This is a genomic window from Nostoc sp. DSM 114160 (assembly GCF_053470305.1).
In genome coordinates this window covers 3,775,182-3,830,538 of record NZ_JBPFGO010000001.1, presented here as the reverse complement: position 1 = coordinate 3,830,538, position 55,357 = coordinate 3,775,182, and the positions used below count along the sequence as shown (strand labels likewise).

The 55,357-nt window shown below is 42.1% G+C and carries 64 protein-coding genes and 6 pseudogenes (1 of these 70 running past the window's edge); 41 read left to right on the top strand and 29 right to left on the bottom strand.

The window, feature by feature from the left end; all coding sequences use genetic code 11:
• Positions 1 to 308 (bottom strand): hypothetical protein (locus tag NSTCB13_RS16955; RefSeq protein ID WP_448273090.1); only part of this gene is annotated, 308 nt, incomplete at its 3' end.
• A 100-nt stretch (positions 309 to 408) separates the two neighbouring features.
• Here NSTCB13_RS16955 and NSTCB13_RS16950 point away from each other — a divergent pair.
• The 18 genes and pseudogenes from NSTCB13_RS16950 to NSTCB13_RS16865 all read left to right on the top strand — a co-directional run bounded on the left by NSTCB13_RS16950 (position 409) and on the right by NSTCB13_RS16865 (position 14,536).
• Positions 409 to 1,071, top strand: a complete 663-nt coding sequence (locus tag NSTCB13_RS16950; RefSeq protein ID WP_448273089.1) for a hypothetical protein — start codon at positions 409 to 411, stop codon at positions 1,069 to 1,071.
• A complete protein-coding gene (locus tag NSTCB13_RS16945; protein ID WP_448273088.1) occupies positions 1,072 to 1,530 on the top strand; it encodes a hypothetical protein in 459 nt (152 codons plus the stop codon).
• A gap of 334 nt (positions 1,531 to 1,864) precedes the next feature.
• The gene (locus NSTCB13_RS16940; RefSeq protein WP_445627545.1) at positions 1,865 to 2,860 is read left to right on the top strand and encodes an alpha/beta hydrolase; all 996 of its coding nucleotides are present in this window, start codon (positions 1,865 to 1,867) and stop codon (positions 2,858 to 2,860) included.
• A 210-nt stretch (positions 2,861 to 3,070) separates the two neighbouring features.
• Entirely contained in the window at positions 3,071 to 3,466 is a 396-nt protein-coding gene (locus tag NSTCB13_RS16935) for a DUF6130 family protein (protein ID WP_445627546.1), read from the top strand.
• Between the two features lie 512 nt (positions 3,467 to 3,978).
• Positions 3,979 to 4,413 carry a nuclear transport factor 2 family protein gene (locus tag NSTCB13_RS16930; protein WP_448273087.1) on the top strand — a complete coding sequence of 145 codons (435 nt, stop codon included), beginning with the start codon at positions 3,979 to 3,981 and terminating at the stop codon, positions 4,411 to 4,413.
• 99 nt (positions 4,414 to 4,512) lie between these two features.
• Complete coding sequence (locus tag NSTCB13_RS16925) at positions 4,513 to 4,917, top strand: DUF302 domain-containing protein (protein WP_445627548.1); 405 nt, start codon at positions 4,513 to 4,515, stop codon at positions 4,915 to 4,917.
• A 106-nt stretch (positions 4,918 to 5,023) separates the two neighbouring features.
• The gene (locus NSTCB13_RS16920) at positions 5,024 to 5,389 is read left to right on the top strand and encodes a hypothetical protein (protein ID WP_445627549.1); all 366 of its coding nucleotides are present in this window, start codon (positions 5,024 to 5,026) and stop codon (positions 5,387 to 5,389) included.
• A gap of 37 nt (positions 5,390 to 5,426) precedes the next feature.
• Positions 5,427 to 5,930 (top strand): FAD-dependent oxidoreductase, encoded by a 504-nt coding sequence (locus NSTCB13_RS16915; RefSeq protein WP_448273086.1) that lies wholly within the window; start codon positions 5,427 to 5,429, stop codon positions 5,928 to 5,930.
• 7 nt (positions 5,931 to 5,937) lie between these two features.
• The gene (locus NSTCB13_RS16910; RefSeq protein ID WP_448273085.1) at positions 5,938 to 6,816 is read left to right on the top strand and encodes an FAD-dependent oxidoreductase; all 879 of its coding nucleotides are present in this window, start codon (positions 5,938 to 5,940) and stop codon (positions 6,814 to 6,816) included.
• 63 nt (positions 6,817 to 6,879) lie between these two features.
• Positions 6,880 to 7,839, top strand: a pseudogene (locus NSTCB13_RS16905) (L-lactate dehydrogenase); the annotation flags it as partial.
• Positions 7,840 to 8,073: 234 nt separating this feature from the next.
• Complete coding sequence (locus NSTCB13_RS16900; RefSeq protein ID WP_448273084.1) at positions 8,074 to 8,409, top strand: alpha-L-fucosidase; 336 nt, start codon at positions 8,074 to 8,076, stop codon at positions 8,407 to 8,409.
• A 7-nt stretch (positions 8,410 to 8,416) separates the two neighbouring features.
• Entirely contained in the window at positions 8,417 to 9,733 is a 1,317-nt protein-coding gene (locus tag NSTCB13_RS16895) for a prenyltransferase/squalene oxidase repeat-containing protein (protein ID WP_448273083.1), read from the top strand.
• Positions 9,663 to 10,010 (top strand): prenyltransferase/squalene oxidase repeat-containing protein, encoded by a 348-nt coding sequence (locus NSTCB13_RS16890; RefSeq protein ID WP_448273081.1) that lies wholly within the window; start codon positions 9,663 to 9,665, stop codon positions 10,008 to 10,010. The genes NSTCB13_RS16895 and NSTCB13_RS16890 overlap by 71 nt, the downstream gene beginning before the upstream one ends.
• A 16-nt stretch (positions 10,011 to 10,026) precedes the next feature.
• Positions 10,027 to 10,731, top strand: coding sequence for an HAD family hydrolase (locus NSTCB13_RS16885; RefSeq protein WP_448273080.1), 705 nt, complete (start codon positions 10,027 to 10,029; stop codon positions 10,729 to 10,731).
• A 422-nt stretch (positions 10,732 to 11,153) separates the two neighbouring features.
• Positions 11,154 to 11,516: pseudogene (locus NSTCB13_RS16880) on the top strand (ISL3 family transposase); the annotation flags it as partial.
• A gap of 33 nt (positions 11,517 to 11,549) precedes the next feature.
• The gene (locus tag NSTCB13_RS16875; RefSeq protein WP_448273079.1) at positions 11,550 to 12,338 is read left to right on the top strand and encodes a methyltransferase domain-containing protein; all 789 of its coding nucleotides are present in this window, start codon (positions 11,550 to 11,552) and stop codon (positions 12,336 to 12,338) included.
• A gap of 265 nt (positions 12,339 to 12,603) precedes the next feature.
• Complete coding sequence (locus NSTCB13_RS16870) at positions 12,604 to 13,497, top strand: 4-hydroxybenzoate solanesyltransferase (protein ID WP_448273078.1); 894 nt, start codon at positions 12,604 to 12,606, stop codon at positions 13,495 to 13,497.
• A 184-nt stretch (positions 13,498 to 13,681) separates the two neighbouring features.
• Positions 13,682 to 14,536 (top strand): SDR family oxidoreductase, encoded by an 855-nt coding sequence (locus NSTCB13_RS16865; RefSeq protein WP_448273077.1) that lies wholly within the window; start codon positions 13,682 to 13,684, stop codon positions 14,534 to 14,536.
• A 468-nt stretch (positions 14,537 to 15,004) separates the two neighbouring features.
• On the opposite strand, the gene NSTCB13_RS16860 is transcribed toward NSTCB13_RS16865, so the two are convergent.
• Positions 15,005 to 16,444: an alpha/beta hydrolase gene (locus NSTCB13_RS16860; RefSeq protein WP_448273076.1), complete on the bottom strand. Its 1,440-nt coding sequence runs from the start codon at positions 16,442 to 16,444 to the stop codon at positions 15,005 to 15,007.
• A 205-nt stretch (positions 16,445 to 16,649) separates the two neighbouring features.
• On the opposite strand from NSTCB13_RS16860, the gene NSTCB13_RS16855 reads away from it, so the two are divergent.
• Positions 16,650 to 17,084 (top strand): hypothetical protein, encoded by a 435-nt coding sequence (locus tag NSTCB13_RS16855; RefSeq protein WP_448273075.1) that lies wholly within the window; start codon positions 16,650 to 16,652, stop codon positions 17,082 to 17,084.
• A 221-nt stretch (positions 17,085 to 17,305) separates the two neighbouring features.
• On the opposite strand, the gene NSTCB13_RS16850 is transcribed toward NSTCB13_RS16855, so the two are convergent.
• The 5 genes from NSTCB13_RS16850 to NSTCB13_RS16830 all read right to left on the bottom strand — a co-directional run bounded on the left by NSTCB13_RS16850 (position 17,306) and on the right by NSTCB13_RS16830 (position 21,202).
• The gene (locus NSTCB13_RS16850; protein ID WP_445627562.1) at positions 17,306 to 17,758 is read right to left on the bottom strand and encodes an Hsp20/alpha crystallin family protein; all 453 of its coding nucleotides are present in this window, start codon (positions 17,756 to 17,758) and stop codon (positions 17,306 to 17,308) included.
• A gap of 282 nt (positions 17,759 to 18,040) precedes the next feature.
• Positions 18,041 to 18,370, bottom strand: a complete 330-nt coding sequence (locus NSTCB13_RS16845; RefSeq protein WP_448273074.1) for a hypothetical protein — start codon at positions 18,368 to 18,370, stop codon at positions 18,041 to 18,043.
• A 25-nt stretch (positions 18,371 to 18,395) separates the two neighbouring features.
• On the bottom strand, positions 18,396 to 18,548 hold the full coding sequence (locus NSTCB13_RS16840) for a hypothetical protein (protein ID WP_448273073.1): 153 nt from the start codon (positions 18,546 to 18,548) through the stop codon (positions 18,396 to 18,398).
• 258 nt (positions 18,549 to 18,806) lie between these two features.
• Entirely contained in the window at positions 18,807 to 20,180 is a 1,374-nt protein-coding gene (locus NSTCB13_RS16835; protein WP_445627564.1) for a DUF2252 domain-containing protein, read from the bottom strand.
• A gap of 344 nt (positions 20,181 to 20,524) precedes the next feature.
• Positions 20,525 to 21,202, bottom strand: coding sequence for a class I SAM-dependent methyltransferase (locus tag NSTCB13_RS16830; RefSeq protein ID WP_448273225.1), 678 nt, complete (start codon positions 21,200 to 21,202; stop codon positions 20,525 to 20,527).
• Positions 21,203 to 21,419: 217 nt separating this feature from the next.
• On the opposite strand from NSTCB13_RS16830, the gene NSTCB13_RS16825 reads away from it, so the two are divergent.
• The gene (locus NSTCB13_RS16825) at positions 21,420 to 22,352 is read left to right on the top strand and encodes a competence protein CoiA family protein (protein ID WP_448273224.1); all 933 of its coding nucleotides are present in this window, start codon (positions 21,420 to 21,422) and stop codon (positions 22,350 to 22,352) included.
• A 66-nt stretch (positions 22,353 to 22,418) separates the two neighbouring features.
• Positions 22,419 to 22,853 (top strand): PIN domain-containing protein, encoded by a 435-nt coding sequence (locus NSTCB13_RS16820; protein WP_448273071.1) that lies wholly within the window; start codon positions 22,419 to 22,421, stop codon positions 22,851 to 22,853.
• Positions 22,854 to 22,941: 88 nt separating this feature from the next.
• Here NSTCB13_RS16820 and NSTCB13_RS16815 read toward each other — a convergent pair whose 3' ends face one another.
• The gene (locus NSTCB13_RS16815; protein WP_448273070.1) at positions 22,942 to 23,598 is read right to left on the bottom strand and encodes a hypothetical protein; all 657 of its coding nucleotides are present in this window, start codon (positions 23,596 to 23,598) and stop codon (positions 22,942 to 22,944) included.
• 70 nt (positions 23,599 to 23,668) lie between these two features.
• Here NSTCB13_RS16815 and NSTCB13_RS16810 point away from each other — a divergent pair, with 70 nt between their 5' ends.
• From NSTCB13_RS16810 to NSTCB13_RS16800, 3 genes are all read left to right on the top strand, one after another.
• Positions 23,669 to 24,010: a hypothetical protein gene (locus tag NSTCB13_RS16810; RefSeq protein ID WP_448273069.1), complete on the top strand. Its 342-nt coding sequence runs from the start codon at positions 23,669 to 23,671 to the stop codon at positions 24,008 to 24,010.
• A 143-nt stretch (positions 24,011 to 24,153) separates the two neighbouring features.
• Entirely contained in the window at positions 24,154 to 24,303 is a 150-nt protein-coding gene (locus NSTCB13_RS16805; protein WP_448273068.1) for a hypothetical protein, read from the top strand.
• 187 nt (positions 24,304 to 24,490) lie between these two features.
• The gene (locus NSTCB13_RS16800; RefSeq protein ID WP_448273067.1) at positions 24,491 to 24,688 is read left to right on the top strand and encodes a hypothetical protein; all 198 of its coding nucleotides are present in this window, start codon (positions 24,491 to 24,493) and stop codon (positions 24,686 to 24,688) included.
• A gap of 456 nt (positions 24,689 to 25,144) precedes the next feature.
• On the opposite strand, the gene NSTCB13_RS16795 is transcribed toward NSTCB13_RS16800, so the two are convergent.
• Positions 25,145 to 25,339 carry a hypothetical protein gene (locus tag NSTCB13_RS16795; RefSeq protein WP_445627569.1) on the bottom strand — a complete coding sequence of 65 codons (195 nt, stop codon included), beginning with the start codon at positions 25,337 to 25,339 and terminating at the stop codon, positions 25,145 to 25,147.
• 201 nt (positions 25,340 to 25,540) lie between these two features.
• Positions 25,541 to 26,009 (bottom strand): annotated as a pseudogene (locus tag NSTCB13_RS16790) (AAC(3)-I family aminoglycoside N-acetyltransferase).
• A 344-nt stretch (positions 26,010 to 26,353) separates the two neighbouring features.
• On the opposite strand from NSTCB13_RS16790, the gene NSTCB13_RS16785 reads away from it, so the two are divergent.
• Entirely contained in the window at positions 26,354 to 26,503 is a 150-nt protein-coding gene (locus NSTCB13_RS16785) for a hypothetical protein (protein ID WP_448273066.1), read from the top strand.
• A gap of 117 nt (positions 26,504 to 26,620) precedes the next feature.
• Entirely contained in the window at positions 26,621 to 27,112 is a 492-nt protein-coding gene (gene msrA, locus NSTCB13_RS16780) for a peptide-methionine (S)-S-oxide reductase MsrA (RefSeq protein ID WP_448273065.1), read from the top strand.
• 166 nt (positions 27,113 to 27,278) lie between these two features.
• On the opposite strand, the gene NSTCB13_RS16775 is transcribed toward msrA, so the two are convergent.
• Complete coding sequence (locus NSTCB13_RS16775; RefSeq protein ID WP_445627573.1) at positions 27,279 to 27,623, bottom strand: hypothetical protein; 345 nt, start codon at positions 27,621 to 27,623, stop codon at positions 27,279 to 27,281.
• A gap of 69 nt (positions 27,624 to 27,692) precedes the next feature.
• Here NSTCB13_RS16775 and NSTCB13_RS16770 point away from each other — a divergent pair, with 69 nt between their 5' ends.
• The 3 genes from NSTCB13_RS16770 (at position 27,693) to NSTCB13_RS16760 (ending at position 29,888) form a co-directional block, all read left to right on the top strand.
• Complete coding sequence (locus tag NSTCB13_RS16770; protein WP_334938807.1) at positions 27,693 to 27,824, top strand: hypothetical protein; 132 nt, start codon at positions 27,693 to 27,695, stop codon at positions 27,822 to 27,824.
• Positions 27,825 to 28,084: 260 nt separating this feature from the next.
• A complete protein-coding gene (locus NSTCB13_RS16765; protein WP_445627574.1) occupies positions 28,085 to 29,026 on the top strand; it encodes an alpha/beta hydrolase family esterase in 942 nt (313 codons plus the stop codon).
• Between the two features lie 259 nt (positions 29,027 to 29,285).
• Complete coding sequence (locus tag NSTCB13_RS16760; RefSeq protein ID WP_448273064.1) at positions 29,286 to 29,888, top strand: hypothetical protein; 603 nt, start codon at positions 29,286 to 29,288, stop codon at positions 29,886 to 29,888.
• Between the two features lie 33 nt (positions 29,889 to 29,921).
• Here NSTCB13_RS16760 and NSTCB13_RS16755 read toward each other — a convergent pair whose 3' ends face one another.
• Complete coding sequence (locus tag NSTCB13_RS16755) at positions 29,922 to 30,056, bottom strand: hypothetical protein (protein ID WP_448273063.1); 135 nt, start codon at positions 30,054 to 30,056, stop codon at positions 29,922 to 29,924.
• On the opposite strand from NSTCB13_RS16755, the gene NSTCB13_RS16750 reads away from it, so the two are divergent.
• From NSTCB13_RS16750 to NSTCB13_RS16740, 3 genes and pseudogenes are all read left to right on the top strand, one after another.
• On the top strand, positions 30,050 to 30,172 hold the full coding sequence (locus tag NSTCB13_RS16750; protein ID WP_448273250.1) for a hypothetical protein: 123 nt from the start codon (positions 30,050 to 30,052) through the stop codon (positions 30,170 to 30,172). The two genes, NSTCB13_RS16755 and NSTCB13_RS16750, sit on opposite strands and share 7 nt — an antisense overlap.
• Positions 30,173 to 30,427: 255 nt before the next feature.
• Positions 30,428 to 30,886, top strand: coding sequence for a hypothetical protein (locus NSTCB13_RS16745; protein ID WP_445627577.1), 459 nt, complete (start codon positions 30,428 to 30,430; stop codon positions 30,884 to 30,886).
• 266 nt (positions 30,887 to 31,152) lie between these two features.
• A pseudogene (locus tag NSTCB13_RS16740) lies at positions 31,153 to 31,649 on the top strand (helix-turn-helix domain-containing protein); the annotation flags it as partial.
• Between the two features lie 39 nt (positions 31,650 to 31,688).
• Here the strand turns inward: NSTCB13_RS16740 and NSTCB13_RS16735 are convergent.
• Positions 31,689 to 32,141 carry a DUF1392 family protein gene (locus NSTCB13_RS16735; RefSeq protein WP_445627579.1) on the bottom strand — a complete coding sequence of 151 codons (453 nt, stop codon included), beginning with the start codon at positions 32,139 to 32,141 and terminating at the stop codon, positions 31,689 to 31,691.
• Positions 32,142 to 32,313: 172 nt separating this feature from the next.
• Between NSTCB13_RS16735 and NSTCB13_RS16730 the strand changes: the two genes are divergently transcribed.
• Both NSTCB13_RS16730 and NSTCB13_RS16725 read left to right on the top strand, forming a co-directional pair.
• Positions 32,314 to 33,159: a phytanoyl-CoA dioxygenase family protein gene (locus NSTCB13_RS16730; protein WP_448273062.1), complete on the top strand. Its 846-nt coding sequence runs from the start codon at positions 32,314 to 32,316 to the stop codon at positions 33,157 to 33,159.
• Positions 33,160 to 33,713: 554 nt separating this feature from the next.
• Positions 33,714 to 33,929: a hypothetical protein gene (locus tag NSTCB13_RS16725; RefSeq protein WP_448273061.1), complete on the top strand. Its 216-nt coding sequence runs from the start codon at positions 33,714 to 33,716 to the stop codon at positions 33,927 to 33,929.
• A gap of 305 nt (positions 33,930 to 34,234) precedes the next feature.
• On the opposite strand, the gene NSTCB13_RS16720 is transcribed toward NSTCB13_RS16725, so the two are convergent.
• Positions 34,235 to 34,639, bottom strand: coding sequence for a hypothetical protein (locus tag NSTCB13_RS16720; protein WP_445627584.1), 405 nt, complete (start codon positions 34,637 to 34,639; stop codon positions 34,235 to 34,237).
• Between the two features lie 356 nt (positions 34,640 to 34,995).
• Here NSTCB13_RS16720 and fghA point away from each other — a divergent pair, with 356 nt between their 5' ends.
• Positions 34,996 to 35,844 (top strand): S-formylglutathione hydrolase, encoded by an 849-nt coding sequence (fghA, locus tag NSTCB13_RS16715; RefSeq protein WP_448273060.1) that lies wholly within the window; start codon positions 34,996 to 34,998, stop codon positions 35,842 to 35,844.
• A gap of 65 nt (positions 35,845 to 35,909) precedes the next feature.
• Here the strand turns inward: fghA and NSTCB13_RS16710 are convergent, their stop codons facing one another.
• The gene (locus NSTCB13_RS16710; protein ID WP_448273059.1) at positions 35,910 to 37,112 is read right to left on the bottom strand and encodes a WD40 repeat domain-containing protein; all 1,203 of its coding nucleotides are present in this window, start codon (positions 37,110 to 37,112) and stop codon (positions 35,910 to 35,912) included.
• 258 nt (positions 37,113 to 37,370) lie between these two features.
• Here NSTCB13_RS16710 and NSTCB13_RS16705 point away from each other — a divergent pair, with 258 nt between their 5' ends.
• The 3 genes from NSTCB13_RS16705 to NSTCB13_RS16695 all read left to right on the top strand — a co-directional run bounded on the left by NSTCB13_RS16705 (position 37,371) and on the right by NSTCB13_RS16695 (position 39,825).
• A complete protein-coding gene (locus NSTCB13_RS16705; protein ID WP_448273223.1) occupies positions 37,371 to 38,918 on the top strand; it encodes an AAA family ATPase in 1,548 nt (515 codons plus the stop codon).
• 65 nt (positions 38,919 to 38,983) lie between these two features.
• Positions 38,984 to 39,358, top strand: coding sequence for a DUF1257 domain-containing protein (locus NSTCB13_RS16700; RefSeq protein WP_448273057.1), 375 nt, complete (start codon positions 38,984 to 38,986; stop codon positions 39,356 to 39,358).
• A 59-nt stretch (positions 39,359 to 39,417) separates the two neighbouring features.
• Positions 39,418 to 39,825, top strand: a complete 408-nt coding sequence (locus tag NSTCB13_RS16695; RefSeq protein WP_448273056.1) for a DUF1257 domain-containing protein — start codon at positions 39,418 to 39,420, stop codon at positions 39,823 to 39,825.
• A 366-nt stretch (positions 39,826 to 40,191) separates the two neighbouring features.
• On the opposite strand, the gene NSTCB13_RS16690 is transcribed toward NSTCB13_RS16695, so the two are convergent.
• From NSTCB13_RS16690 to NSTCB13_RS16650, 9 genes and pseudogenes are all read right to left on the bottom strand, one after another.
• Complete coding sequence (locus NSTCB13_RS16690; protein WP_448273054.1) at positions 40,192 to 41,010, bottom strand: GUN4 domain-containing protein; 819 nt, start codon at positions 41,008 to 41,010, stop codon at positions 40,192 to 40,194.
• Positions 41,011 to 41,018: 8 nt separating this feature from the next.
• Positions 41,019 to 41,621, bottom strand: a complete 603-nt coding sequence (locus NSTCB13_RS16685; RefSeq protein WP_448273053.1) for a hypothetical protein — start codon at positions 41,619 to 41,621, stop codon at positions 41,019 to 41,021.
• A 74-nt stretch (positions 41,622 to 41,695) separates the two neighbouring features.
• Positions 41,696 to 42,643, bottom strand: coding sequence for a WD40 repeat domain-containing protein (locus NSTCB13_RS16680; RefSeq protein ID WP_448273051.1), 948 nt, complete (start codon positions 42,641 to 42,643; stop codon positions 41,696 to 41,698).
• Between the two features lie 24 nt (positions 42,644 to 42,667).
• Positions 42,668 to 42,721 (bottom strand): annotated as a pseudogene (locus tag NSTCB13_RS16675) (hypothetical protein); the annotation flags it as partial.
• A gap of 125 nt (positions 42,722 to 42,846) precedes the next feature.
• Positions 42,847 to 43,986, bottom strand: coding sequence for a WD40 repeat domain-containing protein (locus NSTCB13_RS16670; RefSeq protein WP_448273049.1), 1,140 nt, complete (start codon positions 43,984 to 43,986; stop codon positions 42,847 to 42,849).
• 88 nt (positions 43,987 to 44,074) lie between these two features.
• Positions 44,075 to 45,634 carry an Hsp70 family protein gene (locus NSTCB13_RS16665; RefSeq protein WP_448265598.1) on the bottom strand — a complete coding sequence of 520 codons (1,560 nt, stop codon included), beginning with the start codon at positions 45,632 to 45,634 and terminating at the stop codon, positions 44,075 to 44,077.
• A 122-nt stretch (positions 45,635 to 45,756) separates the two neighbouring features.
• Positions 45,757 to 46,413, bottom strand: a complete 657-nt coding sequence (locus tag NSTCB13_RS16660) for a hypothetical protein (protein ID WP_445627596.1) — start codon at positions 46,411 to 46,413, stop codon at positions 45,757 to 45,759.
• A gap of 11 nt (positions 46,414 to 46,424) precedes the next feature.
• Entirely contained in the window at positions 46,425 to 46,673 is a 249-nt protein-coding gene (locus NSTCB13_RS16655; protein WP_448265597.1) for a DUF2997 domain-containing protein, read from the bottom strand.
• 343 nt (positions 46,674 to 47,016) lie between these two features.
• A pseudogene (locus NSTCB13_RS16650) lies at positions 47,017 to 47,458 on the bottom strand (transposase); the annotation flags it as partial.
• Between the two features lie 144 nt (positions 47,459 to 47,602).
• Here NSTCB13_RS16650 and NSTCB13_RS16645 point away from each other — a divergent pair.
• A complete protein-coding gene (locus NSTCB13_RS16645) occupies positions 47,603 to 48,775 on the top strand; it encodes a DNA cytosine methyltransferase (RefSeq protein ID WP_448265596.1) in 1,173 nt (390 codons plus the stop codon).
• A 47-nt stretch (positions 48,776 to 48,822) separates the two neighbouring features.
• Here NSTCB13_RS16645 and NSTCB13_RS16640 read toward each other — a convergent pair whose 3' ends face one another.
• Positions 48,823 to 49,623: an isopentenyl phosphate kinase gene (locus tag NSTCB13_RS16640; RefSeq protein ID WP_448265595.1), complete on the bottom strand. Its 801-nt coding sequence runs from the start codon at positions 49,621 to 49,623 to the stop codon at positions 48,823 to 48,825.
• A 134-nt stretch (positions 49,624 to 49,757) separates the two neighbouring features.
• On the opposite strand from NSTCB13_RS16640, the gene NSTCB13_RS16635 reads away from it, so the two are divergent.
• A complete protein-coding gene (locus NSTCB13_RS16635; RefSeq protein WP_448270433.1) occupies positions 49,758 to 50,018 on the top strand; it encodes a hypothetical protein in 261 nt (86 codons plus the stop codon).
• 6 nt (positions 50,019 to 50,024) lie between these two features.
• Here the strand turns inward: NSTCB13_RS16635 and NSTCB13_RS16630 are convergent, their stop codons facing one another.
• Complete coding sequence (locus NSTCB13_RS16630; RefSeq protein WP_448273222.1) at positions 50,025 to 51,953, bottom strand: S9 family peptidase; 1,929 nt, start codon at positions 51,951 to 51,953, stop codon at positions 50,025 to 50,027.
• Between the two features lie 649 nt (positions 51,954 to 52,602).
• Positions 52,603 to 53,319 (bottom strand): DUF2786 domain-containing protein, encoded by a 717-nt coding sequence (locus tag NSTCB13_RS16625; RefSeq protein WP_448265594.1) that lies wholly within the window; start codon positions 53,317 to 53,319, stop codon positions 52,603 to 52,605.
• A 142-nt stretch (positions 53,320 to 53,461) separates the two neighbouring features.
• Between NSTCB13_RS16625 and NSTCB13_RS16620 the strand changes: the two genes are divergently transcribed.
• A complete protein-coding gene (locus NSTCB13_RS16620; RefSeq protein ID WP_448265593.1) occupies positions 53,462 to 53,629 on the top strand; it encodes a hypothetical protein in 168 nt (55 codons plus the stop codon).
• 142 nt (positions 53,630 to 53,771) lie between these two features.
• Here NSTCB13_RS16620 and NSTCB13_RS16615 read toward each other — a convergent pair whose 3' ends face one another.
• The gene (locus tag NSTCB13_RS16615) at positions 53,772 to 54,281 is read right to left on the bottom strand and encodes a GNAT family N-acetyltransferase (RefSeq protein ID WP_448265592.1); all 510 of its coding nucleotides are present in this window, start codon (positions 54,279 to 54,281) and stop codon (positions 53,772 to 53,774) included.
• Positions 54,282 to 54,797: 516 nt separating this feature from the next.
• Positions 54,798 to 55,357 carry the 3' portion of an alpha/beta fold hydrolase gene (locus NSTCB13_RS16610; protein ID WP_448273221.1) on the bottom strand. The gene runs 253 nt beyond the window's last position, so 560 of the gene's 813 nt are visible here — the last part of the coding sequence; the start codon falls outside the window, past its right edge; it ends in the stop codon at positions 54,798 to 54,800.

Here is a 55,357-nt window from a genome sequence, read left to right as displayed (position 1 = left end):
CTTTGGTCGTCAGGATGTGAGATAGATCGCCCGAATAAACAATCGCATTTCACTATCTGAGGAGATCGAGATGACAACAACGACCGATTCCGATTTTGCTGCCCGCGAGGCACTACGCTGCTCGGCCCCCGATCCCGAAAACTGGGTACCCGATCGCCATAGGCATATCCGATCGCAATGTCACTATAATCGGTGGGCCAGCGGCAGCGGTAGCGCCTTTGTATTTGCGCTACGGCGTGCTGGCATCGGTCGCGTGACGGCGATCGATGCAGCCGATGACGAGGCTCATGCAGGCGTGTGGCTGACACGAGCGCGGATGGAAAAGCTCCGCACGCCGAAAAATGTGCCTGGCCCGGAAACTAGGCATCCCAGAATTATCCTTTCAAGCCTGGTACGAAGCGCGGCACGGTGCGGAAGCCTATGCGGCGATCGATCGCATTGGGCGAGTTGACATGGGCTGAGTACCTCAGTTGGTATCGGCACTCCTCGGTATCCAGGTTCGTTACCGGACGAAGTTGGGTGCGGGTTGAGCCAGCCGATGGTTTCTTCCGCCTACACCTTGAGGGTAAACGGTGTCCCACAGGTAGAAACTACGCGCAAAAATTATCTTCGCAAATGGCGTGGCGGCACTGGGTGGTGCATACATACCTCCAGTACTGGCTGACTTACCACGCACGCTGTACGCACATACCGCCGAGTGCCATCGATTTTGAAGCACTGCGCGGTAAGACTGTGGCGGTACTGGGGTGGGGGCGGCTTCAGCTTTCGATGCAGCAGGGAGTGGCGGCGGAATCGGGAGCTAAGGCAGTACACCTATTTGTCCGGCGGTCGGCACTTCCCATCTCTACCAATCCTTCGGATACGGGAATACCCTGGTGCTTACTGCAACTATCCCCAATTACCCGATGCAGCCCGCTGGTTTCAAGCTTGGGCGCTTGCGTCGAGCAGGCTCCACACCATCACGGAACGCGATTGAGCGAGCGATCGCCTTCCCGAACTTTCCACACATCACCTATCTGCACCTTGGAAATCGGCACAGGCAATGGGCGAACGCATTGTCATTCAGGGTGAATGATGATGTTTTCGAGGTTGATTTTGCGATCGCTGGCACGGGGTTACTTCGTTGACCCAACAAAGCGTCCCGAATTAGCCGACTTTGCCCAGCACATTGCTCTCTGGCGCGATCGCTACGAGCCACCAGAAGACCTGCGCGACGACTATTTAGGAACGCACCCTTACTTGGGTAACGCCCGTGAATTCCTAGAAAAAGTACCTGGCACTGCCCCTTATCTCAAAGACATTCACGTATTTAATCCTGCTGGTTTCGTCAGCTTCGGCTTGCCAATTGGTGACATATTTAGCATCCGCCGCGACATACCTGCAATAGTATCGTGCATCAGTCACGACTTGTTCTTTGAGGACTGGGCGCATCATGAGGCACGTATCACAGGCGATATCGCCCCCGATTTTGAGAACTCGCTCTATGCTGCTGCGGTGTGGAAACAACCGATCGAGGCAGCGACTCGCTAGGTCAAAAGAGGCAGGGGAGCAGGGAGCAGGGAGCAAGGGGGGAAAACTGAGACAGAGCTTGTACTCCGCCCCAGTAAGAACGCACTAGAAGGGCGGGGCTTCTCTCCGAGACGCTCCGCGAACGTACCCATGCTCCGCTTCTCTACCAGACGCACTCGCGTTCGCTCCGCGCAGAGGAGAAGGGCTTGTTCCCCCTGCTCCCTGCCCCCTTCCCCTCTGCCTCTTCAGTGATTGTCATTCCACAATCACTGCTGAATCAAGTATCACTGTTAAATCAATTCACTTAACAGTGTCATTTCAACAGATTTTTTACTACTTATCAAAGGAGAATGTCATGGTTGCTCAAACAAACTCGCCAGCAGCAAAAATTTTGGAAGTTGCCGACGATCCACGTCTTTCCAGTGGGGTGAAGGAATTTTTGAAAGTGCTGAATTCAGGAGGTGTGCCGTTAGAGACATTACCTCCACTCGAAGCACGTCAAGTACTCGTGGATGCACAGGCTTCTGTGACCGTAGACCTTTCAGGCATTGAAGAGTCTGAGAAGAAAATTATTGCTGACGGTTATTCGATTACGCTCAATATCGTGCGACCGGAAGGTATCAAAGGCACATTACCTGTTTTCATCTTTATTCATGGTGGTGGTTGGGTGTTGGGTGATTATCCAACACACAAGCGTATGGTGCGCGATCTGGTTGTGCTTTCAGGGTTTGCAGGGGTCTTTGTCAACTACACGCGCACGCCAGATGCTCAGTACCCACAGGCGATCAATGAGATTTATGCTGCGACCAAATGGGTTGCCGAGCATGGTGAGGAGATTGGGGTGGATGGCAAGAATCTGGCGGTGGTCGGCAACAGTGTCGGCGGAAATATGACAGCAGTCACTGCTTTGAAGGCGAAAGAAAACGGAGGGCCACACATCAAGCTACACATCATGATGTGGCCGATCGTCGATGCCGATTTTGAAACGAATTCTTATCATCAATTTGGCGACAAACGGTACTTAAGCGCACCCGCGATGAAGTGGATGTATGATATGTACATCGCTGACCCAGAAAAGCGCAAAGACATCTATGCTTCTCCTTTACAGGCGACGGTTGAGCAACTCAAAGGCTTGCCTCCAGCGTTAATTGTGGTTGCAGAGAGCGATATTTTGCATGACGAAGGCACAGCCTACGGACGCAAGCTCGATGAAGCTGGGGTAGAGGTGACAACGGTGCAGTACAACGGCATGATTCATGACTTTGGACTGCTCAATGGTTTAGCCGATCTGCCACAAGTGCGCTCTTTGTTTGTTCAAGCTGCTGCCCAATTGAAGAAATATCTGCAATAGGATGCGATCGATATTTTTGGGAAAAGGAAAAGACTCTCCTCCATCGCTTTGCTGCTTACGGAGTTAGCGTAGGAAAAAAGGGTAATTCGCAACTGCGGTCTGGGAACTCGCATCAAAGAAACGTTAACGTTTCTTTGATGCGATAACTCTGTGCCGTTTCACCTTCAAATGGATCGTTATATTTAAACTACTATCGGGTACTTACCTGCTATGAACAGCCACACACCGACTGCTAGGGACATTATCGGATCGTCACCGTTGATTGCGATTGAAAACGAAGCACCACCCAAGTTGATTGTCGATCCACCGCTTCCCGAACCACTAGCTCAGGGTCGCGTCTTTATCCAGTACCGGACGGAGAATTTGCGTGTGTTGCCAGTGTTTGGCAAAGGTGCTCTCGAAGTATCGCCGCGCATCGGTCATATCCACATCACCGTTGACGATTTGCCGTGGCACTTTGTCGATTCCAGTGGCGAAACGATTATCCTGGTCGGACTGGAACCTGGCGCGCACAAGGTGCTGATCGAACTAGCTGACCCCACACACAAAGTCATCACTAGCGAAACTGTGGAGTTCACGCTGCCCGATCCTAAGAAATCATCATGAAAAAACTAGTAGTCTACCAACCCAAAAATGTTAGATGGAGGTTGGGTAAAGGTTAAAGGGAAAAGGGTAAGGGATTTAAACCCTTTCCACCTTCCCCTTTTCCCCGCTTGCGTTGCCTTGGCGTACCATTAGAGGGAAAATTGCAGTTGTGACGGGGGCATCTGGAAAAATGCTGCACATCGCGGGTGGTATTCATCGATCTGTATTAAACTGCTTTTGAGGTAATTCGGTCGGCAGGCACTTACAGCAGAATCCAGAAGTAAAACAAAGTTCATACCTGGCTTTGGGACTTATACCAATTCTCCAAAAGACAGCAACAGATGGAACCAAGGAAAGCCTTGCTAAATCTGAGTTTTTCAATTGCGAATTGCGAATTGCGAATTGCGAATTGCGAATTGGTATTAGTTTGTCTACTTCACCAACTTGAAATCTGCTGTAAATTTAATTCAACCGTGCTGAGACGTTGGCAAAGCCTCTCGAAACGAGAATTGCGATTCTAGTGCTTACATACTATGAACAACCCCGAAAAACCTCGACCACCCCTGCCACCTTTCGATCGTGAATCCGCCATCCAAAAAGTCCGAATTGCAGAGGATGCTTGGAACACACGTAACCCTGAACTAGTATCACTCGCTTACACGTCGGATAGCATTTGGCGCAACCGCTCAGAATTTCTATCTGGTCGTGAGGCGATCGTCCAGTTCTTGACACGTAAGTGGCTTAAAGAATTGGACTACCGTCTAATCAAAGAGCTTTGGGCTTTTCAAGACAACCGCATTGCTGTCCGATTTGCTTACGAATGGCATGATGATTCCGGCAACTGGTTTCGCTCTTACGGCAATGAGAATTGGGAGTTTGACGAACACGGATTTATGCGATGGCGTATTGCCAGCATCAACGACCCCTGCCAATTCACCAAAGCGATCGCAAATACCACTGGATACTAGGTCGTCGTCCCGACGAGCATCCAGGATTGTCAGACCTCAATCTTTGAAAAGCTCAACGAACCAGATCGTCCAGTTTTATCCTACAAGAAATCCACTGCTATGAATGCAAACAACGGCATCATTAGCCAGCTCAGTCAATATTCAGTGCCTGTAACCATCGATCGATTAGAAGCCGTCCTTCAAGTAAAAGGCATCACCATTTTTGCCCGCATCGATCAACAGGCTGAAGCCGCAAAAGTCGGACTAAGCCTGTGTCCTACACAGTTGTTGCTGTTTGGCAACCCGAAAGCCGGAACTTCCCTCATGGTAGCAGAACCCACGATCGCCCTGGATTTACCCCTGAAAGTACTGGCATGGGAAGCGACTGACGGCAAGGTTTGGGTGAGTTACAACGATCCTAATTACTTAAAACAGCGATTTTCTCTCTGTGATGAGTTGGTGAAAAATATCGCTATCATTGCACCTTTAATCGATCGAGCACTTAATTCTGCCGATCGCCAATAAGTCGCAGAATTAGCACGCGATCGCACCTTGGCGTTTTTGAAACAGCATTTAGCCACTGGTGTCAAAGTCTCAAATAAATGTCAAACTTATTAATTTTGCAAGATTTATGAAAACATCCGCGTTACTCCTGGCTCTGCCAATCAGTATCTTAGCTAATTTTTCCTTAAGAGCTTCTGCTGATTCTACTGCTGGCCTCCTCCTGAGTACAAAATGCCAGGGTGGGTACAACATCAATATTTGGCAGAATTATACTTCTCGTGAACTGCTTTATCGCGCGACCAGTTCCAACGGTAATTTAAGTTTGGGCAAAGGAACTAGCCAAGCGACAGAAGGTGTTCGAGTGTATAAGTTTCGGAGTGGAATTTATGAATATTGGGTGTGGGATGGCACGTTAGATAACCCGCAGTCTGGTACTTTAGAGGTGTATAAAAACAAGCGTATCTTGATGAAGCAAGCTTGTAGAAAAAGTTGAAATCGTATTCACCCGCTCGAACTCAAAGGATATGGAAGTGAACGCTCAACACTATGACGACATTATTATCGGCTGTGGCAAAGCGGGTAAAACACTTGCACCAGCGTTAGTCGCTGACGGACGTAAAACCGCTCTGGTTGAACGCAGCTTAAATATGATTGGTGGCGGGTGCATTAATATTGCTTGCATTCCTACTAAAACTATGGTGGCGAGTGCTAATGTGGCAAACACAGTACGAAATAGTGCCGTTTATGGTGTTAAAGCTAATACACCCATCGTTAATTTAGCAGAGGTGATCCAACGAAAACGAACAGTTGTACAATCTGCGCGTGAAATGAACTTGCACAATTTAGAAACTGCTTTGGGTCACGAACTGATCATTGGTACAGCCCGCTTTGTTGCTCCCAAAACAATTGAAGTAACGACGACTGAGGGGAACAATCACTTCCTTACCGCCGAACGGTTATTTATTAATACAGGCACACGACCCGTTAATTCCATCGATTCCCGGACTCACAGAAGCTGGATTTTTAACGAGTGAGTCGATTATGGAGCTAGAACATTTGCCTGAACACCTGATCGTTCTCGGTAGTGGCTATATTGGTTTAGAGTTTGCCCAGATGTTTCGGCGTTTTGGCTCTGGTGTTACTATCATTGGGCAAAATGAGCAAATCCTGTCACAGCAAGATCCAGATATAGCGATCGCAGTTCAAACACTGCTAGAAAAAGATGGTATTGAATTCTTACTGAAGGCGAAGGTGTTGAGGGTTACTCGCACTGATAATCAAACCGTCCTGCAAATCCAAGTTGGCGAGGGTGATTTCACCCTCCAAGGGTCGCATTTGCTCGTCGCCGTTGGTCGTGCGCCCAATACTGAGAGCTTAAATTTAGCTGCTGCTGGTGTTGCAACCGATACACGCGGATTTATTCAAGTTAACGATCGCTTAGAGACGAACATTCCGGGAATTTGGGCGTTAGGCGACATCAATGGCGGCCCGCAATACACTCATATATCGCTCGATGATTATCGCATTATCAAAGCTAATTTAATTGATGGGGGCAACCGGAGTACACGCGATCGATTGGTTCCATCAAGTCTATTCATCGATCCAGAACTGGCTCATGTGGGTTTGACTGAAACTGAAGCACAGCAACAAGGATATGCTATCCGCGTGGCGAAGGTGGATGCGTCAGCCGTTCCCAGAGCAAGAACACTCGGTCAAACCGATGGACTTCTGAAGGCGATCGTGGATACAGATACAGGTCGTATTCTAGGATGTTCCCTGTTGTGTCATGAAGCAGGTGAAGTGATTTCAACGGTGCAGATGGTGATGCAAGCTCAGATGCCCTACACCGTTCTGCGCGATGGTATTTTAACTCATCCCACGATGACCGAAGGATTAAATATATTGTTTTCCAAGTTGTAAAAAGACAGCAATTGCAGATCCAAAGATTTACCAAACAAACGACATTTCACTCTTGCAAAAAGTAGATATAGCATGATGAGTAAAACATCTAAAGTCGGTATTATTGGTGCAGGTAATGTAGGTGCAGATGTTGCAAATGCTTTAGTTTTACTTGGCAGATGTGTAAGGGTTGTCCTTTTTGACCGAACCTTATCAAAAGCTGAAGGACAAGTATGGGACATTGAAGACAGCATTCCCCTACTTAAGGAGATGGAAATCATACCATCAAATCAGTATGAAGACTTAGCTGATTCAGATATCATTATTGTGACTGCTGGGGTGCAGCCGAAACTTGGACAGACCCGATTAGATACATTGAGCAACAATGCAGAGATTATACGTTCAACAATCAAAGAATTGGATCGAGTTGCACCGAATTCAATTGTAATTATCATTAGCAATCCAGTGGATGTACTCACGCGGATTGCGATCGCTACTTCCACCAGAGCAGAAAACCTAATTTTCGGTTCGGGAACCGTTCTTGATACTGCTAGACTGAGATATCAACTTGGAAAGCAACTGAATGTTGCAAAACAAGACATTCATGCTTATGTGATTGGAGAGCATGGAGACAGTCAATTTGTCGTTTGGTCTAGTGCATTTATTGGGGGAATTTTGTTAACTGAATTTCCCCTACCACAAGGAGAAACGCTAGAACAAATTCAGCAAGAGTACGCACAGTTAACTCGTAAACGGGGCTATAACATTTTTGAACGTAAAGGAAATACAAGCTATGGCATATCAACAGTAGTTTGTCAGTTAGTTGATACCATTCTGCGAGATGAAAAGCAGATATTTCCAGTATCCGTCAGAGCAGATTCTAACTATGGAGTTGGCAGTGAAGTTGTTCTTGGACTTCCATGTATCATTGGCTCAACAGGTATTGAGCGCCAACTGCTGTTATCAAGAAATGCTCATGAACAACGCTTATTAGAAGAATCAGCCAACAAACTCAATGAAGCCCATAATTTTCTGCATAATTAAAATTAATTGGGTGCAGTTGTAGTTGAAAATATAGTATCCTAAACAATACCTTTGCCATCAAGTAGAATAAGGCAGTACATGAGTTTAATATTCAGTAGATACTACTCAGGAAACAAATAGCTTTAGTTTCACTATTTGATAGATTTAAACTTAACATCCAGTGCTTGTTGATAAAAATGACTAAGTATACTTTCATTCTAAAGTTTGAGAAAGTTGTCAATAAGGAACCTTGTAATGATTAAGTTTTTAGTACGCGCGCTGTTTGCTACATTATCGTTAACAATATTTTTGAACTTGTTCACTTCTGTTGCCCTTGCACAAAGAACTTATGAGCCAACAACTGAATCGCTATCGAAGCATGAAGTTCCAGACTGGTTCAAGGATGCGAAACTCGGAATTTTCATCCATTGGGGGGTATATTCTGTACCTGGCTATGCACCACTAACTGGGGAACTGAACAAAGTCGTTGCAGAGCGTGGTTGGGAATATTGGGAAGAACAGCGCGATCGCTTGAATTTTTCACCCCGTAAGAGCGATGCCTTGCGATCGGAATTACACCTAACCTATTGACAAATCTATGGAAACTTTTAAAAAATTCTCTGATCCTATAGTCAGCTCTTCTGTTTTGCAACCTTTAATACTGGGTGAGCCAGAACTGCGTGGTCAAGTTATAGACTGCCAGAAGAAACTTACACGCTATCTAAAAGATCAAGTGAAAACAGACGGATCTGTTAGAGATGTTTGCAAGAGCCGTGTACTTGAATCCTCATTGATGCTCCACTTGCTTACTATTCAAGAAATATATCCAAATTGTCAATATCAACTCACTCACTACTTAACTACTCAACTTGATAAAGAGCATAATAACAAGTTCTACAAGGCTCTAATTATTGGAGCATTTCGTAAAAGTACGCCTGAAGATGCACAGGTTGTGGAAGATTATATGACAGGCTTTCAGCATTTTACAGCAAGTCGTAAGCGCGTGCTGTTCCGTGCAATCCTAGCAGAACTAGGAGTAATGCCGTATGACAGCCAGTATCAGATAGAACACTTCTTTTATCGAGCTTATCAAAGTTGGGTTGCAGCTGAAATATGCGCTCTCAAAGTTCTATACGCTTTTGGTTTAAACTACCGAAAGTGGATAAACCCTGATGACGTAGAATTTCTACTGGCAACGCAGAACAATAACTCGATTTGGGAAAAACACGTTTTAGCTAATATTATCATCTTATTGGCACTTCAAAAGTTTCCAGAACACCACCATGTAGTGTTGAAAGGAATTAACAATTTGCTAAGTTGTCAAAACTCAGATGGCGGTTTCCCTTTTATTGCTAGTTTTGAGATTTTCTGTACAGCAACTGCTGGAGTAGCGTTAACAGATAGTGGAGCAGACATAGAGACTCTATTACAAATGGCTGAGTACATAGTGAGGCAACAGCAATCAGATGGCGGATGGTCATATGCAGAGGGTACAAGTCAGACTGACGTAGATGATACTTCTTTCTGTGTGGAGTTTTTACAGGCAGTTGGGGTTGACAAATACAAAGAATACATTTCAAAAGGTGAGGCGTACCTTCTCGCTATTCAGAATGAAGATGGTGGATTTCCTACCTTTGTGCGTGGTAATTCCTCTGAAATTACCATGACAGCAGCAGCTCTTAACGCGTTGGCTCCTCGCTGTACTGAGTATACAAACGTTTTCGAGTTAGGACTACGCTACATCACAAGCCTTCAAAAGTTCGACGGTTCTTTTGAAAGGAGCTGGAGTCTGAGCGAAGCACAGGCGATTTTTCGTTCAGTGTTAGCAATGCGTACCTGTAAAGTTGTTCGGGTCAGCGCAGCTTTTAGAAAGTATTTATACAGCAGAAGCGAAAGCATTAGACTACCTGCGTAAATCCCAAAACAGCGATGGCGGTTGGGGTCATCAATTAGGTGACACGAGCGATGTTATCAGTACCTCATATACCCTAATTGCCTTAAGCAGCCTTGGTGATGCCGAAACATTAAGGCGAGGTACACATTACCTGATGCTACAGCAGGATGAAGAAGGGAAATTCGTCTCCATACCAGATCAAGTAGCTCCCCGACCCATACCTTATGATGTGCCTATTCTCACTAGTATCTTCGCGCTACTCGCTCTTAAGTACACCGCTGCCGTTATCAGGGAATAATATGCAAAGGAACGATATGAAAGTTGCTGCCTTAGATATTGACGGAACTCTCTACCCCGGTGCTTTAGGGCTTCAGTTACTACAAGCATTGACAGCAAATGGTATTAGTGATAAATCAAAGATCGAGGATATTTTTAAAGTAGTTGAAAAATATCGCCTTAATGAAATTGACTTCCAGATCATGGCAACTACCGCTTATAATCTCTTTGCAGAGGCGATTGCAGGGATATCACAAACTGTAATGCAGCGTATTGCTAGGCAAGTATGGCAGCAAGAACGAACCAAACTATTCCCTTTCGTTCCGAAACTCCTCGACATTCTCAACAGCCAGGGATATTCCCTTGTATTAATTTCAGGTAGCCCGAATGAAATCGTGTGTTGCCTAGCTGAGGAGTTTGGGATTTCAAAATACCAAGGCTCAATTTTCGCCACTCACCAAGGCAAGTACACTGGAAAAGTAAATCTCTTGTCAGGATCTCTCGGCAAGAAGTATTCTATTTTTCTACAGATGGTTAAGGATTGGAGTGTAAATCTGGAGGAATCCCTTGCCATAGGTGATTCAATAACTGATACGGCGCTCCTTGAGATCGTTGGAAAACCTGTAGTGTTTGAACCTCATCCATCATTAATGTCGATCGCACAAGAGAAAGATTGGCTTGTTACCAACCGGAATAATATTGTCAAACATATCATGGAGTTAGAAAACCCATTTTTGACTTAAACAATAACATCGTGGGTTTTAATAAATCCAACGATATGATTAATAGTCAAGCAGGTAACATCCCGTAAGGGCGATGCCTTGTAATCAGAATTACACCCAGCCTATTGACAATAAACCTCGTCTACGTTAAAAACCGTAATTTTTGCTCATCTTCTTCAAAATGATTTTTCACCCACAAGCAATCACTAATTTGGGGTAAAGTTACGGAAGCTGTCACCAGGGGCAAGCTAGCCTGTAATTACTACGCTACAAACGTTTCAGCCTTTATGATGATTGGGGATAGCGATCGCTCACCATTGCTAAAAAGTTCCGATTTCAATTGGAGTCGGAACTAAGGAACGATTTTTATGTGCCTTTCAAACTTTTTTATTTTTATTTTCTGTGTGTACACAATGATTAGTTTAAATTCTCCAGTCTTCTTCAGCTTAAATGAAGAGCAAATAAATAAACTTTCTGAAGTCAAGAATGTATCTCCCGTCTTAAAAGAAATGCATGAATTAAAATAAAAATTTAGAAAGATTTTTAATAAGACAGATAATTGGTATCCGGGAGTTTTTAAACTCGGTATGTGGTTATCGAAAGCTAAAAAATGTTTTCCCAAGAGTAACAATACTATTATCCGTTGGTTTTATGAGATAATTGCTTACTTTGATAATAGGACAAATAGTGGTGCTGTGGAAGGCATTAATAACAAGAACAAGTTAATTAAACGTTCCGGTTATGGATTTAGAAACTTTGACAATTTCCGAGTTAGATGCTTATTGAATTGGCATTTTAACTATTAGTTAAGCATACTATGTACTGAAGAACCAAAAAAAATGATACATGATGACCGTTACACACTAGCCACTGGAAAAGTAGGCGCAAATCGATTGCAAATTCTTCACCAAATCCATAAGCCATATACAGAGTTTTTACTTGGGCGAGTTGGACTCAGTGAAGGAATGCATATAGCTGACATTGGTTGTGGTATTGGAAGTGTTTCCACTTGGTTAGGCGAGCAAGTTGGATTCAACGGTTCAGTTATTGGTGTAGATGTGAGTACAGAGCAGGTAGAACAGGCACGAGGAAATGCAGACGCACTTAACTTGAGCAATGTAAAATTTGTCTTGGGCAGCGCTTACAATACAGGATTACCTCATAACTCCTTTGACCTAGTTTACTGCCGCTTTTTGCTAATCCATCTGACGCGCCCTAAAGATGCACTGGAAGAAATGCTGGCACTACTCAAGCCGAGTGGGTTTTTAGTGTGTGAGGAAGCCGATTTTAGCACTGCTTTTTGTCAACCTGCTAACCCTAGCTACAACCGTTGTTTTGAGCTTTTCCTTAGACTAGGTAACACTCGTAGCCAGCATTTTTGTATGGGAAGCAAGCTTTACCAAATATTTCAAAAAGCTGGCTTGCGGACGCGAGAAATTTTTTTAGTGCAGCCTGTCGCAATTCACAAAGAAACTAAGCGTTTCATAGATTTGTCACTCAAAGAGGCGACTGATGCCTTAATTGAAACTGGAATAACAACACCAGAAGAGATTAAGCAAACTATAGAGCAAATAAGAGAGTTGGCAGAGGACGAAAAAACACTGTTTGGCATCCCTCGTGTGACATAAATCTGGGCGCAAAAATAACTATGCAGTTTATTGAGGCTTTACAGAATTATTCGATTGTGAAGAGAAAATCAATTCTCTAAAGAACAACTGAAAGCAGATCGTAGTTGATTAACCTTTGAAATGCGATAGATTTGCTGTTTATCATTCTCAGACAGGATAATTAATACCAATTGGTAATTCGTAATTCAGAAATTAAGATTTAATCTGTAGGCAAGCTCAAGATGAACTTGGCACTAGTAACTACAAATGCAGTGGGAGCAAACTTATGCTTACTCAATCAGAATCTCAAAGAAAAAAAGAGCCTTTTTGGCATAAAATTGTTCGACTTCTAAGATGGGAAAAGCCCACTGGACGGTTAATTTTAATAATTCCAGCTCTTTGGGGTACTGTTTTATCAGCAAAGGGGATGCCATCAATACAACTTGTTAACCTAATCATTTTTTTTGCTTTAGCTACCAGTGCTACAACTTGCGTAATCAACGACTTATGCGATCGAGATATTGATGCACAAGTGGAAAGAACGCGTGAGCGTCCCTTAGCTTCTGGGGCGCTTTCTATCTCTGTCGGGATCGCGGTTGCTCTAATTTCTGTGGGCTTGAATGGAATGCTGGCTTTTGCTTTAAAACCCCTCTCGTTCTGGTTATGGGTTGGAACACTTCCGGTAATTATTTTATACCCATTGTCTAAACGGGTATTTCCAGTTCCCCAGTTATTACTGGCAATAATTTGGGGCTTTGTAGTTTTGACTAGCTGGACTGCGGTGAATGAGCAGATAGAGTTTACTACCTGGTTGCTGTGTAGTTCAACTGCACTGTGGGCTGTGGGATTCGACACTATTTACGCTATGTCTGACCGCAAGGATGATCGACGGATTGGCGTTAAGTCCAGTGCTCTGTTTTTTGGTAAATATGCTCCTGTTGCTGTTATGGTTTGCTATGCAACTAGTGCCTTACTATTGGGTTTGCTAGGCTTTTATATGCAATTGCAACTGAGTTTCTGGATTAGTTTGATAATTGCAACTACTGCTTGGATTTGGCAGTTTATACAACTGCTTGACTCCGAACTTCCAAATACTGCCTACAATCAAATGTTCAGTCAAAATGTCTGGATTAGCTCTGTATTGCTTTTTGGGATGATTTTCGGGTTTTTAAAATTATAAATTTTCCTCTCTTCTTAAGCTGCGCCAACGAGACACTACTCGCGTTCGCTTGAATTTTAGCTAAACCACAATTCATCTCATCACCTCCCTTGCGCGTAGGTGAGAGGCTTCTTGCGGTTTAGCTAAAGTTAGAAATAGGTTGAAAAAATGCGCCTCTTAATTAAACCAAATCGGCAAACAAGGAATGTTGAAAATTTTAGTGACGGGTGCGACTGGGAATGTCGGCTGTGAGGTTATTCGCTTGCTACTATTCCACGATTGTCATGTCTGTGCCGCACTCAGAAATCCCGACAAAGCTCAACAAATATTAGGCAGCAATATTCATTGTGTCTGGTTCGATTTTATTAACCCCGAAACGTGGGCAAGCGCTTTTGAAGGAGTCAACAAACTTTTTTTAGTACGTCCGCCTGCACTTGCCAATGTGAAGAGGCAAATTGCCCCGGCGCTGAATGCGGCAAAAGAAGCAGGTGTTGAGCATATCGTTTTTGTTTCACTTTTAGGAGCCGAGCGCAACCGAGTTGTACCGCACGCCAAGATTGAGCGCTACATCGAGCAATTGGGCATTCCTGCCACGTTTTTACGCGCTAGCTTTTTTATGCAAAATCTTAACACCGTACACCGAGAGGATATCAAAACCCGTGGCGAATTGTTTATGCCAGCAGGGAATGGTAAAACCAGTTTTATTGATGTGCGTGATATTGCTGCTGTTGCGGTACGTGCTTTGCTTGAAGATGGGCATTTGGGAAAAGCTTATGCGCTCACAGGTAGGGAAGCCTTGACTTACTATGAAGTAGCAGAAATTTTTACAGAAGTTTTGGGCAAACCAATTCGCTATACTAATCCCTCATTACTGAAGTTTATTTGGCAAATGTGCGATCGCGGGCTGTCGTTGGGCTTCATTTTGGTAATGGCAGCAATTTATACAACCGCTCGTTTAGGATTGGTAGGTGGCATTACACCAGATGTAGAACAATTACTCGGTCGTCCGCCACTGACGATGCGGCAATATGTTGAGAATTATCGAAAGTTTTGGTTGTGAGAATATAGAGCGATCGCTCTTTATCGGTGTCACTTTTTACCAATCAAATCCCGCTTCACAGCAAGAGCATATCACCCGCCGCAAATACTTCCCTCGTATCTTCTGCATTAAGCGATTGCCCCCCAGTCCCTCTAAGAAAATGCCCTACCCAAACGGTTGCCCCCAGCGCTCCCAATTTTCTTTGTTGAATGGACTACGCCATTTCAAAATCAAGTTCAATTCCAACTCTTGCTGTACGCGTCGGTCTATGGGTGCATCCCACCAAACGGCAATACCTATACTTCTTTCTAATTCATAACGCTGGTGTAGTGAATGGTAGCTATCTAGGTAGTGTTTTGCTTGACCTCACCAAATCGCGTTGCTCCCAGCTTTAAATGGCTTTCAGCGATTGGGTTCGCCCAGAATGACTAAACAGGGTTAAACAGAAGAAGCAGGGAATGTTCGAGTAGAAATAGAAAAATGAAAAATTTAACTTGATAATGGAAAGGCAGATGCTAATACCCAACCAAAAAATAAACTACTACCAATAGCATAACCCCACGGATTATTCAGCAACCCAGAGCAAAATGAAAAAATCGCTATAAATACAGGAAATAATGGCAATAAAAGATAAATAAAACTTAGTTGTGGCAGAAAATAAAGCACTAGAATAAAACCAGCAATTAAGACTGTGCTTTGTCCTAGCCACCACAAAGTTCGTTGACCAAAATTCAGATTTTGCTGTGCCACTCCAGAAGCTAAAAACCAAGGGAAACAAGCAACTGCCAGGATAGGAAAAATTTGCAAACGTGGCCCAACTAACCACCACTGTAACCATACTACCTGTGCCATAGCCCCGAAACCAATCGACAATATGACAAACAAGGTTATGCCAATTACTAAAGCTCTGGCTGATGGCAGTTGTAGTGGGGTCATAGGAATCAGCCAACTTAAACCTGCTACTCCAAACCAAATACTAACTGCTCCACCTACTAATACTCCACCCAAGCCATGAATATCGCCTACTTGATTGATTGACATGAGTGTACCAGTAGCGACAAAAGGTGCTACTAATAAACCAATCCAGCTTTTTAACTGTCCTGTTTTGTGAGTAATAGAAGAATCAGCCAAAACAGGGGCGATCGCTGCAAGTAGAGTTAACCATGCCAGCAAGTGCAAAAGATACCACAGCATTCGGTAATCAACATAGTTACTCTGATTGTTTATCCCGAAGGTGCTATTAAGCCAATCTCTAGCAGCCTGATGACTCAAATGGCGAAACAAAATTGTAATATGTTCGGCATTGGGGATAATAACAAGCTTTCTTGCAATACCTTGAGTAAAATTGTGATTTTCTCCACCACCAGCCTGTAGTAACCGCTTTGCATTGGCAACAAATCTATTTTCCCAACTTCCCGCTTGTAATAAGAGGTTTCGGGGTACATTTGCTGTAATTGATGCGCCTGTAGGTGAGACTGCTACAGTTGCAGCATAGCGCGAAGCCGGATTGATAGCGGCAGACATTACAGCACCACTACCCATTGAGTGTCCTAATGTGGCCAAACGTGATTTATCTACCTCTGGTTGTTCTACAAGTACTGTATATGCAAGATTTAAATTCTGCTGAAGTGAGTTTTTTTCTAGTGGTTTGGTGTTAGCAGCATGGCTATCAAAATCCCACAGGATGGTAGCATAACCTGCATGAGCCAAAGTGTAAGCATAACCAAGCATTAATTGTTTAGAGCCTGCATAACCATGTGCAATTAAAACACCAGGAACATTTTGAGCGTTCTTTGGCGCGATATATAATAAGGGCATCTGTTGATGTTCTATCTGGCGTACTACAAGAGAAGTTTGCCCCAATCGCACACCCCACCATGAAAGAGCAATTAATACTATAAAACTCGAAAGAGTTGGTGGATTAAGCACCCTGCTTGAACTTCGTAAAAGTCCAGGACGACCAAAAACCATTTCCCTGGAGGTGCGATCGCACATTAAAGAAGAACTAAAAGACTCACAAGGATTTCAAAGCTATGAGGAAGTGCGTAGATGTTAACAGAAGTTGCGATCGCAACTATTGAATTACCGATTTTCCTCAACTGAGGCGCTTAGTGACTTTAGTCATGTTTAAGTGATGACATTTGCTAGATATCTTTTCTTGATTATGCAGAATATATTGGCAATATACAAGTTAAGTAAAACAAGGATTAAAGGATATATGAACCGCTTAAAATCTATTCTTCTTGGTGGTTTATTAGCTTCTGTTTCAATTGCTGCTCTTTCAGCTCATGCTAATGCTTCTGTTGTAACTTTTCGCAATGAACATTTAAATACTAATACTATTGCTTTTAATAACACTAAACTAATTCGTGAGCGTCAACTGCATGAACAGCAGGTTCGTGAACAAAAGGCTCGTGAATTACGTGAACGCCAAGCTCGTGAACAAAAAGCTCGTGAATTGCGTGAGCGTCAAGCTCGTGAACAAAAAGCTCGTGAATTGCGTGAGCGCCAAGCTCGTGAACAAAAAGCTCGTGAATTGCGTGAGCGCCAAGCTCGTCTTCATCACTAAAATTTGAATTTTTACTCGTTCTGCGGTAAGCCAAGCTATGCCGTAGGCTTATCGCCCCACCCAATCCAGCGAACGCGAGTAGCGTCTCGTAAAGTAGAGAGGAAATCCAAGCGACATCAATCGTCGTAGACATCGTATACAAAAAAGCCCAGTCATCTCATAACTGGGCTTTTAGCTATCTCAATCAATTATTGGAGGTAGAATAGTTTTCTCACAACCAATTAGGCAGCAGGAAGTTCAAGATTAACCTTGACAACTTTGTTCTTTTCTTGCTCAGTTTTAGGCAGTGTCAGATTCAAAATGCCGTCTTTATAATCTGCGGTGACATTGGTATTTTGAATTCGAGCAGATAGAGGAATTACACGTTGGAATTTACCGTAGTAAAATTCACTTCTTGTAGTGCCATTGTTTTCAGTTTTAGTTTGGGACTTGCGCTCACCGCTAATGTGAACAGCATCTTGGGTGACTTGAATATCTAGGTCTTTAGCCTCTAGTCCTGGTAGTTCTAGCAATAGAAGAATCGCATCATCAGTTTCGTGCAACTCAGCCGCCGGAACTTTGATAAAATCTCTATCAAGCCGTGCAGATGGGACTTTGGTATCTCCCAATAAACCGTTGATGTGACGTTCAAAAGCGTTCAATTCTTGCCAAGGATTGTAACGAACTAGTGCCATAACTCTTTCTCGCATTAATTAGCTCTGTTTAATCGTTTTTGCACTTGTTTTTGTGCTTATGTATTCATAATAAGTATGCTTAAAACTCATGTAAATTCGGTTATCCTCACCTAATTAAATGATGATTACCGCACTAAATTAAACAGAAGAAAAGATTACGGTTTCCTTTCATTTATGAGTACGGTAAACCAGAATAATAACTATCAATATCACTAAAAATTAACTAATTAATCTGCTGTTAAAGGGCATGGTGCAGTTAGAGAATTACTTACTTTTTCATAACTAACTAAATGGTTGTTCCCATCGTTCCCAATTCTCTTTGTTAAACGGCGATCGCCACTTCAAAATTAAACTCAATTCCAATTCTTGCCGGGGTTTTCTCTCAACCGAGGCATCCCACCAAAACGCAGCATTGACTGCTGTTTGCAACTTATAGCGATAATGTAAATCCTGGTAGCTAGCGATATAGTCTTTGCAGCCATGTATACCCTTCCACCGCTTGTTACTCCGGCAGGTTTCCCCCACATACAGCACAAGAGAAGCAGCCGAATCAATGATGAAATAGAGACACGCATCGCCGGGGCTGTCTGCTGGCATCCTCCAAAATGACATTGACACCACCCGCAGCAAGAGCGGATCAATTTGGTCTGGGGTCGTAGTGCTTTGGTGCAATGTCGAATAACGTCGCCTGGTGTGGTGGCTGACTTTCCCTCACCCGTTGTTGATAGTTAAAAATCTGAGACTTCCACTTCAGCAGGGCATCAGCACTCATCACCAATGTCTCTGTCAAAAGTGCTGGTGTGGGTTTTAGTCTGGAAATAGGTTTAGCTGATTGGGTTCCAAGGTATTACTGGGAGTTACAAACCAGTAGATTATCCCCCAGAACTGAATCAAGTAAAGCTGTTAACGGGTTTAGGGGAGCGATCGCCCCACCAAATTCAAGCGTTCACGTAGTGTCTCGCAGAGAGGAAACTAAGCGATGCCTCCTGCGATCGCACTCCTGTAATTACTATCACCCATATTCAACAATTGCAATCAACAGTTCTGTTTAGTAGAGTGTCACCCCACTGTTGTAAGCGTTCACAAAACTGGTGTAGTCGTACTCGACTTGAGTTGCATAGTCTAGAGCAAAGTTAACAATCTCATCTTTGAATACAGCCTTGTTACCGCTGGTGATATCAGTCACTTGCTTGTCAACGCTTTCTGAAACAATGCTAGCATCGTAATCTTGATCGGAGATAGCATGGTTCTTAGCAACAACCTTACCTGCATATCCCATCGCATCCATGAATTTTGATTTAGTGGTTAGTAAGGTATAGTCAAAGTCCACCTGGTAAGGGGATTTTTCATGCAGCATAAAGGGGATACCACTGACCGTAGTGTAGCCAACCAACGGGTCAGTATTAGAGAGCATCGCTTTGGTGGCGATTGTCACCCTCGCCCCTTGATGATTTCCATAGACTGAACTTGGTAGTAAACCTGGAACTGCGATCGCTACGGCGCTGGTGCTTTCCTGCTTCATCTCCAAAATGCGATCGTCGTCGGTTGCTGAACTTGGGCCCTCAATCAGCAAGTAATACCGATACTTACCAAGACTACCAGTACCGGAACCTAATTTGAGACGAATATCTTTTATGGTGTAGTAACTATTGCTGTAACGCTTACTGCTAGAAATTGAAGCGATGTAGCTGCTCATAGCCCCAGTAATATCTGAGTAGGTGCTGCTGGATACAGGCTGGAGTTCAGAGGTTGTCTGAAAAACTCGATTGCTACTACTATTTAGCAGCGTGTACTTATTTAGCAAACTAGAGCGGCTCTTGGCTGCTGCCTCTTGAATTAAATCCTTGACTACACCATTGGTATTGCTCTGTTGCAAACGGTATGATAGCTCGTCGTTAGTCCCCTTAAAGTCGCTCATTTTGTTGAGATAAGCATCCAGGAAATTTCGGACAATATCTTGAGCATCACTGGAGCTTAGGCCGTTCTCTTTGGCTGCTAGGATAATCGAGACTGCCATACGTCGCAAATCCCAAACGTAGGGGCCAAGATAGCCTTCATCAAAGTCAGTGGTATCAAAAACGTTGTTATCGTTGCCATCTCTCATTCCCCCAAGATTTTGCAGATGCATATCTCCTTCTAACCAAATGGCATCAGTAGAAGAATTCACAAATGCTGAACTCGGTAATGTTTGCATATCGCGGTAGAAGATGTGAGCCGTTCCCCGATAAAAAGCAAAGGGGCTAGCTGCCATCTTTTGCATCTTCGTTGCCAGTTCTTGCGGTAACTGTGATGCAAAGGGATGGTTGTATTGGTAAATTTCATTTTCCACCCAAGTTGAACGGGGAGTTGCAGCAACAGATGTAGATGCAAACCCCAAAGTTAAAATAAAGAGGGTGAAAATTCCAGATATCTGTTTGAGCATGAAAGTCTCTTAGGCGGTAAAGCGGTAAAGAAATTAACTCTTGCAGGACTCTTGTGTAGACACAACCATCCAACAACAATTCTTTTACCACCTTGAGTCAGAACTTATAAAGTGATTTAAAGCACAATGTAACAACTATTCATAGCCAGCAAAAAAGATTGCTCTCAAGAATTTTACGCTGCCCTCAATCAAGCGAACGCGAGTAGCGTCTCGTAGAGAGGAAAATAGAGCGTTGGCGAAGCCTACGGCGGGCATCGCCAACACCTTCACTTTCCTTTTTTTCCTCTAAGAAATTTTGGGGTATCCATTAATACAAACGGTTAGCGCTCAGATATATCAAAGAATTATGGTCTTTGATATTCAATCCGCACTTGCTTAATGTCAGTTTGCTCAGATTCTAAAAACACGAGTTTTTCTACTTGCTGTAATCCCAAATTATCAAACTGTTTGAGTTCCGAGTCTGATAATGACCAAGGTGGGCCAGAAGGTTCAGCTTCTGTATCTCGAACACGAGTAATCAGCAAAAGTGTGCCACTAGGAGCAACAAGCGAAGCAACTGAGGAGATAACCAAAGAACGCACATTTAACGGCAAAGCTTGAATATTACGACATTCAAAAACAAAGTCAAAAGCTTGATGCCATTGTGAGGGAATTGCTAACAAATCTGCAACTATATAGTTGACAGCCGAATTGGGAAATCGCTCTTGACACCAAGCGATCGCCGTAGGAGAAATATCAAAAGCTGTTACCTCAAATCCTAGATTTGCTAAAGCTTCAGCATCATCTCCCAAACCACAACCAATAGCTAGCGCCTTTTGCCCAGAAGCGAACGGTTGATGATCCGTCAACCAATCTTGCAGATAAGGGTGAGGAGCTAACTTTGCCCAAGGAATTTTTGCTGTATCACCTTTAGCTTCGGTATATAACACTTCAAACCATGCCGATGGTTCTGATTTTTGTACAGCTTCAGTAGCTAACTGTTTAACATAAAATCGTAAATCTTCAGGTTGCTGTTCAAACATAAAAACTGACATCATTAACAATTGTGCAAAATTTCTGAATCCCCTAAGTATTGTAGATGAAGAAAAGCGATACTTACGGTTCAAGATGCCTACGCTTCACTCTCTTACACTTAGATTCTTCAAATCAACATTACACTAATCCAGAAGATAGATACATTTTTAAAAAGTTGAAGCACACTGGTAAGAGCAAATTCAACTTCTAAATCATGGTGTGGCAATGTGGCTAAAATATGGTGTAAATGAAGAAGGTATCTTGATATGTATTGAAGATATCAAAAGAGGAAAGACTTCACTTAAGTGTCCTTACTGTAATAGTGGTCTGACGGCTAAAAAAGGAAAGGTAAAAGAGCATCATTTTGCTCATCAGGGAGAAACTTGTCGCCCCATAGCTAAACGAGAATTCCCTACTCTGCCACTCTATGACAATTTCAACATTCAGCTATCTGGCAAAGATTTAGCACAGCTAAAACTAGTTTGGCAGGAGTACGGAGCTAAAAATTACCCTATTAGTTCCTACTTAGTTACTCCCAGTTTACTCAAAGCAGGAATGTTGAGAAAAAATGTTTACATGAAACCACCTGCGTATGAATTTAGTGATTTGGGTAAAATTCCCGTTGGAGCGCTAGAGTTAACGCTATTCAACGATGCACAGGAGCCGCTATTACTTAAAAAGCTACTGAAACTGGAGCTAGCTTTGAAACACGCCGAGTACAAAAACGCTCCAGATTTAGCATATCGGCTCACTGATTTAAAACTCTACCGCGCTCAACTTCAACGTATTCTATCCTGTACGCTATATTTTTTAGAGATTGAAACTAATATTGAAATTATCTACAAAATAGGAGTAACCCAAAGACCTGTTATCAAGCGAGTAGCAGAAGTAAAAATTGATTTACTTGCTCATTATTCGAGTGCTGCTATTAAAGTATTAGGAACTTGGGAGCATAGAGGTAATGTTGAACTGTATTTCAAACACCGCTATCAGGGCTTTAATTATCCCATCGGCAGTTTAACTGAGTACTATAAATTTAATACTGAGGAATTCAAAATGGTGCTACATGATTTACAACAAATGCTACCCAAAATACTTTCTCAAGTGCAAATAGATATTCTTGAGGAGAATACTAACTGGGAGCAAGTTGCTGTGTAGTATTTCACGCGATCGCGGAATGCAGAATAAAGGTTAAATGCCTCAAAGCATTGCTCTATCTTGGTTATGGAAAATAGCCAGATTTTCAAATCACCTGCAGAATGTGGGTTAGATACCAATGCTTGTATTATTTTTCTGAATCGTCCTATGTCTGCTGTGAGGCAGAGGTTAGAATCGCTATCACCAGCAGATATTGTTGTTTGTTCGATAGTGAAAGCCGAACTGTTTTATGGTGCAATGCGAAGTAACAATCCTGCACGCACCCTAGCATTACAAGAAGCATTCTTAAATAATTTTGTATCTTTGCCTTTTGATGATCGGGCGGCTCGGATTTTTGGCGCAATTCGGGCAGACTTAGGGAAGGTTGGTACACCAATTGGGCCAAATGAATTGCAAATTGCGGCAATTGCTCTAGTGAATAACTTAACATTAGTTACGCATAACACAAGAGAATTCAGTCGTGTTAATGGGCTGGTGATTGAAGATTGGGAACTTGAGTAATGACATGTTTTGTCTGTTTAAAGCCTTAGCAAATCCCGAACTTAGAGGAAAAGGCCGGGGAAGAGGTGATTGTCAGTGCAGTGAAAGTTTATCTATCCAATTGAGGTGGCTGCTCAAAAGGGAATAGAGTAGGAGGCTGTTTCACATCTGAATCACTATTAATATCTTCATCATCATCTTCTTTACTTGGTCGCTGAGGTTCTTGCTGAACAGTATCTGCCTTCTTCTGTGCGACACTTGCTGCTTTTTGGGCGTTTATCAGTGCCTGCCCCACAGCCGCAGCCACAGCTGGATCTTGGGCTTGCGGATCGTAGGTTTCTAGAATAAGCGATCGCAGATCAATTGTCTTCTCCAGTGCAAGTTTGACCTGCTTGTTCAATACTTTAGTTGCCTGCTGGGTCATCGTATTCCCCCACTGTTGAGAAGGGCGCTGTTCAACCGTGTTTTCCAAATCCTGAATGCGCTGTCTAAGCTGCTGATTCTCAGTTTCTAACTGCCGTAGCGATTCCATCTCGTCTAAGCGTTGCTGCAACTGAATATTCTGCTCCTTCTGTTGCTTGTACAGGTTTTGGAGGGATTGGATTTGCTCTTGTACCTGCGCTTCGGCTCTAGCTGATGCTTCTGTTAACAAGCCAACCTTCAACTCTTGCTCCAAGCGCTCTAACTCGTGCCTATGCTGTTCTTTAATTTGAGCGATCGCTTCCGTAACCCAAGACCCTCTGACCAGCAGAGATCGCCGTATCATTGGCGAGATTATCGAAGTTGAACCCGAAACAGTCCGCACTATCTGGATAGAAGGCGGGATTACAGTATGGGTGCAGTTCTTCGATGGCGGACGGCTACCCTTTGATCGCAACTGGTTCGCCAAAAGAGTCCAAGAGGTCAAAGCGACTCTACCAGAAACACCTCTGGAACGCAACGAACACCTCAGCGATGAACTGGAAACAGCTTGTACTGCTTTCGGTCTGTACCACGGGGAAATTGATTGGTTATCATTCAGCACCAAACTCTACCAAGACGGGCACTTTGTCGGCTTCATCGGGTGCAATCACCAAGGTTGGTATGCAAGACCGAGACAGTACGGGGTGAATCGGGTTGCTGGCAGTGCAAAAGATGTGATTGCGTCGTTGGGAGTCCGAACGGCAGTAGCGGCGTAATTGCTGGAAGTGAGAAAGGGCGATTGCTCCCCCAAGACAAGAGCAATCGTCTCCAAAGTGTAATCGCTTAAGAGAAAACTATCATTGCATAAAGCACAGCAAGTAACATCACGCTTCAAGTGGATGACTGCCAAGAGAATTTTATGTTACCTCTAGCAGATGCGATACAGAGGTGTAAGAAATTCCTTGTTCTTGAAGTGAGAAAAGCGATCGCAGTTCTAGAGTTATGCAATCGCGTCTACAACGAAATTAGACAAACGAAATTATCATGGCACACCAATGCCAGAAACTAGCGATTTGGTAGCAGCTTAAAAAATAGGTGGGCAGGAAAACCCACCTCAAGGCAAGGAGCAAAACTAAATTATCAGTTTATCCGAATAGAACAACACAACTCATTGGATAAAGCAATGCAAACAATAGAAATACTGAAAACTTTCAACTCGTGCTACGCAAAGATTCAGGCGATCGCAGTTAACCTCTGTGGCATTGGTTCATCCCGATCGCGTCCCAGCTTACAATGCCATGATTGCCACTCAACTCATCCCCAGCGATCGCAAGATTACCTCAACCCAAGTAATGGAGATTGCTGCACAATCACCAGTCGGTCGAGCAGTTTATTACGGCGGCATCAATGAATGGATACCAATAGCCTCTGTTAAAGAATTTCTCTGGCTATGACCGGGATACCAAAAACTTTATTGACTCTGCACCAAGTAATAAGCAAACCTCTCAAGCTGAAACTAAGGAGTCAGGCACACCAACAACCCAAGCTCAACTCTTATTGGCACTTTTGGAAAAAACGAAAGCCAATTCAATTGATGAGTTTATCCAAACCGAGTTGAAATTAGACGGAGTTCCACCAGATTTAATCCGCTTAGGAATCGAAATATTACTCCAAAATTCTCATATAAAGTACAAATTCGACAGTTGGAATAGTAATCAAAATTAAAATTTGGAGAAAATATGCAATCAGTTCTTAACTTTTCATCATCACTGCGGCATACCTTGCTTGCTTGTCGGTGCGCCCTGCTTGCTCTGGTAAAGATGTTTTTGCCAGCCACGCTATTCGTTCCAGAAGGAAATGGTGAAAACAAATGATTGGAAGCGATCGTTGACGTGTTTTGGGCTGAGTGGTTAGGGGCGATCGGAGGCGATATCAAGATAACCAGTCAATGCAGCAGATTGACCCATCTCCCTTGTGCTAAATTCAATATCATCTGCAACCACTGATTTTGGTTGCCCCAACTGTAATGCATCCTTAGTTCGAGCAGATGAATCGGAGGATGATTTTGATTTTGATGACCAAGTTAGCCGACCAATAGCTTGCATCGGTTGCACTAACTATCATGGAGTTGAGTATGGGGACAACGTGCTAGTCTGCGGAATACACCCGAATGGATGGGATAGCGAGAATTGCCCAGATTATCATTCATAAGATTGCTCCTGATCTAGGACTCATGTGATACTTAAGATTGTAAAAAATTGACCTGCTCTCTAGCCCTTCTCGAAAAGCCACTACTCAGATAGGCATTAGGCATTGTTATTGCCACCATTAACTAGTATGTCGAAATGCAACACGTCTTCGCGATCGCCTAGCTTTGTATAAAGTTTAATGGCTGGCTCGTCACCGATATCTGCCTGGACGAAAATGACATAAGCTCCACATGCTGCTGCTACTTCCTTCAGTTTGTGAATTAATGCCGTTGCGATCCCCTGCCGTCGGTGTGCAGCGGCAACAGCTAGATCGTAGATGTAAATCTCACTGCGCTCCTGCTCGAACTTTTTAAGCTCGTATGCAGTAAGACCGCCAACGACCCTCACCTTCTTTCAATGCAGCGATCGCAATGAAGTAGTCACTATCGAGCAGTTGCCGCAGATAGTCTGCACTAGGTGGATTTGCATAGGTCTCTACCCGATCGAACGCCTCACCAAAGGTCGCTAATAGAGCTTCCATTAATGCAACGTCCTCTGGCACGATCTGTTGAATGCTTAAGCTCATTAGTATTTCCTAAGCTATATTCCTACTGAACGGCTAAATCCTGCTCGTTCATACAATAACTGAATTCTGGCTCCTGACTCCTGAATTCTGTTTTGATAAACCAATTATGACCCTTGGTGGAAAGCAGAAGTGGTAACGCTTTATCAACCAGGACTTTGAACGGATAGCTTAACGTGTATAAAAACAACAGGAACAGTAAATAATAATCATGCCTTAGAATCTAAAGCAATTATCCCAGTAATGCAAATCCAAAAGTCTACTTTTCTTATTTCAGTAAATTTACTGCAACAGTATTTCTCTAGAAAGGTACATAAAAGTAGAAGTTAACTTTCAGGAAAATTACGATGAATTTTACAGAATCTATCAAAAATGAGCTAATTTCTTCAGGTATAATTGACCAAACTTTAAAGGTAGGAGATATTATTCCTAATTTCATTCTACTTAATGCTTTCGGTCAAGCAGTAGAATTTTATATCATACTCGTATCAGGATAATCTGTAATTCTAATAATTAAAATAAGTCAGGCAGAATTTATAAAATATTTACTTATAAAGTATCTGTTTGATTTGATGAGTTTCATTTAAAATTATTACAAAAGAGTTGTCAAAGATATGCAAAATACTAATCTACAAAAAGCGACATTTGGAGCAGGCTGTTTCTGGGGAGTTGAAGCAGCATTTCGTCAAGTAAAGGGAGTAACTTCTACAGCAGTTGGTTACAGTGGCGGACACTTTGAGAATCCAACCTACGAAGATGTCTGTAGAGGCAAAACTGGACACGCTGAAGCAGTGGAAGTGGAATACAATCCAGCAATAGTATCTTATGATCAACTGCTAAATGTGTTTTGGAATAAGCACAATCCCACAGCATCAAACCATCAGGAGCTAGATGTTGGTTCTCAATATCGGTCTGTGATATTTTTCCACACACCAGAGCAGGAATTATTAGCAAGAGCCTCCAAGGAGCAGCTTGAAAATAGTTCTCGTTATCACAAAAATCCAATTGTGACGGAGATTGTACCTGCATCACAATTCTATAGAGCAGAAGAGTATCATCAGCAATATCGGAAGAAGCATGGACGAGCATCTTACAGGATAGGCTAATCTTTCACCGGATTGAGGGGATGTTGAGAGTCGAATGCTGCAAATCCCCTTACTTGCTATACATATCAGGAAACTTTGCTTGAAGTTTAGCCCAACGCGGCAAGTCATTCACTATCATATAGCGCTCGTTTATACACGGATGTGCTATCAACTGAAGCGCTTTTAATTATCTAATTCGCTGCCATAAAACACTGATAAATAACACTGCAAATACTGAATGTACAATGATTATAAGTGTATTAATCATGCTGCTAAGAAAACTGTAAATTTGGGCGATCGCTACCAGACTATGAAAAATAGACAAAGCGATTAATCCCGGTTTTAGTTCTTTTTTATCAGTCAAATCGAGCATTAAAAAACTCAAAGTCCCCAAAGACAAAGCACCGCATCCAATTACCCGCAGTAAAGAAATAGACAGTTGGCTATCCAGGGTAAGCAAAGTTGGAAACAAGAAAAATACGCAACCAATTCCTATTTCAAAAATAGTATTGGCTATTAATAGCATTCGCATTTAGGAAAACGCACTTCAGACTCGCACATACATTAACATAACTTTATACGCGAAACTCATATACAGGCGATGCGGCTGCTGTCATTGTTAGAAAAGAGCGATCGCCCACAGCCGAATGTCCAGTACTTCACTAAAGTTTACGCCCGTAACCTGGGTGTTCACTTAGCACCTGTCAAGCTTTCAGAGCAAAAGTCAGTTTAGGGAACTTATGGAAAAGATAGAGTTGTCAGAGATACAGTTAATTTCCAGTAGTCGCGTTGAGTTCATCCCTTTTCCCTTTTCCCCTTGATGTTCCCACTTTCGGAACTTTATTCTTGAGGAAATGGCAAACTTGTAACTTAGCTTTCAAATTACATTTGTCAAATTTGAATAGTGATTAAATTATTGAATAATACACAGTTTTGATATTTATGTACAAAAATTTCTATTTTTCTAAGTATTTGTCCCTGAGCTTAATCCTAATGACTCTGACTGTTACCTCTAACTCACTTCAAGTAGAAGCAAAAAGTATACCTAGAGAAAAAATTTTGCGAGGCGAGAATTATGGAAAACTAAGAAACCAAGAAAAATTACGTACATACTATATGTATACGCCAAAATCTTACAATCCTAAGCATCCAATATCGTTAGTTTTAGTGTTTCATGGAGATAATGGTAGTGGCAAATCTATAGAGAAAGTTTCTCGCTTCAATAATTTAGCAGAGGCATTTGGATTCATTGCAGTTTATCCAAATGGACTTGACCATCAATGGAGCTTTACAGGTCATGTCAGACAAAAAGTGGATGATATTTCATTTGTTGCAGCTTTGATTGGGCATATAGAGCAAATTAGAAATATCAACCGAGGTAAAATCTATGCCACTGGTTTTTCTCAAGGTGGGATACTCACTCAAGCTTTGGCCTGTAAGCTGCCGAATAAAATTGCTGCTTTCGCATCAGTAGCCGGCTCTCTAACTACTCGATTTGTCCGTAGCTGCCATCCGACGGTTTCGATATCAATGATGATGATTAATGGTACAAAGGATTCGAGTGTACATTATCATGGCGATCCCATTACTCAAAAAGAGGCTCTTGTTTCTATCCCAGAAACCATAAATTTTTGGCGAAGGCATGACCGATGCACTTCATCATCTCAATTTCAACACTTAACTCCAATTAAATCTCTTAATCACTTGCAAGTCAAAGCTTTTGGTTATTCGGGTTGTAGAAACGGTTCAGAAGTATTGCAGTTCACTGTAGTCAATGGTGGGCATTTCTGGCCCGGTGGCACTTCAACCGATCCTAAATTAAATCAAGTCAATATTCAGCTTGGTTTTAATGCAAGTAAAGCAATTTGGAGCTTTTTTCAACGCCACATTTTGAGTAGTTTCAAAACGTCAACCATTAGAAAAGCTAAAAGATAATTTCCCAAAAATCTGACACTATACTCAAACCACGGTATTAGGGATAACATTATATAGAAATTGAAAACTCTTTTTAAATGTATTACATAAACCTATCCCACTAATACCAGCAATATGATAATCTACTGTTGATGACGGTAAGTTGTATCAGGGTATGGCTGGGCGATTTGAAGGCTTTTCTAATTCAATATATGCAGTGGGTAAGATACATGAAAAAAGCGTGGAGTAAAAAATGCTTAACGTTAGTCGCACCGTTCATGTGCATCTTAGGGGGGTCGCCACTCCTGCTGCTAGTGCTGTAATTCGGGTCGAGCCGGATGATTTCCGAACATTCACACCTCTAACCAACGCGGTTCCAGGCGTTACACTGTCTATAGATAGTAGACCCGAACTCTCTATCATCTCATACGATCTTTTCGGAATTCCCAGCACAGGAACCCGTTTGTTTGGGATTATTGGGCCTGGTGGGGATGGGGCACAATTCTTCTTAAATAGCCAGTTCCGCGCTGACTTCAATCAACTTGCGGACTCTGTATCGATTGATTTCATAGGTGATGACTTCGTATTTAACACACTTGGGCAACTACTTGCGTTCGACTCTAATGGAAAGCTTTTAGACAGCTTTTTCACCGATCCTCTTGCAAAAGGGCAAAGCCAGACAGGTGTCGTCACATCAACTGGATTTGAGATTGCATATGTGATAGCAAGCAGCACAGAATCCGGAGGTGCCACGGATCTAGACAACTTTGTCGCCAATGTAGCCTCTGTCCCCGAACCCTCCTCTACGCTAGGTATACTGTCTATCGGTACTTTGGGTGCAGGTTTAGCTTTGAAACCTCACCGTTCGCGCAATCGAGGATGAGTTTGGTGAAATAGATGAAATAAGGGAGAGTATTTAAGCAGGCGTTGGCACAGCCTCTCGTAGAGATGGCGTTCCGCCCACCGTGGGCGATCGTTTTCGGCATCCCTTGTGCCAGAAAGAAATTTGTGTAGGGTGTAACGGTTTAATGGTAAGTGTGAAAAATGGCACATTTACCCCAACAAATAATATCAGAACGAATCGATGATGTGGTTCTGCTGCTAGAGGTGATGAAAAAAATGGGACGGGAGCAACGCGATTTTCTGAAGTCGTGTAAAAACGAGTGAAGATGCTCCACTCCGAAGGATGCGATCGCTAACCCAATAGTTCAATAGATTAGTAAAATAGATACTTACTAGATAGCTAAATACCTCAGTAATACTGAGATAAATTTATCGTTATGGTTGTTTAGTTTTCTAATGGAGACAGAAAAGTGTAGGATTCCCTTGGAGTAAAAGTTTTGAGATTTGATATCAAAACAGGGAGTTTGCCGTCACTTCATGAATAAAAAAATACATTCAAGTTTAGATTTAAGCACATTCGTGTCAAACTTTAGAGAGAAAGTTACGAAACTTTTAGAAATAAAAAATCTGAGCGAATGGTCGGCTCAAACCTTTAAAGACAGAAAGATTCAATCCATTGGTTGGCATCCGTTTATGTGGATTAATCAAATTGGACAGTTCAAACCCTTGGGGCAAGATTCTTGGCAGCCAATAAATTCTTTAGTACAACAAATTGGTCAGTTTTGGAAGGGACAGGTCACTTGTTTTAAAACTAACAGCATTGAGTGTACTTTGTTAGCTCGGTATGATGAGGGCTACACTGATGCTTGCTTAATTCTCACCGATTTACAACCGGAAGTTGCGGATGCTTGCTGGTATTCCATGCGCTCTTGGATTGAGTGTGTGTTTAAAGATGGCAAACGCGGCGGTTTTTGTTGGCATCAAACCAAAATTATTCACCCAAAACGTGCCGAAAGGCATTGGTTAGCTATAGCGTAGACGCGTTCGCGTAGCGTCTCGTAGAGAAGCGGCTTGTCGTCAGACATCGCTACTTTGTGGCAAGTAAGTAAGTGTTGGTGGTTCTGTTGATGCCAATATGCCCATTAGTAGTTTAGATGAGTTACCACAAACTCATATTGCACGACGCAATTTTAAAAATATAGCAATCCGGAATCATTCGTGAGAAAATACGTAAAAAGATGTAAGTAGTTTTAATGACTAGGGTTAGGGTGCGGCAATGTGGATGCGATCGCGCTTAAGAGTTTATTGAAAATAGCCAAGATAAGCGTGAAGTTCAACGAGCGATAGCAGTGAAGATGTTGTTGTATGGATACAAGCATGAAGAGATAATACCGATCCTGGGGGTGTCGAGCGGTTTTATCAGCAAGTGGAAAAAAGCATTTTTCAAAAATGGAGTAGAAGGTTTAAAAGCTGTCCATCAAGGAAGTGTTGGGCTATTAAGCCCAGAGCAACGTTCGTCCATAATAGAGTGGCTGTTAACAAAAAATAGATGGACTTTGAACGAGCTAGAGTATGAGATCAGCCGCAAATACGGCGTTACTTTCTCTTCAAAACAAAGCTATTATGATTTATTTAATGAAGCACGTATCAGTTGGAAGAAAACTCAAGCTCACAACCCAAAATATGATCAGGAGTTAGTCGCGTCAAAAAAAAAGATATTTGTACACTGTTGGCAGGGCGACGTGAGGAAATAGAATCTGGAGAACTAGTCGTATTCATGGTCGATGAATGTCATTTGTTAGTTAACTTGGTGCTACTATTTTGTCGCAACTGATAATCGTCATACACTAACATTGACTAAATCAACATCAGCAAGCCATATTGTTCTGCTTTGGGCAGACACTTCTTCTAAAATTGGAGAGCACCACTCTACTCCATAAAGCCAATTATCTTTGAGGCTAAAAATTCCTTGAATAATACGGCGTGTCGGCTGTTCACCGAAATCAACCTCAACTATATCCCCCAATTTAAAGGCTGGAGTAGAAACAGTGGACTTTTCTAGTAGATTTGTTCTATGAAATTCTTGTTCAGCTAAGTAGAGAGTTTCACTCTGGCAAACAATTGCATAAATCCATTGCTGTCTTTCCCACTGAACACCACAGCAGTAGCCTGACAAATCTGAGATTGACAACAAAACTTTTTCTAACATTTTCACTGCTAAGGGAGGCATGGACTGACCCCATTCAGGAGAAATATGCCAACAGGATTCTAAGGCGGTAATTTGGTTAATCATCTGGGAATGTAGTTCTCTTTTTTATACATACACTCACTTGCATCAGTCCGATCCGGAATATAATTCAAAATAAATATAGAAGTGATTGGCTGGTATCTGATGTTTATTAGCATCTGTCCCTAATAGAGATGATCTATCCCTAACCTCTAACTATTGAAAAACAAAGAAAAAAATGACTGAATATTTAACTGGTAAAAAAACAAGTATAGAGCAACTCAATGAATGGATTGATTTTTTTCATACTCATGGTTTTATTGTAATTGACAATGTGTTGACACCTGAACAATGTGAGCTTCTCAAGAATGATTTAGATGAAACTCTCAAAAAAATTGAAGGTGAAAATTATCACGAATCAAAAAAAATGATGATGAAGCGAATGTTCGAGCATTCAAAGCAAAATCTAAATCTTTTTGCTTTAGAACCTATAGTTACATTTGCAGAACATTTAATTGGTGGAGCAAATGGAATAGGTTACTCAATACAGGATGGTGTTCCCAACGCTAATATAATTCATGTTATCCACAATAACTCATTTAAGATTCCTCCAAACACTGATGGGTTAGCTAAAAATGCTTGGCATCAAGACGATACACCGCACGTAATTTCCCTTGATGGGGAACCCTTAACCAACATTCGCCTGAATGTTCTAGCATTCACAGTAAATTATTACTTGACAGATGTACTATCTGAAAAAAATGGATCAACTCAGGTGATTCCAGGATCTCATCTATTTGGGAAATTCTGCAATGGTGATATTTCTGGATATGAAGACCGGGTTTATAACTGCTTGGGAGCAATGGGTTCTGCTGTTTGTTTTAACAATCAGGTATGGCATAGAGGGTCTAGAAATTCGTCCTCTATAACTCGCTACATTACGCAGATTACCTATGCAAAAAGACTGGTTGGGCATAAGTACGAACCCTTTATGAATTATCAAATGCCTAGTCACTGCTATGAAGAAGCAGACCAGAGATTGAAACAACTCTTAGGATTTCTTCCCAACGGTGCTTATGGTTAATCTGATGATTATGAGGCTACTTTTCAAAGTAAAGCTTACCTTGAATTTAGAGATAAAAGTCCGCCCACCGTTAAAACGGCGGTCTAATAACCCAAGTCCATTAAAATGGACTGTAATCTTGGGTCCTCTGAGTGAGGACTTTTGCTATCAGACAGGGATTTTAATCCCTGGCGGAGGTTCGGTTTGACGTGAAGTTGACACCAATGGCAACATCAGCGCCCAATACTTTTCGGGTTTTGGGGGAAAGGGGAAAGGGAAAGGGTTTGAATTTACCTTTTCCCCTTTGCCCTTTAACCTTTTCCCAGACCAAAAGAGAGATTGTTAGGCTTATCCGAAAAGTATTGCATCAGCGCCCAGTTCACAAGACGGGCGATCCGCCGATCCTACAAGAAATATTGGGATATTTTATTATTTGTCAGTCCCTCAGTGCGATGAATTGAGTTATTGGCTGCGGGATTGGGGTAAATTACGATGCGCTCTAGGGTGTTGAAAGCGATCGCACTCTGGCGCAATGCCTCCTAAAGATTGCACTCAGAAATTATTGGGGGAAGCTCATGAACAACCAACCGAATCACGAAAACCTTAGCCCACAAGAAACGCCATGTCCTATCTGCGGCTCACAAAATTTTATTTGGGGTCGTACCGTTGGAGAATCAGTAAGTCAGTGGGTGTATTTCCGTGCTGATGGGGCTGGGTGGGGGGAAGGCGAAAAGCTACGTGCGCGTAAATGTAGAGATTGTAGCAATGTTCAACTGTTTTCCTATGATTAGCTGATGAGTGGGCACGGTTTCTAATACTATAAGTATTAGTGGTGGATCGGGTAAATTCAACAGTGCGATTGGCACACTGATCTTGTCCGAAAATCTTACACTCAACCCAGATCCAACTGCTCCTGTTAAGAGGTCTACCTCTAATTTCAGGTTCGTTTCAAACACTTCAAACAGTTCCAGAATCGAGGAATACCGCGGCGATATTTAGCATCGGCTTGATTGGAGTGGGTTTTCTACTACGCCGACATAGAACATTGACCTAGAGTTATTGGTTAATCAACATTTAAGCGATCGCCTTGATGTCATCAAGTTAAAAGCTGGACTGGTAATTTTGCATCAATCTCAATCAAAGTAACTTTGGCATTTTCGACTACTGTATTTTCCATTAACGTGTCCTGCATAGCTTCAAATTTAGACTCTGCTTTCCCAACGCGTTCATAATGCAAAATCACATGATAATGCTTTTGTATTGCTTCTCCAGACTCAGAACGCTCTACTGCAAGCCAATCCTTATTTTGACCCTCTTCGGTAATCTGACGATATTTACTCGCTAACTGCTCTAATGCAATAGCTATAGCGTGTTCTCTGGTTTGCCCACAGCAACGAATTTCATCTCTTGGCTGGTCAACAGATGACAACAGTTCACAAACATACTGTCCATTATCGTCAGCCTGTACGTTAATTGTAATTGTTCCGTTGATTGAAGTCATGCTCAAGTTACATTAACACTGTATTATTTTAAACAAAACGAAAAAATTAGGGTTTCAAAGCCTCTCGAAGAGTGGGGGAGAGGAATGGAAGTGGGGTTTTTAGAGCCGTCGAACTCACGTTTATTTACAATTGGCTTGGCAGGAATAATAATCAATTGCAGCAATTTAATCCACTAGAATGGTTGTAGAAAATTAGTTTGGAGTGAATAGTAATGTTGACTAATTTTCTGCCATCACAAGTTAATCAGCTAACAGACCCAAAAGCGATCGCTTTTGTCCAAATGGGATAGGTTCAAGAGTAGTTTACGCTAAAATAACCATTCTCCGCAGCCGCTCAGGAAAGCAGAATATAACAAATGGCTAACCTCAACCTGATTTCAGAATATAAAAGCTTTGGTGGCAAACTCGGTTTCTACAGTCATCACTCCTCCACCTGTAACGCCCAAATGCGCTTTAGCATCTATCAACCACCACAAGCAACTCAAAATCCTGTACCGATTCTCTATTTCCTCTCTGGATTAACTTGCACGGAAGAGAATTTTATGGCGAAGGCGGGAGGAGTGCAGCGCTTTGCTGCTGAGTACGGTTTGATATTGGTTGCACCAGATACCAGTCCGCGTAATACTGGCATTGCAGGTGAGGATGATGACTGGGACTTTGGCACTGGTGCAGGTTTTTATGTTGATGCTACAGAAGAACCGTGGCGTCAAAACTACCAGATGTATAGTTATATCGTCCAGGAATTACCTGCTTTAATTACTGCAAATTTCCCCACCCAACCTGATAAACAAGGCATTTTCGGCCATTCGATGGGCGGACATGGGGCAATTGTCTGTGCAATGAGAAACCCAGAACTCTACAAATCAGTATCAGCCTTTGCACCAATCACTGCACCTATGCGTTGTCCTTGGGGTCAAAAGGCTTTTGGTGGTTATCTTGGCAGCAATCAAGAAAATTGGCGTGCTTATGATGCTAGTGAATTAGTCAAGCAAGTAGGTTATCACAGTTCAATTCTTATCGATCAAGGGACTTGCGATCAATTTTTAGCTAAACAATTACTGCCAGAGGTGTTTAAGCAAGTTTGTACAGATGTTAACCAGCCGCTAAACTTGCGTTACCAAGAAGGCTATGACCACAGTTATTATTTCATCGCCAGTTTTATTGAAGATCATATCCGTCACCATGCGATTGCTTTAAAAAACTAAACCGGAAGACAGGAATTCGGATTTAACACTTTTCTTAAGTTTTACATTGTAGTTAAACAATGGAGTTATTTAATTTGCCAAATATGTATAGTGCTATCCTCATTGCTACTAGCAAGGGTTTTACCATCTCGGCTCAGAGCAAGCCCTAAAACCGAACTGGAACCATCTTCAAAGGTATGCAACGGTTTTAAAGTCTCTAAGCTCCACAGTTTAATAGTGCCATCATAATTGCCGCAAATCAGAATTTTTCCATCGGGGCTGATGGCAAGAGATTCAACTGAACTAAAATTATCACTAAAATCATGCAGCAGTTTTCCAGTTTGAAGATTCCATAATTTCAGGGTACTAATTGCACGATTTCGAGAAACTAGCTGACCAAAACTACCAGTAACAAGCTTTTTGCTATCTGGAGTAATGGCAATAGCATCAACTCCGGTTTTGTGCCCTTTGAGAATATGGCGTGTTTTTTTAGTTTGCAAATCAATCAGCCTAATTGTATTATCATCGCCACCCCCAGCACTTACAAGGGTTTGCATATCAGGGCTAAATGCAACTTTACTCACAAATCCTGAGTGTGCAGCAATAGTATCAAGCAACTTAAGCGTGTGTAAATCCCAAAGCTTGATTGTACCATCGTCACTGCCACTAGCAATCAATTTACCATCTGAACTAATCGCAACGGTTTCTACTGGTTGGGTATGTCCACTATCACTGTTAAGCATAAGGAAAGTGCGTAAATCCCAAACCTTCATTGTTGGGGTGCTTATCCCACCTGTTACAATCCTATTGCCATCTGGACTAATTGCAATTGAAGTAATACCATCTGAGTGAGCGTTTAAACTACGCAACAATTTTCCAGTACGTAAATTCCAGACTTTAATTGTATCATCTCTACCTGCACTAATTAGGGTTTGCCCCGACGAAGAGCTAATCGCAACTGCTCGAACACCAAAAGTCACTTTTTTATGCCCAGTCAGTGTGTGAACAAGTTGAATCTGTGGTTGGAACTGAGTAATTGTACTCTTGTCTATAGGAAAATTTGAACTAGAAGAATGTACATCAATGACAGTGATGTTTACTGCAATTGCTAAAACTATAATGACTGGTCTGGATTTGAGAAAATGCAATAATTTCATGGTACCCAGGAATGCAATTACATAACATAGTTCCCATTGGATGGGACGCGATCGCTTATAAATAGACGCGGCTTCCACACACCCACGCAGGTCTAGGTGAAAAATTGACTTTTGATTTGTCGCTGCGGTCAAATAATTCGTCTCTCTACAACAAATCAAAGAAGAAAATTATCGCTTGAGCCATTCGCCTCACTACACTTCTAAGATAAATTTTCAGTGAATTTGTACTAGTATTTTTAAAAAAGAATTATAGTATTAAATAAGACAAACAAAACACTGAGTAAGAAAAGCTTATTTATGATGGCAGGCGCACCTTTCAATGGAAAAGGCGATTCACCTCATAGCCGAGAGAATCAGCAATACGCCTCCTTGGTAGAGCAACTCGATTTGATGATTCGGGCGCGGTATCCTTTAGTGTATGTGATTTCCGTGGAAGAAGAACCTGTAGAAGAAGTGCTGTTCCAAGTTGCATCGCGTTCTGTACCACAACGACAGGTTTTGTTTTGGGATATTGTGCGGGGTTGGAGTGACAATGGTGCAGATAAAGGTTCGGTAATGGCTGCATTAGCACGCATCGGCAAAGCTGACTCTCAAACAGCGGCGATGTTTGTGCTGCGAGATTTGCATCCATTTGTGAAAAATCCCACCACGGAGAAGAATGCACCCATTGTTAGGGAGTTGCGAAACTTGACGCGGGAGTTAAAGCGATCGCGTAAAACTATCGTTACTACCAGTCATACTTTAGAACTTCCTGACGAGTTACTGCAAGAGGTAACAGTCGTTGATTTTCCCTTACCTAGCGTCAGTGAAATCGATTATTTAATTCAACAGTTAGTAGTACCAGAGAAATTAAATGTTTCCGGTTTGGCGCGGGAACAGTTAGTCAAAGCTTGCCAAGGTTTAAGCCGCACTCGGATTTCTAGAGTTTTGGCAAAAGCCTTAGCAGCTAAACAACAGGTAAACGAATCTGACATCGATGGTGTATTGGAAGAAAAAAAGCAAGCAGTTCGCCAAACTGGGATTTTAGAGTTTTTCACACCGCAAGAATCACTCAAACGAATGGGGGGATTAGATCAACTCAAACAATGGGTATTGATGCGCCAAGATGCTTTTACTGAAGAAGCCAGACGCTACGGTATTCCTAATCCCAAAGGTATGCTTTTGGTAGGGATACAGGGAACGGGTAAATCTCTCTCTGCTAAAACCATCGCCCATGAATGGCGTTTACCCTTACTTCGATTAGATTCCGGCCGTTTATTTGGCGGAATCGTTGGTGAAAGCGAAAGCCGCGTCCGCCAAATGATACAGCTAACCGAAGCAATGGCACCTTGCGTTTTGTGGATTGATGAAATTGACAAAGCCTTCGGTAATATTACCAGTGGCATTGATGGGGATTCGGGAACATCGCGCCGGGTTTTTGGCAGTTTAATTACTTGGATGCAAGAGAAAACTAGCCCAGTATTTATTGTCGCCACTGCAAATAACGTGCAAATATTACCAGCCGAGTTGTTACGCAAAGGACGATTTGATGAGATTTTCTTTTTGAATTTACCTACACAAGCCGAACGGCAAGAGATTTTTAAAGTGCATTTGCAACGGTTACGCCCCAACCGCCTGCGAGAATTTAATTTAGCTGTGTTAGCCAAACAAACTGCTAACTTCAGCGGTGCAGAAATTGAACAAGTAATTATTGATGCCATGCACCAAGCATTTTCCACAAGAGTGGAGGGACAGCGGCGAGACTTCAATACAGAAGATATTTTACAGGCTATAGCGCAGACAGTTCCCTTAGCTGCGATCGCCCGCAATCAAATTGAAGCCCTAAAGCAATGGGCAGCCGAAGCAGGCGCAAGGCCAGCTTCCAATGATGTTCAGTTAGTGGAGGAATTAAAGCACTATTCAACTCAACAAGGAATCGGGCCTTTAGAAGTTGATTAGAATAGAAAAAATCTGCATTTTAGCGGTTTATTTTTTCATCCAAAATCTCAAACACAAAATCAATTATGTCTCATTTCACAACTATTAAAGTTCAAATCAAACGCGGTGAAATTCTTCATGAAGTGTTGCAAGAATTAGGTTATCAAGTGGAGTCTAACACCAATGTACGCGGATATCGAGACGATACAACTCAAGCCGAGTATGTAATTCGCCAAAAAAACGGTTATGACTTGGGTTTTCGTCGTAATGGTGAAAATTACGAAATAGTTGCAGACTTTTGGGGAGCAAAAATTAATCAACAACAATTTGTTAATTCTATCAGTCAAAAATATGCTCATAAAACCTTGATGGCAACAGTGCAAGAACAAGGCTTTAATGTTGAGGATGAAGAAGTATTAGCAGATGGAACTGTGCGAGTAGTTGTAGGACGTTGGGTGTAAAGATTGCATGGGTTGGGCATCTTGCCCAGCCTAGATATTAAAATATTCATTACAAAATTATGTCACATTTTACTAGTATTAAAACTCAAATTAAGAATACAGATGCATTAATTAAAGCTTTGGCAGATGTCGGCTTTAAAAATGTTGAATATCGCGAAACAGCGCAGCACCTATATGGCTATCAAGGTGATGTGCGTCCTGAAACTGCGGAAATCATTATTCGCAAAAAATATATTGGTTCTATGAGTAATGATATCGGCTTTAAGCGTCAACAAAAAGGTGAATTTCAAGCCATTATCTCTGAATACGATCGCAAAAAATACGATGGAGCTTGGTTAAATAAATTGATACAACGGTATGGTTATCACACTTTGATGGCATCAGCACAGGAACAAGGTTTTACGATTGAAGAAGATGAAGTTTTAGAAGATGGAACGGTAAGAGTTGTTGTAACGAGGTGGACATAATTTATCTAAATAATTAAGGTGTATTTCATTTACTCTGGTATATCTTATAGGGGTTCCCGCATGGATGAGGAACAGAAAAGAATAGATCCTTGTAGGGGCGCACAGCTGTCATAGGTGTCAACTTAACGTGAAACCTTTGTCATGACGTAGTTTTGAATTCACTTATTCAATATAACGATCCGCGTTACCCCACCCCGATTTTGTCTAAAGCCAAAATCTCCCCTCCCCTTGCCAAGGGGAGGGGTTGGGGGTGGGGTAAAACGATTGTGAGGCAAGAGTTTTAGCTTAAGTTGACACCAATGCACAGCTGTGCGCCCCTACCTATGTACCTCATTCAAATGAAAATCGCTATAAAGGCGTTGCTGATTAACTGACAACATCATATTCTCGCGGTTGCTTGGTTATTTTGCAGTTTGCTAATTTCTCTGCAAGCACAGACAGGGTTCTGCAACCCGTCCAAAAGTCGCCTAACCCCCAGCCTATAAATGCACCGCCACGGGGTAAGTTTCCCACCGGCGCACTCAAGTCGAATTTCAAATCATTCCAATAGCACCAAGTACCTTGAGAAAACCATCCCACACCTTTACCAAACCGACACCACGCTTCCCAGTCGGGATTTGATGTACCGCCAACGATTTGCCAGATATGGGTTTGGACAACAAAGCCAAAGCGTCCGTTGCTATATCTTTGCCAGAGAGTTTCAATAGTGTTTAAGTCTGCACAAGGGAATTTTTCAATGTCTGATGGATCTAAAAATCCTTGTGGTTGGCGATCGCATACCCGCAGCATTATACTAGCAGTTTCTTGGTCTGCATCTTTCCACTTTCCGGAAGCAAGTAAATTTTGCAAACGACTGTAGTTTAAATCAACCGCAGAGATTAATAGTATTTCCCTGTCTAGATGGGACTGCACTTTTGCTAATGCTTGTTGTCCCAGCAGTGACGATATTGTAGATTGCAACTTTTCAGATTCAGTATTTACAATCTCAAACACCAACTTGGTACCGACTTCGCCATACTTTAGGGCTTCTGCAACGGCGAGAATTTGTTGTTGTGGAGATGTGGCGCTGCTTAAACGTCGTTTTACACCTTCAATACCTCCTAAAACTACGCCATCTTTTGGAGGTGGTACTTGTCCGCCAAGCACAGCATCATATTCTCTTGGTTGATTGAGATTTTCTGACATTGCTGTTTTTATTTAGAAAATGCTTGCAATTTATCAATACAGCCTTGGTTTACTGCTTCTTTTAAAATCTTTTTTGCTCCGCGTCGTTTAAAATAAAGTGCTGCATAATTACGTTGTATCTGGGTGCCATTGAACAGGTAATGTCGAATTCGGTCTTGACCTTGAGGGGTATCAACTAAGCTCAGTGTAAAGTCAACTAACTTGCAAGTGGCACTAGTGCGGTCATTTTCTAGATTCTCCATTAGTGTATCGATATCGGACACTCCGCCAGCACGCGCCATCGCTACGAAAGCATCATATCTGTCAATTTTATGACTATAGTCCTGAAGTATTTCTTGTACTATAGGTTCTGGTCGAGAAGCTAGTAGTGAATAAGCTGCTTGGCGTACTTTCCATAATTTATCGTCTAACGCCCAGATTACCAATTCCAAACCTGCTTCGCCATACTTGAGTGCTTCTTCTAGTGCTGCGATTCTTTGTTCAATTACCGGATTTGCCAAGCGTCTTTTAACACCTTCTAGTCCTCCTAATACTACAGCACCAGGAGGCGCTTTTTCTTGACCGCCAAGAACAGCATCATAAACTGTTGGGCGATTGGAATTTTCTTTCATCAGGTTTTTAATGTTGAGCCTACTACTTAGTATTCCCAATCACTGAGGTGAGGCGATCGCACTTTTTTCTACCCTTATGGCATTCTCCATATTTTAATAGTTCCATCTACACTACCGCTAACAAGAGTTTGCCCATCAGGGCTAATAGCGACAGAACGAACCGCTGATGTATGTCCGTTGAAAATGGCTTTTCCCCGTCCTGTCTGTAAGTCCCATACTTTGATTGTGCTATCCCTGCAACTGCTAATCAAATTCTGCCCATCTGGACTGATAGCAACACAATAAATACTGCCGGAATGGGCATTTATGGTAAATTTTTCTTCTCCTGTACGCAAAACCCAAACTTTAATAGTACTGTTGCTATCGCCACTAACCAAAGTTTCTCCATCTGGACTAATTGCAATCGAGTTAACAAGCTGAGAATGTGCTTTTAGAGTGCGAATTAGTTCCCCTGTCTCCAAATTCCATATATCAATACGATTGCTACCATTAGCATCAACAAGAATTTGTTTATTTGGTGTAATAGCGAGACAATGACTGTGGGCACTATGATGGGGTTTTTTCAGAGTACGCAGTTGTTGTTGTGTTTGTAAGTCACACACTAAAATTGTTCGTTGATTAGTAATGCTACAGGCCAGCAAGTGACCATCAGGACTAATCGCAAAGCTATCAATTCCTGACATAGATAAAAGTCTGATTCCGGCGGAAGAATCAGCATGATTTTTATGAGTAGCAAAAGAGAGAATATCTTCTTGTGTTCCTGTCTGCAAATTCCACAATTTAATTGTTTCTCGGCAACTAGTAAAAACGCTTTGCCCATCTGGACTGAAGACAACGGACTGAATATAGTCTGAATGTCCAACGAGATTTGTTAGCAGATAACCTGTGCTGAGATCCCAAAGTTTTGTGACTTCACCGTTTTTATTCACAAAGTTATCACTACCACCACTAACAAATGTTTGCCCATTAGGACTAATGGCAACAGAATTCACTTTAGAACCATGCCCCTCATAACTATACACTTGCTTTCCTGTGTGAATATTCCATACCCTGACACTCTGATCGCGACTACCACTAACTAATATTTGCCCATCAGGACTAAGAGCTGATTCGTAAAGAAAATCTGAAGGATACTCAACTCGTTACTAGGTCTGAGTTTCAGCGAATAAGTATTTTTTTGACTCAAATTCCTGAAATCCTTGCAAGACAAGTACTTTACTTGAGTTTACAAATTAGCTCTAATAGCAACATCTTGAACCCATCGTAGATGTCCTTCAAAAGTATGAATTTCTTGTTTAGTCTGTAAATCCCATACTTTAATAGTCTTGTCAACACTACCACTAATGAGAGTTTGTCCATCCGGGCTGAAGGTCAGAGATTTAACACAGTCTGAATGTCCTGTCAAAATAGTAATTTCCTGTTTTGTTGACCAATTCCACAGCTTTATTGTTTCATAACAAGCACTAGCTAAGGTCTGCCCATCGGGGCTAAAAGCTAAAGATTTACTTCCACCTGAACGTCCAGTAGGGAGGGTGTAAAGTTCCTGTCCTGTCTCGAAACACCATAGCTTTAGAGTTTCATCGACACTTTTACTGACAATAGTTTGCCCATCAGGGTGAAAAGTAACAGCATAAACAGCTTCTGAATGACCGTTTAAGCTACGAAGTAAATTTCCCGTTTGGATCTCCCATACTTTAACAGTATTGTCTCCACCACCACTAATCAAAGTTCGACCATCAGGGCTAATGGCGATCGCCTGAACTCCACCAGAGTGTGCTGTGATTGTACGCAGTTCTTGTCTTTTTTGGACATCCCAAAGTTTAATCGTCTCATCATAACTACCACTTGCAAGAATCTGCCCATTAGGGTGAATAGCAATAAAATTGACTCCTCTGAAGTGTGCTTGCAAAGTATAGATTTCCTTTCTTTGTGATAAACTCCATAGTCGAATTGTGCCGTCAACACTGCAACTAAAAATAGTTTGCCCATCGGGGCTGATGACTACGTTATTAACATGATGTGTATGTCCGCTGATTGTTTGCAAACATTCAAAAAGTAGCCAAGGATTATACTCGCGCAGTGCTTGTTTTACTTTTGGTTCTGTCCGATGCTGGAAAAGCAAATTTTCAGCGGTTTGCTGTACTTCTGGTGATACATCTGTCAAGGTCTGAATTAGTAATTCTAAACCTGCTTCTCCATACTTGAGTGCATCTTCTATAGCTGTAATTCTTTCTTTAAAAAATATACTAGCCAAACGCTTTTTAACACCTTCTATTCCTCCTAAAACAACACCATCAACGGGCGATGGTACTTGTCCACCCAACACGGCATCATATTCTTTTGGTTGATTGTGATTCTCTGCCATTGGATTTTTACCACTTTACTGCTAGTAGTATTCCCATTTCTTATTCCGTTTTTGACGAACCGCCAAGACGCAGAGGACCAGGAAGAGATTATTTGAGTTTGGCGATCGCCCCTCTCTCCACTAACATCTTCCCCGTCAATAAATCTTTTACCGTTACTACTAATACTCGTTGTTCGTTGACTTCAAATTGTGCTTGGATTCTGTCTACTCCTGTTTGTCCAGGCGGTTCGATATGAGCGACGCATACTTGTTGATGATGAGTTTCTAAAGAACGATAGCTATCTTGTTTTATTAAGTGGCTACTCGTCATTCTGCCTTGAGAATCGTAATAAACTTCTGCTTGGGAAACTTCTGCAACTTCGCCAATATCAAGGCGAATTTCTCGCTGTCCTTCGGTGGCTACTTGCAAAGTTAAAGGTTCAGAACGCGCCCCTGGATACTTTGCTCCTTTTTCAATTAAAGTAAAATAAGAATAAGTTTTGCTGTGGGGTTCCCAAAGCCGGATAGCATAACTGTGGCGCAGGTAATCATCAACTGCTGTCATTTCACTTAATGCTAATGCGCCATGTGCCACAGCTTCAAAGGGTTTATCTAATTTAACTTTTTGTCTGCCGAAATAGGAAATTACTAGTTGTTGAATCGCCGGAATTTGGCAAGTACCGCCGACTAATAAAACTTGTTCGATGGTAGATTTAGCGATACCTTTGGAAAGTGCGATCGCTAATACTTCATCTATTGCTTGTCTTAACTGTTCTAATAATTGTTGATTTTCTAAAATTTCGCCCAACTCGTCCCGATGTAACTGCAATTCATGGGACATAAAATTTTCATCATCAAACCAAGCTTCTTTGGCTTCATCTGTTGTTGAAAGTTGTATTTTTACCCTTTCTGCTACTTCCAATAAATTCATAAAACCGATTTCTCCTACTTCAGCGCGGGAGGAATTGATTTTTTGCAGATAATGTTCGACAATCCAAGTATCGATATCTACACCGCCAATAAAAGCATCAGATTTAGCAAGAACTTCAGCCCGTACTGCTTGCTGTTCGGAAGCGACGCTGACAGTCCGTACTAAACTTAAATCCAACGTTCCGCCACCAAAATCCACTACCAAAACCACAGTGCCAGGACGCTTGATAGCATAACCAAGGGCGGCTGCTGTTGATTCATCGACAATTTGCACTGCGGGAATATTCAGCTTGTCGCCCAAATTGCGAAACCAGTCAAGATATCGCTCAAACGCACCTACAGGAACCGTAAAGATAACACTATCAGGTTGTAATTGCTGTTCAACCTGTTGCCAAATTTCTAACAAAAACAGTTCTGAAATAATCTCAGCACTATAACTATTACCATCCAAAAGTCGGGGAGGTGGCACAAAATCCGCTGCTAAATCGCGTTTAAAAGCTCGAAAACAGCGTTCAGGCTGGGCAAACCCCAAGCGTTTGGCACGTACAGATTCACCAAACAAAATGCTATTTTGCCCTTCCACAAACACCAAACTCGGCACCACGCTAACTTGTTCGCCCCCAACCTCAAACCGCCGCGACATCGAATCAAATCGCAACGTCCGTGGTTTTTGCGTAATCAAATCCGTAGTACAAACAACAGTATTGCTAGTACCAAAATCAATTATTACTGTAGTCATTTGTCATTTGTCATTTGTCATTTGTCATTGGGCATGGGGCATTGGGCATTGTTACAGACTTAGCTTCCTTGTCTCCCTTGTCCACCTTGTCCCCCTTGTCCCCCTCATCCCCCTCATCTCCCTCATCTCCCTCCCGGTAAACTCCGGCTAACCTTGGCAGGGCAAAGAATTCTTCCTTGATGCTGATAACCAACAAATCGAATGTAAACTAATTCACCTTCAGTAATATCAGCATTGTCTGGTTGATGAAGTTGAGAATTATAAGGCACTTGTTTCCAAGGTTTGCCTATCTGTTCGTAACCCCATTTACTAAGAAGATTATCTAGAGGAGTAAACATCGAAAGCAGATTTTTGACGGGCAATTCTGGTTTAACACTCACCATTTGGTGGATGCTGGGGTAGTTCGTCAGTAATGTCTGCAATTGCTCAAATGTGGAAGTGCGAAATTCTTCTGTTAGTTGTAGACGTTGCTGTTGCAACTCTTCATGGAGTCGCACGCCTTCTTGATGCAGTGCGGCTTTTTCAGAAATAAGTTGCTGTATTTTTTGCTCTAATTCTAAGTATTCTTGACGAGATGCTTGGAGTTCATCTTCTAGTAATTTGATTTGAGATTGCGCTAACCCTAACTTATCAATTCGCTTGTTTGGTTGAGAAGCGATCGCCGCGTTAATTGCTGGAATAATCAAAAGTAACGCCAAAAATCCGATTGCGATCGCTAAAATACTTTCCAGAGAAAACATTCCGCTTCCCTCGATGTCTGAAATGATGTCTGCAAGCATCTGTATCTCTCCTATTGTTGTTTGAGAGACTGTTGTTCTGTTCCTGTGACGTTTTCTTCTCCCTCGTAATATTCAGTCAGCAGTTGTTGAGTTTCTACGTCTCCCAAAGCATCTTCAATTCCAGATGTTGTGCTGGTACAACTTGCGCCAGAAGCACCAATCACTGTTTCCGTAATTTTTCCATCTTTACCGATGCGATACTCAATTTTTTGATACTCAGCCATAAGTAAAATATCTATATTTTCAAGGTTTTCAAGCAATACGCAGTTATTCCGTTGTATCACTTTTGCCAGTTAACTGCAATTACCATCTGGCACTAGCACAAACAAATAAATGTGTCAGGGCTTTACTAATTTACTAAAACAAATGTACTATTTTTGATGAGATTACACAAGCCTCAAAGAAACTGAGTCAAAACTATGAGTGTGTCATTTGTTACAATTTGTGGGCGATCGCTGCAATTTAACCCATATTAAATATCAAGAATCCAATATCAATGTATGTAGCATTCATCCCCTGTTAAAAGCCTATCCTAATTTAGAATTACTTCACATACGCGGGCGTATGCTTGAGAGGATGTTTGGAAAGTATTAAAGGAATCTATTAAGCGAGTCTTCTCAGCATTAACCGAATCATTGCAATTTGTACAAATGTTTCATGCGTTTGCGGTAAAATTTCGTAGTCTTTACTTAAACGACGATACCAATTAAACCCTCCCATTGCTACGTTCAACAACCCAGCGTTTGGGTAGTAGGACAAAACCCTTCGCATCAGCTGGACGACGTACAACCTCTAAAATCCAACGGTAAGTGTCTATAACCCATTTCATAAATCCCTGACCCTGATACCCCGCATCAACCCAAATACAAACCAGGCGATTTAAGCGATCGCTAATTCTCTGCTTCGCTTGCGCGAATAATTTCTTTGCACCGGCTTGGTCAGATTCGTAAGTAAAAGTGACTACGACCATCAATACCAATCCGAGAGTGTCAACAAGCAAATGCCGTTTACGTCCTTTCACCAGTTTGCCGGAATCAAAACCAACTTCAAGTGATACCATCCCCGTGTGATTGGTGAACGCGACCCGAATAATCCCTTTCATTGGCGATGGGCATTCAATTGGAAAGAGAAGATAGACAGGGCATGGAAAAGCAAAAGTATAGGCTCAATTCCCCCTGGTGCTGTCCCTATGATTCGTCTAATGCAACAACAGGGGGCAATTAGGGAAGATATTATCGCCTTTATCAAAAAAGCGAAAACCAAAAAGCCATCACTAAAATTGGATGTCTGCAAAAATTTTGATAACACAAAAATAAAACCAGTTCTTCCAGATGATGCGGCGATCGCTGTAGTACTTTTCGCTGGTGGCGGCGGGATTGAAGCGGGGATGGTTCAAGCCGGGATTCGCCCAGCCATTGCAGTGGAGTTCGACCCCACAAAACCAGATTTGAGCAGGGCGATCGCTCTCAACCATCACCGTAACTTTCATGAATATGGCTGCAAAATCATTCAGCTAACAGTTCAAGAAGTAGCACGGTTAGGATTTCTAGGTTTTAAGAGCCGCCCCGATTACCTCCACGCATCCCCGGTGTGTGCCAACTTCAGTCAAGCTCACACTGCAAAAGCGGGTATTGCGCTTGAAACGGCTGACGATTTGAGTGCAGCGATCGCAGTTGCAGAAGCCATCCGACAGTTGCAGCCACGGGTGTTCACTCTCGAAAATGTTCCGCGTTATCAGAACAGTCAGAGTTTCAGTATCATCCTGTCAGCTTTGGAGCAAGAGGGGTACTCGGTCGATTACAGCGTGGTCAACATGGACAAATTTGGACTACCCCAGGCGCGGCGGCGGTTAGTCCTGGTTGCAAGCAAGGGTTTTCACGTTGCCCTACCTTTGGGGACTACACCTTGTGGTTGGTATGGGGCGATCGCTCATCTCATTCCCATGATGACCGATTCTCAACTACTCCCTAAAAAACGGCAAGCGGTAGAACAATTTCTGACGGCTAACGAACCAACACCACTGCTGATACAAAGAGTTGGGGGGCGTGCAGAGTCCAAGTATAAACCTGCACACTTGCCCTGTAACACTATCTTGCGATGCCTGCGGCGGGCTGCGCCTACGCACTTCACAGATCGCAAAGGCTGCAACCGTAGTAAGTTCGCTGATATCTGGTTGCCAAATGGTACTGTCAAGTCTTTGTCAATCCAAGGAGCGGCGAAGTTACAAGGTTTTCCCGATTGGTACGAATTTCCCAGCGAGGCAGCAACGGCGGGGTCAATCATTGACTACTCTGTACCACCCAGTTTTGCCGCGCAGTTATTTACTCACATACAGAAAAATGAGTTATCTCAAAAAGATTAAGGGTAAGTAATTCGGATTAACTACCAACAGTTTTGAAATCATTTTAGTTAAAATGCCCTAATTAAAGTGCCTAGAGTTGGCGTACCTAAAACTGAAGAAGCTAAATTCCCTGGGATATTCCCATCAATTATCCAGCAGTCAATCCCTAAACTAGAAATAGTCAAAAACTCCTCAACTTTCTTAGCCATCCCGCCAGTAACATCTACTGATTTGCTCTTGCCCAAGAAAGGTTTAATCCGAGAATAGTTAGCTTGAGTAATATTGGAAACTACTTGCCCATCTCGATCGTATACACCTGCATAATTTCCAACATTTATGAGTCGAATTTTAAACTTACCTTGAAGATAGAAGTATTTCGCTAGTTCTGCAAGCATTGCATCTGTCGAGAGGACAGTACCACCAATAGCTCGATCTAGAACGACATCACCAAAAACTAAAGGAATCAAACCTGTTTTTAGACTACTTTCTATTACATTAAAGTCACTCTTCAATAGTTTCTTATTATGAGTAATTATCATAGTAATAGGTGGCAAACTTATTACTGGTAAACCTGCTTGTAAAAAACTTTTAGCTAGGAGGGAATTTAAATCTAAAGCATCTTGGTGAACTAAGCAAAACCCTAATTTTTCTTCATCACATGAAAAACCATTAATTGTATTATATTTATTCGCTGATTGGTGGGCAAAAGAACCAGCACCGTTACCAATAATCAGTTTCAGATTAGGATTTTCATGTTTGATTAGGCTCACTTGCTCAACCAGTTGTGTTATAACTTCTCTTCGAGCAGTATAAGGTTTATCCTTATCAGTAATTAAGGAACCTCCTAGCTTCACTAATACTAATTCCATAATCAAATATTAAATGAGGAAAGACATAAAATTATATGAAACTAATTGTAAACAAAAAAATCAAAATTACTAGTAATTTCAACGCAATTTAACAAAACGCATGAAAGTCAACAGTAAATTTTGGTTACAAAATAATGCAGCAAATGTTGTTACATCTACGTTGCCAATGGATAGCTGGAAGTTGGGATAATTTTTGCGATTCTATCTTTAACTCTTTTATTAAACCTCAAACTGATAAATTTGATACTTTAATTTTCAGGTTCAGCTATTATTCGCTGTTTAACCTTTACTCTAAACCCAATGCCGAGTTAAAAATGCACAAAGCGAGTAGTATTGCGGTCAAGCCTGTCGTGAAGCACCGCAAACTACTACAATGGCGGCGATCGCCTTGTTAGTTGGAGCTAAAAGTTTTCAATGACTACAGGCTCAACTGGTTGGGCAATTTCAAAATTGAAAATTCGTGAATAAAAGTAAAGTTCTGCTGACAAAGAACGCTTGATGTTTGCGGCTTTGCGGAAACCATGTTGTTCACCCTCAAAAGCAACATAAGCCACAGGCACACCTTTTGTTCTTAGCGCTGTAACCATTGCTTCAGTTTGATTGGGCGGAACTACTCGATCTTCTAATCCCTGGAAAAAAATCATTGGGCAGTCTAGACGCTCACTAAAGTTAATTGGCGATCGCTGTTGATAAATCTGACGCTGTTGTGGATAAGGGCCAACCAGACCATCCAAGTACCGTGATTCAAACTTATGTGTATCCCGAACTAAAGCTTCCAAGTCACTGACACCAAAATAGCTGGCTCCTGCTTTAAAAGTATCTCGGAAAGTTAAGGCACAAAGCGTTGTGTAACCACCTGCACTCCCGCCGGAAATGCTTAGACGAGCGCCGTCTACATCTCCCCGTGACACTAAGTAACGCGCACCAAAAACACAATCATCCACATCTACAATTCCCCAGTTTCCAGAAAGCCGTTGCCGATACTCCCGCCCGTACCCTGTACTGCCACCATAATTTACATCCAAAACCGCTATTCCTCGGCTAGTCCAATACTGAATGTTAAAATTGAGACTACTAGAAGTTGCTGCGGTGGGGCCACCGTGACTTTTGACAATCAAGGGCGGTTTTTCAGTCTCAGGAGCCGTATAGTCACGGTTTCGAGGTGAGTAGAAAAGGGCGTATGCTGTTTTGCCATCAGATGTTTCGTACTCAATGGCTTCAGCTAAAGAAAGATAACCAGCATCAATAGTTACATCACTAGAATACCGTAGTACTTCTAGCTCTTTAGTTGTCAGATCCAAACGGACAATTGCTGTTGATTGAGTTGGCGAGCTGGCGCGAAAAACTACCTGTTTAGAGGTGGCGTGCAGAGAGCTAATATCTGTGTAGGGCGTATTTATTAGTTCTAAGTTACGTGTTAGTGTATCAAGGCTTGCTAAATACCAAATGCCTTGCTGGGTATAAGTACAAATAATCTGGTTGGCAGACCCAAAAGCATAAGTGGACATCCCAAAATTCCATTGCGGCTGACCAAATTCTGCTTCCATTTGAGTTAGCGCTTCTACATTTTCATCTTGCCAACGATATATATTCCACCAACCTGTACGGTCAGAAACAAAATACAACTGACCATCTGGCGACCACTGGGGCTGAAAAATAGACTCATCTAAATCCCCAGCAATTTTTTGAGTATTTCCCAAAGAACCATCTGCCTTTAATTCCCCAACCCATAGTTCAGTCCCATCCCAAGGCATATTAGGATGGTTCCAAGTCAGCCAAGCTAAACGTGAACCATCCGGGCTCAGGCGAGGCGAAGCATAAAAGTCATTTCCAGATACTAATAGTTGGATTTTACGATCTTTGTCTAGTTCCACGCCGACTAAACTATTACTCGCCTCCTTTGTCACATCTGTATGATCTTCATACACACAAATAATTCGGTTGTTTTGACGATCGAAAACACCGTCTGCATAGCGTGTGGCAGCTATTGGGGTGATGGCTTGCGGTTCTCGATCGCTCTGTTGATAATATAGGCGTTGATCGCTAAAGTTGGAAAAGTAAACAGTGCCATTCACCACAAGAAAGGAACTGCCACCATATTCATGCACACGAGTACGCACATTGAAGCCACTAGGCGTGAGGGACTGGATTTCACCATTTGCACCCCGCCGCACTATGACATTTCTACCTGACTCTGATGGTCGTAACTCACTCCAGTAAATCTCTTCGCCACAGAGGGCAATTTGTCCCAACCCAATTATACTTGCGGTAATTAAGTCTGTTGTGATCGGCGATCGCCAACATCCGTAAGACGCTACTTCTGCTTTCATCACGCTCTATTCTGCTCCCTGTTCCCAAGAATCATACATTGTCTGTAGAGGCAAAACTCTGGCACACCCACTTATACTAATCCGTAATTCGTAATCCTAGCCTCTAGCTAGCAGCAAGCTACGTAATTGAAAGTTCTTTGATATAAATATTTTAGGCAACCAGATCGTTGGCGTCAGCTCTCACTGCCGGCCAACGGGTGCAAGACTCAAAGGAGGCCACTTGTATAAGAAAAACTGCTCTGAGCAAGGAGTTCAGGGCAGCACTTGAAAAGCGAAATAAAATAGGGGACTTTTAAAGCGTTGTCTCTTGGTTTATACATAATTCCTTTGGTATGTAATATTCTTCTTCTTTTGTTTTGTGTTTTTATGCAAAACTAACCAAAAATCTTGAAACTGCCGTCACACAAGAGTTAAGTGCCAGCATCAACACCATCCCTTCGGTAAGCAAGTCAGATGCGTGTAGACCATTGGTTTAGATTTGCCACTGAAGCGGTATACAATCATCACCCCTTCAACTCCATACAGGGGCGATCTGCGCTCTCACCCAACCGCGACTGCAATTCATACAGCGATCGCATAAAGCACTGCATGAGGTTAATCACTCCAAAATCTACTCTCATCACTACCGCTATCTCCTAATAAGTCTTAATTAACCTGGCAGATAGTGCTGTTGACTGCTACTAACTTGACGATTAAGAGAGACAGAATCAGCCGCAGATATACCAGAGAAATATCCGTCTTTTGAACCACACGATGGTAACGCCATTTGTTTAACTTTCACATTCTTTAGATATGCTTCTAACTCAGATTCTAGTTTTTCATAGAGCGCTTGCACGATAATGGCGGGTACTGCAACTGATTCAGTAGTTCCAGCAATCCCTTGATTTTTCTGTCGATCGCGATTCTCAAGAATCCTACTTACAAGTCTATTAGCAGCACCTAACTTAAAAGCATTTCTAAAAGTGCGATTGCCTTGGGCTTGTTTTGCTAATCGTTCAATGGTTTGTTCAAGATACTCAAACTGAATCCGAGTAGAGACGATATTCACTTTTCGCCCTAAGATAATCATTTTAGACCCGCTATGGTAGTGTCTAGCGATCGCACAGCAGTAATTCCCCCAACAAACACCACTTAGTAAAATAAATTTCCATGAGGTCATGCGTTTGAACTGGCGAATGACTTCTTCTTCTAGTGGTTGAGGTGTCCAATCTTGAAGTGAGGCGATCGATAAATTGTGCCGGGTTAGGATTTCTTGGGCTTTAGCTGCGGCGGCGCTTGCCTCTGCCTCGTTGGGAGATTGACTAAGTGCGAGTAGTTTTCTAATTTTGTCAGCGATTTTTTCTAGTTCTAACATCTGTGTCTGCATTCGTATCACTCAAGCAAGTTTTGAAAGTAAACATCCTTTTTAATATACTTGTGTAAAATGAAAAATGTAGCTAATTTTTATTCATACATAGCAAGCTTTGTAGCAATTATTCCTGCTAAAAACGGATATTCGCGATCGAGCCATGATTACTGAAAATGATGATTCAGTCGATGCAGTGAATAAACTAGTGAGAAAAATCTCTATTAAAGAAACCCAGCTAAAAATAGCCCAAGAATCGAATCTTATTCAGACTGCTGAAGCGTTAGAAAACCACCTATCCCAATTACAACAAGAATTGGGAGATAGTTAAGACACACAATTGCAATCATTGATGAGCTTTTGAAATGCTTACGACGGTAATTGAAATTCGCGGGAGAACGGCTGCGGTCAGAGATTGCTACAAACTCGAACTCAGCACAAGCGGCTTTCTTCAATCTGCTGCACTACAATTGTTAGATATCAGAAATGAACAAACTAACACTTTTACTATCTTTAGATAGTTTAATCATTCGCTCAAAGCTTAGTCCTAATTTTTTAAGCAGCTTTGCTGAATCATAATTGTCCGGTGTAGTGATAGCGACAATACGAGTTAAGCCGAAGGTTCTTCTCCCATACATCATGACAGCAGAAGCAGATTCATAGGCGTATCCTTTTCCCCGGAACTTAGGAAGAAAGGCAAACCCAACATCCACATCCTCCAAGGAATCTCTTTTTATCAAACCGCAAATTCCAATCGAGACGCTCTTCCCCTTTAGCTCAACCAAATACAGCCCGAAGCCGAAACGTTCATACATAGCAACCGGATTATTCAAAATATATTCACGAGCATCATTAAGAGTTCTTACACCTTTATCACCAATAAAGCGCAACCACAAAGGGTCATTCAATATCTCAAGAATGAACTCGCTATCTTCAACTGTTAGCCGACGAAGAACTAAACGCTCTGTTTCAAGAATTTTCATAGTCGAACACCTTGTTATTGATGTCTAACTATTTATTATATGAGCACGGGATAGGACATAATTTACAGCACTTTGCAAGTAAATGAAGTACACATTTTAATATGATAAATCTTGTGGGGTGGGCATCCTGTCCGCCCTTCTGTACTTCATTCAGATGAAATGTGCTGTATAATTACAAGAAATAAAATATCAGTTTACCAAAGTATAAAATCCATTTATCCCAATACTGATGCCAAGCATAGCAATTCAAAACAGCGATCGGATTTACTGGTAGCTGACAAATGCTTAAAAAATCAAAACCTCATTTTGGCCCGACTCCTGCTCGAAACTCGATTTTTCGTCATGATTCTGATTATTGTTGAGTGGTTTTACTAAACTCCAATCGATTGTTTATAACCTTACTTCTCCAATTTTTAGATTCCTGCTCAACCTTGATTTTTATTTTTCCTCTGCCTAAAGTGACAAAAGAGGGATAATTAGATAACTAGCCCACTTACTTAATTTCAAGGGTGATGGTTAAGTTTGAGGAGGTTTGCCCTGATGAGTTTGCTCAAGTTTACAAATAAAATCTAGTATGAATGATGTAAATTTCTCAGGATACCAGAGTCCCCATTCGTGAAATCCTTCTTTTACAATAACTAATTTAGAGCCGGGAATAATTGCCGCCATTTCTTGGGCGTTACTTAATGTCGTAGTTAAGTCTTTTTCTGACCATACTAGCAAACAAGGAGCTTGGATTTTTGGTAGTAGATGGCTGATATCTTCGTATAAAGAAATTAGCAATCCTTGAATGACATTTTTTGTATTAAATAACAAGTTATAGGAGAAAACCAAAGGAATATCAACTAATTTTAACCTGAGTCTTGGCAGAAACAGTTGAGCGGTCATTTCGATTGCCCTTCGCGGGATCATCTCCGGTATAGATGGTGTAGGAATTCCAGTACTATCTATCAGAATTACACTTCTGACTTTTTGTGGAACAAGTGTACATAAAGTAATAGCAATACCGCCACCGAATGAGTGTCCTACTAGATGAAATTCTTGTAAATCTAAAACTTCCAAAAATGAAAGGAGAA

Excerpts from the sequence above, each read along its gene's own strand:
- NSTCB13_RS16640 (WP_448265595.1), bottom strand. The coding sequence starts at position 49,623 with ATGGAATTAGTATTAGTGAAGCTAGGAGGTTCCTTAATTACTGATAAG.
- NSTCB13_RS16835 (WP_445627564.1), bottom strand. The coding sequence starts at position 20,180 with ATGCTCAAACAGATATCTGGAATTTTCACCCTCTTTATTTTAACTTTG.
- NSTCB13_RS16935 (WP_445627546.1), top strand. The coding sequence starts at position 3,071 with ATGAACAGCCACACACCGACTGCTAGGGACATTATCGGATCGTCACCG.
- NSTCB13_RS16920 (WP_445627549.1), top strand. The coding sequence starts at position 5,024 with ATGAAAACATCCGCGTTACTCCTGGCTCTGCCAATCAGTATCTTAGCT.
- NSTCB13_RS16685 (WP_448273053.1), bottom strand. The coding sequence starts at position 41,621 with ATGAAAGAAAATTCCAATCGCCCAACAGTTTATGATGCTGTTCTTGGC.
- NSTCB13_RS16910 (WP_448273085.1), top strand. The coding sequence starts at position 5,938 with ATGGAGCTAGAACATTTGCCTGAACACCTGATCGTTCTCGGTAGTGGC.
- NSTCB13_RS16690 (WP_448273054.1), bottom strand. The coding sequence starts at position 41,010 with ATGTCAGAAAATCTCAATCAACCAAGAGAATATGATGCTGTGCTTGGC.
- NSTCB13_RS16770 (WP_334938807.1), top strand. The coding sequence starts at position 27,693 with ATGCGGCTGCTGTCATTGTTAGAAAAGAGCGATCGCCCACAGCCGAAT.
- NSTCB13_RS16940 (WP_445627545.1), top strand. The coding sequence starts at position 1,865 with ATGGTTGCTCAAACAAACTCGCCAGCAGCAAAAATTTTGGAAGTTGCC.
- NSTCB13_RS16930 (WP_448273087.1), top strand. The coding sequence starts at position 3,979 with ATGAACAACCCCGAAAAACCTCGACCACCCCTGCCACCTTTCGATCGT.
- NSTCB13_RS16765 (WP_445627574.1), top strand. The coding sequence starts at position 28,085 with ATGACTCTGACTGTTACCTCTAACTCACTTCAAGTAGAAGCAAAAAGT.
- NSTCB13_RS16625 (WP_448265594.1), bottom strand. The coding sequence starts at position 53,319 with ATGCAGACACAGATGTTAGAACTAGAAAAAATCGCTGACAAAATTAGA.
- NSTCB13_RS16620 (WP_448265593.1), top strand. The coding sequence starts at position 53,462 with ATGATTACTGAAAATGATGATTCAGTCGATGCAGTGAATAAACTAGTG.
- NSTCB13_RS16850 (WP_445627562.1), bottom strand. The coding sequence starts at position 17,758 with ATGGCACTAGTTCGTTACAATCCTTGGCAAGAATTGAACGCTTTTGAA.
- NSTCB13_RS16795 (WP_445627569.1), bottom strand. The coding sequence starts at position 25,339 with ATGCAAGCTATTGGTCGGCTAACTTGGTCATCAAAATCAAAATCATCC.
- NSTCB13_RS16670 (WP_448273049.1), bottom strand. The coding sequence starts at position 43,986 with ATGGCAGAGAATCACAATCAACCAAAAGAATATGATGCCGTGTTGGGT.
- NSTCB13_RS16845 (WP_448273074.1), bottom strand. The coding sequence starts at position 18,370 with ATGTCATTTTGGAGGATGCCAGCAGACAGCCCCGGCGATGCGTGTCTC.
- NSTCB13_RS16925 (WP_445627548.1), top strand. The coding sequence starts at position 4,513 with ATGAATGCAAACAACGGCATCATTAGCCAGCTCAGTCAATATTCAGTG.
- NSTCB13_RS16830 (WP_448273225.1), bottom strand. The coding sequence starts at position 21,202 with ATGTTTGAACAGCAACCTGAAGATTTACGATTTTATGTTAAACAGTTA.
- fghA (WP_448273060.1), top strand. The coding sequence starts at position 34,996 with ATGGCTAACCTCAACCTGATTTCAGAATATAAAAGCTTTGGTGGCAAA.
- NSTCB13_RS16700 (WP_448273057.1), top strand. The coding sequence starts at position 38,984 with ATGTCTCATTTCACAACTATTAAAGTTCAAATCAAACGCGGTGAAATT.
- NSTCB13_RS16875 (WP_448273079.1), top strand. The coding sequence starts at position 11,550 with ATGATACATGATGACCGTTACACACTAGCCACTGGAAAAGTAGGCGCA.
- NSTCB13_RS16870 (WP_448273078.1), top strand. The coding sequence starts at position 12,604 with ATGCTTACTCAATCAGAATCTCAAAGAAAAAAAGAGCCTTTTTGGCAT.
- NSTCB13_RS16825 (WP_448273224.1), top strand. The coding sequence starts at position 21,420 with ATGTGGCTAAAATATGGTGTAAATGAAGAAGGTATCTTGATATGTATT.
- NSTCB13_RS16615 (WP_448265592.1), bottom strand. The coding sequence starts at position 54,281 with ATGAAAATTCTTGAAACAGAGCGTTTAGTTCTTCGTCGGCTAACAGTT.
- NSTCB13_RS16730 (WP_448273062.1), top strand. The coding sequence starts at position 32,314 with ATGACTGAATATTTAACTGGTAAAAAAACAAGTATAGAGCAACTCAAT.
- NSTCB13_RS16805 (WP_448273068.1), top strand. The coding sequence starts at position 24,154 with ATGTTACCTCTAGCAGATGCGATACAGAGGTGTAAGAAATTCCTTGTT.
- NSTCB13_RS16705 (WP_448273223.1), top strand. The coding sequence starts at position 37,371 with ATGATTCGGGCGCGGTATCCTTTAGTGTATGTGATTTCCGTGGAAGAA.
- NSTCB13_RS16945 (WP_448273088.1), top strand. The coding sequence starts at position 1,072 with ATGATGATGTTTTCGAGGTTGATTTTGCGATCGCTGGCACGGGGTTAC.
- NSTCB13_RS16695 (WP_448273056.1), top strand. The coding sequence starts at position 39,418 with ATGTCACATTTTACTAGTATTAAAACTCAAATTAAGAATACAGATGCA.
- NSTCB13_RS16750 (WP_448273250.1), top strand. The coding sequence starts at position 30,050 with ATGGCACATTTACCCCAACAAATAATATCAGAACGAATCGATGATGTG.
- NSTCB13_RS16645 (WP_448265596.1), top strand. The coding sequence starts at position 47,603 with ATGATTCGTCTAATGCAACAACAGGGGGCAATTAGGGAAGATATTATC.
- NSTCB13_RS16630 (WP_448273222.1), bottom strand. The coding sequence starts at position 51,953 with ATGAAAGCAGAAGTAGCGTCTTACGGATGTTGGCGATCGCCGATCACA.
- NSTCB13_RS16660 (WP_445627596.1), bottom strand. The coding sequence starts at position 46,413 with ATGCTTGCAGACATCATTTCAGACATCGAGGGAAGCGGAATGTTTTCT.
- NSTCB13_RS16735 (WP_445627579.1), bottom strand. The coding sequence starts at position 32,141 with ATGATTAACCAAATTACCGCCTTAGAATCCTGTTGGCATATTTCTCCT.
- NSTCB13_RS16815 (WP_448273070.1), bottom strand. The coding sequence starts at position 23,598 with ATGATACGGCGATCTCTGCTGGTCAGAGGGTCTTGGGTTACGGAAGCG.
- NSTCB13_RS16820 (WP_448273071.1), top strand. The coding sequence starts at position 22,419 with ATGGAAAATAGCCAGATTTTCAAATCACCTGCAGAATGTGGGTTAGAT.
- NSTCB13_RS16720 (WP_445627584.1), bottom strand. The coding sequence starts at position 34,639 with ATGACTTCAATCAACGGAACAATTACAATTAACGTACAGGCTGACGAT.
- NSTCB13_RS16895 (WP_448273083.1), top strand. The coding sequence starts at position 8,417 with ATGGAAACTTTTAAAAAATTCTCTGATCCTATAGTCAGCTCTTCTGTT.
- NSTCB13_RS16665 (WP_448265598.1), bottom strand. The coding sequence starts at position 45,634 with ATGACTACAGTAATAATTGATTTTGGTACTAGCAATACTGTTGTTTGT.
- NSTCB13_RS16865 (WP_448273077.1), top strand. The coding sequence starts at position 13,682 with ATGTTGAAAATTTTAGTGACGGGTGCGACTGGGAATGTCGGCTGTGAG.
- NSTCB13_RS16900 (WP_448273084.1), top strand. The coding sequence starts at position 8,074 with ATGATTAAGTTTTTAGTACGCGCGCTGTTTGCTACATTATCGTTAACA.
- msrA (WP_448273065.1), top strand. The coding sequence starts at position 26,621 with ATGCAAAATACTAATCTACAAAAAGCGACATTTGGAGCAGGCTGTTTC.
- NSTCB13_RS16885 (WP_448273080.1), top strand. The coding sequence starts at position 10,027 with ATGAAAGTTGCTGCCTTAGATATTGACGGAACTCTCTACCCCGGTGCT.
- NSTCB13_RS16635 (WP_448270433.1), top strand. The coding sequence starts at position 49,758 with ATGCAGCAAATGTTGTTACATCTACGTTGCCAATGGATAGCTGGAAGT.
- NSTCB13_RS16855 (WP_448273075.1), top strand. The coding sequence starts at position 16,650 with ATGACATTTGCTAGATATCTTTTCTTGATTATGCAGAATATATTGGCA.
- NSTCB13_RS16725 (WP_448273061.1), top strand. The coding sequence starts at position 33,714 with ATGAACAACCAACCGAATCACGAAAACCTTAGCCCACAAGAAACGCCA.
- NSTCB13_RS16775 (WP_445627573.1), bottom strand. The coding sequence starts at position 27,623 with ATGCGAATGCTATTAATAGCCAATACTATTTTTGAAATAGGAATTGGT.
- NSTCB13_RS16785 (WP_448273066.1), top strand. The coding sequence starts at position 26,354 with ATGAATTTTACAGAATCTATCAAAAATGAGCTAATTTCTTCAGGTATA.